Origin of the sequence: Stutzerimonas stutzeri (assembly GCF_024448985.1) — a bacterium.
GTDB lineage: Bacteria > Pseudomonadota > Gammaproteobacteria > Pseudomonadales > Pseudomonadaceae > Stutzerimonas > Stutzerimonas stutzeri_AP.
Map to the genome: position 1 here is coordinate 1 of NZ_JAMOII010000013.1, position 57,424 is coordinate 57,424.

Here is a 57,424-nt window from a genome sequence, read left to right on the forward strand (position 1 = left end):
TCTGATATCAAATTAATGTCAATATGAAACTGCTTCGCTAAACGAACGGTTATAGACGATTTACCGGCGCCAAAATAATTTTACTGCTTGCCAATCTTTCTATATAAAGCCTATCCATTCAAAGCGAGCTACGGTTTTGCCGTTTCGCTGCTTTGTTGTGAGTGGGTGGCGTCGTCGGCAGTGCTTCGTTTGTTGCATCCCCCAATGAATGCTTCCGCAATTTTTTAAAGGGTACGCGTGCCCTTTGTCGTATTAAGTTCCGGAGATATCAATGTCCCTCAAAGCAGTTTCGGGCGCACCACGAGCAATACTCGGCGCCTTCGTGCTTACCGCGATGTTTGGCCTCACTACGGTGATCCAGGATGCCAACGCAGCTGTTTCCTCTTCCGCTGCAAGCGCGACGAGGACAGTCGCCACCGCGCAGGTCAACAATTTCACCAGTCCTGAATGGAACAAGGGGACCTGGCGTAAATCGGCGGGTTTTTCCATCCCGGCGACGACGGCTAACAAAGCCGCATTCAAGAAAGGCGCACAGGTAAAACTGGCGAACGGCGAGGTTCGCTCGGTGAAGGTCGTCTATTTTTCGGGCGCGCACATGAGCGTGATGCTGTCTGGCGCAACGCTCAACGTCGCGGCCACCGGTTACCCGAAAACCGTTTCGGCGCTGGGCTCGGATACAGGCGCGCCGGCAATCGCCGCACCGCAGCCGGCACCCTCGACCAGTACGTCCAGCCATAGCAGCGCCATCAACAATTACACCAACAGCGATTGGCAGAATGGTGTGTGGCGCAAATCGGCGGGCTATTCGATCCCACTGACCACGACCAATCGTTCGGTATTCAAGCCTGGCGCCTCGGTGAAACTCGCAAATGGCGAGACTCGCGCCATCACCGCGGTGTACATCTCCGGCAACAACATGAGTGTGATGCTTTCCGGCGGCAAACTCAGCAGTTCGCTCGGCCATCCCAACAAGCTGTTCGCCGCGACCAGCAAGCCGAGCACGCCTGCGGCTCCAGCTCCGGTTGCACCTAGCCAGCCTTCCAAGCCCGTTGCCACCCCGCCGTCGAACAGTTCGTCCCCATCCCTGACGACTGCGCTGAATTCCTTTAACGGTGGCGACTTCGTTAACGGTGTCTACACCACCAGCAAGTTCGTAGGCATTTCGGTCAAGGCGACTGCACAGAACAAGGCGGCATTCCACAAGGGCGCAAAGGTCAGGTTTGCCGATGGTCAGGTACGCACTATCAACCTGATCTATTACTCGGGCGGCAATATGACGGTGATGATGGACGGCGGCGCCATCAACGGGAAAGCTGTGGGTTACCCACGAACCGTGTCGGTCAGCAGCACCGGTTTCAGCCAGGCAAGCCCAGGCACCGGCATTACTGCTCCAGCCACGAACAACCCACCGCCAGCAAACCCCATCAACCTGGTTGGTATCAACCTGGCCGGTGCCGAGTTTGGCGCTGACGTCGCCTTGCCGGGGACATACCTAAAGCACTACATCTACCCGGGCGAAGCAGACTTCAAGCGCTACGCCGAACGTAACCTGAAGCTGGTACGTCTGCCATTTCGTTGGGAACGGATTCAACCGAGGCTCAACGGCGAGCTGAACAGCGCCGAGCTGGCGCGAATGATGGCGACGCTTAACTATGCAAAAAAGTACAACATGCAAGTCGTCCTCGACATGCATAACTACTATCGCTACTACGGCAAGATGATCGGTTCCAATGAAGTGCCCGTTAGCGCTTTTGCCGACGCCTGGCGACGCATTGCACAAAAGGTTGCCAACCACCCGGCAGTTTATGGCTATGGACTGATGAACGAGCCACACACCACAAACGGTAAGTGGCCCACCGCTGCACTGGCTGCGGCAAAAAGCATCCGTGCCGTCGACTCCAAACGCTGGGTAGTCATTGCCGGCGACCGCTGGTCCAGCGCATTCCACTGGCCGTCCTATAACACCCAGCTGGTTAATGACCCTTGGATGCGTGATTCGAAGAACAATCTGGTATTCGAAGCCCACCTGTATTTCGACAAGGATTATTCGGGCTATTACACCAATAGGAAAGAGGTCTACGACCCAATGATCGGTGTCAACCGGGCCAAGCCTTTCGTCGAGTGGCTCAGAAAAAACAAGCTGCGTGGATTCATCGGTGAACACGGCGCGCCGGACTTCTCGCCCTCAGCAATCGTAGCGACCGACAACCTGTTGAAGTATCTCAACCAGCACTGCATCCCAAGCACCTACTGGGCTGCCGGTCCATGGTGGGGCGACTACGCGCTGTCGCTGGATGTGAAGAGTGGCAAACCACGTCCGCAGCTGCCAGTTCTGCAAAAGCACGCGGCGAACAAATCCTGCGGGACCATCGGCCCACTGCTCTAACCGGTCTGTCCGATACTTACGCCCCGCATTAGCGGGGCGTAACTTTTTCAGCCCGTCGCTAACGCATCGAAGATTTCCGGCGTTAGCGCGGCCTCGCCTTTGTCATCCAGGCGCTGGCGGTACGCAGTTCCCGCTGTGTCGCCTTCGAGCATTTCAAGTAATCGTGAGCCCCGCTCGGTCAGGACAAAATTCTCGCCATTACCACCCTGCTCTTCCGGGCGCGTCACCAGAAACCCACCTTCGAACAGCAGGCTCTCGTAGTTCTGCGCTTCAGCCTTGAGCGAATCGAGATTGGGCAGCGGCTGGCCGGCATCCTCCATCGCAATCGCATGCTCGTCGGCATATTGGCGCGGCGCGAACGCCTCGTTGCCAGGCTTTTGCGCTTCGCGCAGCAGGCGCAGCATCAGATCCCAGTCGTAGGTCATGTCAGTTCTCCTGTTGCACCGCGCATAGTGCGGCTCGTGATAATACGGACCGTGCCGGCTGTAGCATGGTTCGAATCAGCACAACGGGAAGGCTGAACCAAAGCGCTCAAACGGCATCCACCGAACAGGACCTAAAGGAGCGTTGCCCATGAAATACCTGATGATTCCCCTCGCCGCCGCCCTGCTGGCCAGCCAGCCGGCGCTAGCCGAATGCACCACGGATCAGATCAATGCTAAAGCCCAGCAGCTGGCTGAACGCGTTAATCAGCTGACCGAGAGCGACCCCGAGCGTGCTGCGGAGATCAACGAGCAATTGCGGGAGATGGAGGTCAAGCAGACCGCCGACCAGTTGGGCGACGAATGTCAGGCCTATGACAAGCGCCTGCAGCACGTCGAGGAAGCGGAGAAAAAAGCTGATATCGCGCCAGCGGAGAAACGTTGATCCGTAGGGCCGAATTTATTCGGCCGTAAATCGCTAAAGGCCGAACAAGTTCGGCCCTACGGTTTTCCTTTTTCGTGCAATTACTGCGCTTCAGGCTTCTTGCGTCGCAACGGTGCCATGCCGTCCTGACTGACGACCTGCGAGGCCGGCGCTTCGCGTTTTGCGTTCTTCGGCCGCTTGGCCGCAGGTTTTGACGCCACCTTGGTCTTCTTACCGGCGGCTTTCTTGTCGGTGGCCTTCTTCTTGTCGTCCTTTTTCTTCTTGGTGCCGGCGGCCTTGCCCGACGCCTTGAGGTTCTTCGGGCCCATATAGCCGCCCTTCAATCCCTTGACCACGCGGTGCTCGAATCGCTGCTTGAGGTAGCGTTCGATGCTCGACATCAGGTTCCAGTCGTTATGGCAGATCAGCGAGATCGCCAGACCTTCGGCGCCGGCGCGTCCGGTGCGGCCGATGCGGTGCACGTACTCGTCACCCGAGCGCGGCATGTCGAAGTTGATCACCAGATCCAGCCCTTCGATATCCAGGCCACGCGCCGCCACGTCGGTGGCTACCAGCACCTTAACGCCGCCTTCCTTGACGCGGTCGATGGCCAGCTTGCGGTCCTTCTGGTCCTTTTCGCCGTGCAGCACGAACGCCTTGACGCCTTCGGCTACCAGTCGCCCATAAAGACGGTCGGCCTGCACGCGGGTGTTGGTGAAGATCACAGCCTTCTTGTAGGTCTCGTTGGCCAGCAACCAGTGCACCAGCTTCTCTTTATGTTCGACGCTCTCGGCGGTAATGATTTGCTGGCGGGTACCCTCGTTCAGCTCGCTGACGCGGTTGAGCTGAAGATGCAGCGGATCACGAAGCACGCTAGCCGCCATCTCGCGCAAGGCGGCGCCGCCGCTGGTCGCGGAGAACAACAGGGTCTGTTGGCGCTTGGCACATTCGCCAACCAGCCGCTGCACATCGTCGGCGAAGCCCATGTCGAGCATGCGATCGGCTTCGTCGAGGATCAGCAATTCGACATCCTTGAGGATCAGCGTGCCGGCATTGAGATGCTCGATCATCCGTCCCGGCGTGCCGATGAGGATGTCCGGTACCTTACGCAGAATCGCCGCCTGGACTTTGAAGTCCTCGCCTCCGGTGATCATCGCCGACTTGATGAAGGTGAACTGCGAGAAGCGCTCAACTTCCTTGAGGGTCTGCTGGGCCAGCTCGCGGGTCGGCAGCAGGATCAGCGCGCGCACGTCGGTGCGCACCACCGCATCGCCAATCAGCCGGTTGAGCATCGGCAGCACGAATGCCGCTGTCTTACCGCTACCGGTCTGCGCCGTGACCCGCAGATCGCGCCCTTCCAGCGCCGGAGGGATGGCCGCCCCCTGCACCGGCGTCGGCTCGACGAATTTAAGTTCGGCGACCGCCTTGAGCAGGCGTTCATGCAGGGCGAATTGGTCAAACAAGGGGGATACCTCGAGGTCGAAAAACGTCGCATAGATTAACGCGTCCGGCCGGCGGAGAGGCGGCTTTATGCTGCACGACGCTCGACCGAACCAGGCCGATGCGGATGCAACCGTGCGGATGCGACTAACAAGTGATATTGGCTGAGCGCTCAGCCGAGCCTCGGAAGCCGGCCGCATCCCGATCGGCTCAACGCGAACCTCATTGCGGCTCGCAGGTCAGCTTGATGCGCAAGCGGATCACATCGCGCTTGAACTTGGCGGTCAGCGGCTTGCGCTCGCCAGCCTCGAGCGTGGTACGACGGGTACGCGGTGCTTCCGGGCCGTTGCGAAACACAGCCGAGCAGCTCACAGGGCGCTCGCCGAAGTTCTGCAACAGCAGACCGGCCATGTCCCGGTCGATGGTTTCGGTGGTAGCCAGCACTTCGGCGCCATTGAGCTGCTGCTCCAGTTCCACCGGATAGCTGACGGCCAGGGCGCTCAGTGGGATGATTGCGAGCGAAGCGAGCGCGGCGAAGCGTATTTTTTTCATTTATGCGGGCTCCTCATGAAGACGTGCAGCGTACCAGACAGACGCGACAGGAAAATAATGGAATGAAAGTGCCACGCGTGACCCTCGATCAATGGCGAACCCTGCAGGCGGTGATCGATCACGGCGGCTTTGCCCAGGCGGCGGAGATGCTGCATCGCTCGCAGTCGTCGGTCAGCTATACCGTGGCGCGCATGCAGGAGCAGCTAGGCGTTCCGCTGTTGCGCATCGATGGACGCAAGGCCGTGCTCACCGAGGCCGGTGAGGTGCTGCTGCGCCGCTCGCGGCAGCTGGTCGTCCAGGCCGGGCAGCTCGAAGAACTGGCCCATCACATGGAGCAGGGCTGGGAAGCCGAAGTGCGCCTGGTGGTGGACGCCGCCTACCCCAACGCCAAGCTGATCCGCGCCCTGACCGAATTCATGCCCAAGAGCCGCGGATGCCGAGTACGGCTGCGTGAGGAGGTGCTTTCCGGTGTCGAAGATGTGCTCAGGGATGGCACCGCCGACCTGGCAATCACCAGTCTGGACATCACCGGCTACCTCGGTGCCGAACTGGGCAGCGTTGAGTTCGTTGCCGTCGCCCATGCCGACCATTCGCTGCACCAGTTGCAGCGCAAGCTCAGCGTGCAGGATCTGCAGAATCAGATGCAGGTGGTGGTGCGCGATTCCGGCCAACGTCAGCCGCGCGACGCCGGTTGGCTGGGCGCCGAGCAACGCTGGACCGTCGGCAGCCTGGCCACCTCGGTCGCCTTCGTCAGCAGCGGCCTGGGTTTCGCCTGGCTGCCGCGACACATGATCGGCCGCGAGCTGGCCGAAGGCGTGCTCAAGCCGCTGCCGTTGATCCAGGGCAGCATTCGCCGCCCGTTGTTCTATCTCTACACTAACCCCGACAAGTCGCTCGGCCCGGCAACGCAGATTCTCATCGACCTGATCAAGACGTACGATGCGCAATCGCCGTCTGCCAATGGCCGACCGGCCCAGGCTTCCACCCTCAACAGGACTACACCATGAAACGACTCGTACTCGCCGCCTGCTCGCTGTTGCTCGCCGGAAACCTCCTGGCGGCTGACAATCCACACGTGCTGCTGAACACCAGCATGGGCGAAATCGAAATCGAGCTTGAAGCCGAGAAGGCACCGATCAGCGTGAAGAACTTTCTCAGCTATGTCGAAAGCGGCTTCTACGATGGCACGGTGTTCCACCGCGTGATCCCCGGTTTCATGATCCAGGGCGGTGGCTTCAACGAAGGCCTGGGCCAGAAGAAGACCGGCGAGCCGATCAAGAACGAAGCCGACAACGGTCTGCACAACGTTCGCGGAACCTTGGCGATGGCCCGCACACAGAACGTCAACTCGGCCACCAGCCAGTTCTTCATCAACCACCGCGACAATGACTTCCTCGACCACGGCGGCCGCGATTTCGGCTATGCGGTGTTCGGCAAGGTGGTGCGCGGAATGGATGTGGTCGATCAGATTGCCCAGGTGCCGACCGGCAACCGCAGCATGATGCAGAACGTCCCGCTGCAGCCGGTGACGATCGTTTCCGCGAAGAAGCTCTAACCTCGATTCCCCCTTCCACTGTCGGCGTTCGGCCTCATGGCCGGGCGCCTGGTGCAGTCAGGCCTCGGCGGTTTCCCAGTAGCGCTGCCAGCGCGCCACCAGATCTCGCGGTGCCTCCAGATAGAGCTCATCACCCAGCGCCAGCGCGTCGCGCTGCATTTCACTACGCCGCTGGACGATCACATCGCCGAGCCGCTCACGTAGCGCCTGGTCACCGAAGAGCGGCGGCTGCGCCTGCATCAGCTGCTGCATCATCGCCAGGTCATGATCGTCGCCGAGCAGATCGGCCAGACGCTTGAGCGAGTCGCTGCGCAGCTGCATTAGCGTCGGCCAGCTCGGAGTCAGTAGCCGCGTCTGATACCAGTGATCCTTGACCCGTTTGCGCCATTCATGGAACTGCTCGTCGCTCGGTTCGAGTTTGACCTTGGCCAGCTCGGCGCACCCGTCAGCGTAGGTGCGTTCCACCCCGGCGGCCAACAGCTCGAAACTTTCGGCGCTCAATGGCCAGCTGTCGATACAGGCGCTGGCATTGCGCAGTTCATCGATCGCCTGGGCAATACGGGCATCCAGGTCGACGGCATCGCCTTCCCCCTGCCTGGCTCTTGCCTGCAGGCGCCGACGGATCTGTTTGAAGCCCGCCTCGGCAAACAGCTTAGGGAACCGCTCGCTCAGCAGATCCCAGCTTTCCAGCATGGCGGTGGCGTCGCGAGATTCGGCCAGCGCGCGGCCAAGGTCGCGTAGACGCTGATTCTCGCGCTTGAATTCAGCCCCCAAGGGCTTTCGCACCAATCGCAGCAACGCGCGCAATTCCTTGAAGCGCTTGCGCGCCTGATGCACACCCTCGGCTCGCTCGGCAGCTGGCACGCTCAGTGCCTCGATGGCTTTATCGATGCGCTGTCGAGCGACCTTGCGAACCTCGGCGGCGGGATCGTGCGGACGCAGTGTGTAACCCATGACAACTCCCTAACAGGCCGTTGAAAAATTACCTGCGTTGGCAATACTGCGTTAAAAACAGCCTTGTCTTGCCTGCCTCGCCTACATTTTTCAACGGCCTGCTAATCAACCCGCGAGCGATGCAGGTCAGCTCACGGGGAAATCAACCGTAGCGTTTCTTCGCTTCGATGGCCAAGCCGCTGCCGATACTGCCGAAGCGGTTGCCTTCGACATGACTGGCCCTCGGCAGCAGTGCGGCAATGCGCTGGCGCAATGCCGGAATCGCGCTGGAACCGCCGGTGAAGAACACGGTATCGATGTCGTCGTGCTTGAGCCCGGCGCTTGCAAGCAATTGACTGACGTTGCTGCGGATTCGTTCGAGCAGCGGGTCGATAGCCGTTTCGAAACCATCACGAGTCAGACTCGCCTGCAGCCCCGCTTCGATCCGCGCGAAGTCGATGAGATAGCGGTCCTGCTCGGTCAGCTCGATCTTGCTCTGCTCCACCTGCATCGCCAGCCAATGCCCGGCGCGTTGCTCGATGAGGCTGAACAACCGGTCGATCCCGGTGGGGTCGACGATGTCGTAGCGCATACTCTGCAGCGCGCGCAGCGAAGCCGGCGCATAGACCGCGTTGATGGTGTGCCAGGTGGCGAGGTTGAGGTGCGTGCTGGTAGGCATCGGTGCGTCGCTTTTCATCCGGCTGCCATAGCCGAACAACGGCATCACGCCCTGCAGGCTGAGCTGTTTGTCGAAATCGGTGCCGCCGATGTGCACGCCCGCGGTGGCGAGAATGTCGCTCTGTCGATCGTCGATCTGACGTCGCTCCGGCGACAGGCGCACCAGGGAAAAGTCCGACGTTCCGCCGCCGATATCGACGATCAATACGCGCTCTTCCCGTTCGATGCGCGATTCGTAGTCGAAAGCCGCGGCGATGGGTTCGTACTGGAACGAGACGTCGTTGAAGCCGATCTTCTTCGCCGCTGCGGCCAGGGTGTCGGCGGCCTCCTTGTCCGCCTGCGGGTCGTCGTCGACGAAGAACACCGGACGGCCCAGTACTACCTCGTCGAAGGCTCGATCGGCACTGGTTTCGGCGCGCTGTTTGAGCGTCCCGAGGAACAGCCCGAGGATGTCCTTGAATGGCATGGCGCTGCCCAGCACCGTGGTTTCGCTCTTTAGCAACTTGGAACCCAGCAGGCTCTTGAGCGAGCGCATCAACCGCCCTTCGTAGCCCTCCAGATACTCGGCCAGGGCCAGCCGGCCATACACCGGACGGCGTTCTTCGACGTTGAAGAAGACGACTGAAGGCAGGGTGTGCTGATCGTCCTCGAGCACGATCAGCGGCTCGCAGGCGGGACGCCACCAGCCGACGGTTGAGTTGGAGGTGCCGAAGTCGATGCCGCAAGCGCGGGCGGGAGACGGAGTGTGCATATGCGATCCGGACTGCCAAAAACGGCCGCGCAGTTTATGCGAGCCTGCCGGCAAATGCAGGCCAATCGTCGGGGGGATAGCTGGACCCATCGACAGCGCGGCTGCGCTGTCGATGGGGAGGCGAATCAGGCCAGTGCCGCTTCCGCTTCGCTGGCGGACTGACTCATGCCGTCGGTCATGCGCTTGGCGTCATGACAGAAGGTCCGCGAGGCCTGGAACAGGAAGACCATGGTCAGCAGCAATGACGCCGGGATCAAGTACATCGCACCGTGCAGACCCTCGGCGCGGAACACCTCACTCATTTCGCTGGCTCCCGCCGCGAGCATTGCCGACTCGGCGAAATGATCCGACAACAGCCCCACCACCACCGTGCCCATGCCACCCCCGAGCAGGTACAGCCCAGCAAAGAACAGCGCCATCGCCGTGGCGCGCAGACGTGGCTCGACCACATCCTGAATGGCGGTGTAAACGCAGGTGTAGAAGTTGTAGGAGAACAGCCAGCCGATACTGAACACCGCGACGAACACGCCGACCTCGATGCGCCCCGCCAGCAGCGCGTAACCGGTGGCGAGCGTAGCGATGAACATGCTCACCGCCGCGAAAATCAGCCGGCCACGGGCGAAACGCTGATGGATCTGGTCGGCCACCCACCCCCCAAAGGTCAGCCCGACCAGACCGGTGAGACCGACGATGACGCCGGTGGCAATCGATGCCTCGACCAACGGCACCGCGTGATAGCGCATCAGCAACGGCACCATGAACGCGTTACAGGCGTAAGTCGCGAAGTTGAACGCCAGACCGGCCAGCACCAGCCACCAGAAGGTACGGATCGCCAACACCTTACGCACCGGTTGCTGCACCCGCTCCTGGGATACCTTCACCGTCTCGGCGGCGCCGCGCTGCGGCTCCTTGACGAAAAAGATGAACACCGCCAGCACCAATCCAGGCACGGCAGCGATAAAGAACGGCGCACGCCAGCTGCCGAAATACTCGACCATCGAACCAATCGTGAAGAAGGCCAGCAGCAGCCCAAGCGGCAGGCCGAGCATGAAGATGCCCATGGCGCGAGCCCGCTTGTGGGCCGGGAACAGATCGCCGATCAGCGAGTTGGCGGCCGGTGCGTAGCTGGCCTCGCCGATGCCAATGCCCATGCGCACCAACAAAAAGCTCCAGAAATTCCAGGCCAATCCGTTGACCGCCGTCAAGCCGCTCCAGGCGGTCAGGCCCCAGCCCATGATCTTGCGGCGCGAGCCAATGTCGGCCATGCGCCCCAGCGGCACTCCGGCTATCGCATAGACGATAGTGAACGCGGTGCCGATCAGGCCGAGCTGGAAGTCGTTGAGGCTCCATTCCAGGCGTATAGGCTCAGCGATGATGGCGGGAATGGTACGGTCGAAGAAATTGAACAGGTTGGCCAGAAACAGCAGGAACAGGACGCGCCAGGCGTTCGCGGCTTGGTTGGATGGCTGCATGACGTCGCTCTCGATTTATTGTTATAGGCCGACCATTGAGTCAATCGGCTGTCCTGCGAATGACTCTAGAGCTCCTTCACGCTTCTGTCTGTCAACATCATTCCCGCTTATGCCGGGCGATGGCATCAACGCTGCCGCCACTCCGCCAGCCAGCCGAGGCTCGCTTCGGTATCTTGCCCATCGGGCCGATACTCAGCGGCCAACCAGCCGTCGTAACCCGCCTCCCGCAGCGCTTCGATCAGACTCGCGAATGCCACCTCGCCGCTACCCGGCGCGCCGCGTCCGGGGCAATCGGCGAACTGCACGTGACCGATGCGTGAACCCAGAAGCCTGATCCCGGCAGCGATGTCGAGCCCCTGTCGCGCCATGTGGTACAGATCCAGCTGCGCCTGGCAGTTGGGATGATCGACGCGCTCCAGCAAGGCCTGCAGATGCTCAGGGGTGTTGATCAGGAAGCCCGGCATGTCCAGCGGATTGATCGCCTCGCACACCACGCGCACACCGAGCAACGCGAAAGCTTCGGCGCTCTTGCGCAGGTTGTTGGCCAAGGTTGAGAGCGCTTGCTCGCGCGTGACGCCCTCGGCCAGCCGCCCCGGCAGCACATTGACGCAGACCGGTCGCGTCATCGCCGCGTAGGTCAGGGCGTCCTGCAGCGCCGCATCGAAGGCCTGCTGGCGCGCCGGGACCGCGGCCAAACCGGCGCCACCCTGCATGAAATCACCGGCTGGCAGATTGATCAGCACCAACGGCAAGCCGGCACGATCGAGCAGCTCCTTGAAGCGGATCGCCGGCAGTTCGTAGGGAAACTGGATTTCCACGCCATCGAAACCGGCGGTGCGCGCCGCCATGATGCGTTCGGCCAGCGGCAGCTCGCTGAACAGCATGGACAGATTGGCAGCGATTTTCATTGGCTCTGCTCCCGGTACATCCGCACCAAGGTCGCCGGGTCCTGCTCAAGATGACCCTGACTGCCATGCAGACGCATCAGCTGCGCGGCCAGCCCGGTCATCGGCGTGGCGCTGCCCTCTTCGCGGGATAGCTGCACGGCGGTGTCGAGATCCTTCAGCAAGGTGCGCACGTGCCATTTGATCGGCTCGAATTCACTGTTGGCCATCTGCGGGGCGAGAATTTGCAGCGGCTTGGAGTCGGCGAAACCTCCGGCCAACGCCGGCGCGATCAGGCTGGCATCGACACCGGAGCGCTCAGCCAGCGCCACGACTTCGGCGATAACCAGCGCATTGCAGGCCACAATCATCTGATTGCAGGCCTTGGTCACCTGTCCGGCGCCGACCTCGCCCATGTGCGTCAGCCGCTGCCCCAGATGCATCAATATCGGTCGGACCCGCTCGACGTCATCGACACGCCCACCAGCCATGATCGCCAGGCTGCCCGCCTCCGCGCCAGCGGTGCCGCCAGATACTGGCGCATCGACCCAGCGCATACCGCTGCGCGACTCCAGTTCGGCGGCCATGGCGCGCGTGGCCGCCGGTTCCAGGCTGGAATGATCAACCAGCACTTGCCCCGCTCGCGCGCCTTCGACAATACCGCCCGCGCCGAATACCACCTCGCGCACCACTGCGGTATCGGCCAGACACAGCAACACCACATCAGCAGCGGCGCAGAGCTCGGCCGGCGTGCTCGCCTGCCGCGCACCGGCTTCGACCAACGGCGCGCATTTGTCCGGCGAACGGTTCCATACCGTTAGCGGATAACCGGCGGCAATCAGCCGACGACACATACGCAGGCCCATCAGGCCAATGCCGGCGAAGGCGATGGATGGCAACTCAGGCATGAGAGGGCTCCTCGATAAAGAGTGAGATTCTAGCGCTGCAGCGGCCCGTGCGACCAAGTCGCGCTCATAGCACCTCACCCTTGTCCCAGAGCCGCACCAGCTCGCCGGGCGCTTGCTCCTCTGGCACCTGGAGCACCATTTCATCGTCGCGTTCCTGTTGCCGAAAGCGCAATTCGATCTGGTAATAGCGGCGGTCGCCTTGCCCGCTGGGAGAAGTTGCCAACGGCAGGCAGCCTTCAAGTACCGAGCAAATTTGTTGGCGCTGCTGCTCGTTACAACTGGCGAAATCGATTTCTCGCGGACGGCTGAGCGCCTGTATCGCGGCAAAGCCGCCTTGCCGCGACAGGCGAATGGTCGCGTCCGAATCCAGTGCCGGTAACTGTTTCATGCTCGCCTCCTCGATCATGGCTTCACGCCCACATCTGCCCAGGCCTGCGCGACGGCGCGCTCTTCATCGCTGCCCGCGCCGAAGCGGGCGACCGCGTTGTCCACCGTCAATCGCGCGAACGCGGGGAAATCCGCGTCGTTGGCCAGGCGCCGATCGCACAGCGTGTCGTACCAGATGCGCCCGGCCCTTTCCCAGGCGTAGCCACCCAGGGCGGTCGCGGCCAGATAAAACGCGCGGTTGGGGATGCCGGAGTTCAGATGCACTCCGCCGTTGTCGTCGCGGGTGTCGATGAAATCGCGCATGTGCCCGGGCTGCGGGTCCTTGCCCAGCAAAGGATCGTCATAGGCGCTGCCGGGATTGGCCATCGAGCGCAGCGCATCGCCCTGCACGTTATCGGTCAGCAGCTCGGCACCGATCAGCCAGTCGGCCTGGTCCGCCGTCTGCATCAGGCTGAACTGCCGCACCAGCACGCCGAATACGTCCGAAACCGATTCGTTCAGCGCACCCGACTGGTTGAAGTACACCAGCCCCGCCTCGCTTTCGGTCACGCCATGGGCCAGCTCATGGGCCACGACATCCAAGGAGAGCGTGAAGCGGTTGAAGATTTCGCCGTCGCCATCACCGAACACCATTTGCGCGCCGTTCCAGAAGGCGTTTTCGTAATCCACGCCGTAGTGCACCGTGCCGATCAGCGGGAAGCCGTGGTTGTCGATCGAGTCCCGGCCAAACACCTGCCAGAAAAATTCATGGGTCGTGCCGAGCGCATCGTAGGCCTCGTCCACCGCCGCATCGGCGACCGGCGGCTGGCCTTCGATTCGCGCCAGCACACCTGGCAGCACCATCTGCTGCTGGGCATCGTGAACGCTGCGCCGCGGCTCGCCTGGCCGGCCACGCTCGGGCAATACGCTGGCCATCGGCTGGCGATTGGGCGGCCCCGGATTGGGCAACAGATTGCGCACATGGGCCAGCGTCCCCAGCGCCCTGTCGCGCTGGTGCTGGGAGCCGTTATCGATGATGTGCCTGAGGATGTAGGGCGGAATGAAACCGTGGTGCCAGTTCCGAGCGAACATGCAAAACCCCCTTCGATACAACACGAATGCAGGCTGCATCCGTGCATATCTGATCAGGTCCCGTCCGCTGCGTTTCCTCGCCTGGACATTCTCTTGAGTCTAGCCGTCGTTCGCCGATTCCGACGCCATCATGACGGGCTTGTTCTCTAGTGCCCGGATCGCATCGTCCAGTTGTTGGATGCACAGATCGATCGCCATCTGCCGCAAGGCATCCGGCCACTGGTGATCGGTGAGCGGCTCGACCAGATCAAGCAAACCCGAATGCCCGACGAGCATGCCGTGCTTGACCTTGAGCGTCTGGCCATCGCTGACCAGCGTCACCGGATCGCGCGCGATGATCATCGCGCCAGCTGCCAGCAACTCGTCGATGTGTTTGCGAAGAGAGTGAAGCGTACGTTTGTCTCGTTGCTGTTCCATAGCAATAGGCCATCACCCGAGAGGGGCGCGGATTCTAGAACAACAGCGAACTGAATCACAAAATTTCCGTAGCTGGCAGCCGCGAGCGAACAGGCTCGTCGCAGCCTGCCCGCTGCAGACACTTGCCCCTGCGCATCGGTCTAGCTCTATAATCCGCGCGCTTTTTCCGCTATTGAACCGGAGAACCACAATGCTAAAGCGCTCCCTGGCAGCCGTCGCCGGCCTTGCCATTTCCCTGTCTTTTGTCACCGCCCATGCCGCCGAGACCCTTCGTGTATCGGCGATTCCCGATGAAGCGCCGACCGAGCTCATCCGTAAGTTCGAACCGCTGGGCCAATACCTCGAAAAACAGCTGGGCATGCCGGTGAAGTTCACACCGGTGTCAGATTACGCCGCCGTGGTCGAATCCCTGGCTGCTGACCGCCTCGACCTGGCCTGGCTCGGCGGTTTCACCTTCGTCCAGACCCGTCTGAAGACCGGCGATGCGATCCCGCTGGTGCAGCGCGAACAGGACGAGAAATTCACCAGTAAATTCATCACCGCCGATCCTGAGGTCAAAACCCAGCAGGATCTCAAGGGCAAGACGTTCGCCTTCGGCTCCGTGTCTTCGACGTCCGGCAGCCTGATGCCGCGCTATTTCATGATCAAGGACGGTATCGATCCCGAGCAGTTCTTCAAGCGCATCGCCTACTCCGGCGCGCACGATGCCACCGCCGCCTGGGTCGAGGCCGGCAAGGCCGACGCCGGCGTGCTCAACGCCTCGGTCTGGGACAAGCTAGTTGCCGCTGGGAAGGTCGATACTGACAAGGTCCGCGTGATCTCCACGACGCCGCCCTACTACGACTACAACTGGACGGTACGCGGCAACCTCGATCCAGCTCTGGTCAAGAAGATCAAGACCGCGTTCCTCGAACTCGATCCGGCGAATCCGGAGCACAAGAAAATTCTCGACCTGCAGGCTGCCAGCCGCTTCATCGAGACCCGCCCGGAAAACTACAAGGGCATCGAGGAAGCAGCGCGCGCCGCTGGCCTGCTGAAGTGAGCCTTGCCGGCCGTTCTACGACGGCTCATAGGGCATTTGGAGAGCGGCAAGCAGGCAAATCGGAATGAGCCATTCGACGTCGAGCTCGGCGCTGCCGGCGGCATGCCCGAGCAGCGCCGAGCCTGTCCTGACGCTATCGGGCGCGAGCTATCGCCACGCCAACGGCCATGTCGCGCTGCGTGATCTCGATCTGCAGATCGTCAAAGGCGAGCGGATTGCCCTCATCGGACCTTCCGGTGCGGGCAAGACCACGTTGCTGCGCCTGTTAGCGACTCACTTGCAACCGAGTGCTGGCCGGCTGGAGCTGCTCGGATGTCAGCCCTGGTCGCTGTCGGCCGGCGCTCGGCAGAAACTCCGCGCCCGGATCGGGCTGATTCACCAGGCGCCACCGTTGCCGCCGCGCCAGCGCGTCATCACCTCGGTGCTAGCCGGTCGCCTTGGGCAATGGTCGCTGGGGCGCAGCCTGCTCAGTCTGCTCTATCCGCTGGACAAGGAAGGCGCGGCACAGGCATTGGCTCAACTGGATCTGGCCGACAAACTCTACGAGCGCTGCGATCAACTCTCCGGCGGCCAGCTACAGCGCGTTGGCATTGCTCGTGCGTTGTATCAGAGCCCGACTCTGATCCTCGCCGACGAGCCCGTCTCGGCGATGGACCCGGTGCTCGCAGCGTACTCACTGAATGTGCTTAACCGCGAAGCCACGCGCCGCCAGGCGACTTTGGTCGCCAGCTTGCACGCGGTAGAGCTGGCGCTTGAGCACTTCCCGCGCGTTATCGGCGTGCGCGCCGGAAGCATCCTGTTCGACAAAGCCTCGACGGACGTGACGCCATCCGAGCTCGAGGCGCTCTACGCCAACGAGCAGCTGGGCAATGAACAAAAGCCTCTGCCCTTGCCCGGCCAGCCGTTGCACGTCCCCCGATGCTGAACCCTGCAATCGCACAACGCGACCCGGCCGCCGGGCCGCGTCTGCTGGTCACCTTGCTGATACTGGCCTTGCTATGGCCGGGCCTGTCGCTGAGCGAGCTGGACCTCGGCGTGCTGTTCGACGGCAGCAACGCCGACACCATGGCGGTATTCCTCTCCGGCTTTTGGCCGCCGGCGCACGACGAAGACTTCCTGCTCCTGCTCTGGCGCGCCACGTGGGAGACGCTCGCCATCGCAACTGCCGGCATGACCTTGGCGCTGGTCGTGGCGCTACCTTGCGCCATCCTGGCCACACGCGCGTTGTCGATCTCGGCCATCAGCCGCGGCGGGCGCCCGCACTGGTGGGCGCAGTCATTGCGCTGGCCGGTGCGTGGTCTACTGATCGTCCTGCGCAGCGTGCCAGAGATCGTCTGGGCACTGCTGTTCGTCCGCGCGGTGGGGCTCGGCCCGACTGCCGGCGTACTGGCCATTGCCATCACCTATGCCGGCATGCTCGGCAAGGTTTATGCGGAAATCTTCGAATCCGTCGATCCGCTGCCGACGCGCGCGTTGCTCGGTGCTGGAGGTTCGCGATTGCAGGCATTTGCCTACGGCGTGCTGCCACAGGCAGCGGGTGAAATGCTCTCGTACACCGTTTACCGCTGGGAATGCGCGATTCGCGCTTCGGTGGTGATGGGCTTCGTCGGCGCCGGCGGGCTAGGCCAGCAGCTGGACTTATCGATGCGCATGTTCGCCGGAGGCGAAGTGGCCAGCATGCTGTTGACCTTCCTGGCGCTGGTGCTGATGGCGGACCTGATCAGCCAGTTGCTGCGCCGGAGGTTCGTGTGAAGGCACTGTCGCGCTATGCATTGCCACTGTTGCTGATCGCGGCGGTGATCGGTTCGTTCGTCTTCCTGCAGCTCGAGGCCAGTGCACTGTTCAGCCGCGACGGTCTGGGACAGATGGCCGAGTATGCGTCGGGCTTCCTTGAGCCGGATTTGTCAGGGACCCATTTGCGCGCGATTGGCTACGCTGCGATGGAAACCCTGGCGATGTCGGCGATCGGCACGCTGTTGGCCGCAATGCTCGGTTTGGCGTTGGCGTTACCGGCCTCTGGACGTTTCGGGTTGCTCGGCAAGGGCCTCTCCAGACTGTTGCTCAACGCATTGCGGGCCATTCCCGAGCTGGTATGGGCGGCGTTGATGGTGCTGGCGGCGGGCCTTGGTCCTAATGCCGGCACCCTGGCACTGGCGCTGCATACGGCCGGCGTACTGGGACGGCTGTTTGCCGAAGCCCTAGAAAACACGCCGAGCGCCCCCGCCGAGGCGTTGCGGCTTTCAGGCAGCGATCGCATCAGCGCCTTCTGCTACGGCACCCTGCCCGTCCTATGGCCACAACTGATGGCCTACAGTCTGTATCGCTGGGAGAACAACATCCGCATGGCCAGCGTGCTCGGCTTTGTCGGAGCCGGGGGGCTGGGCCAGATGCTTTACATGAGCCTCAGCCTATTCCAGCAAGCTCAGGCGTCGACGGTCATTCTGGCAATGCTGCTGATGGTACTGGCCGTGGACGCATTGAGCGGCTGGGCGAGGATGCGCTGGGTGCGCGGCTAGCCGTCTAGCCGTCTAGCCGTCGCTGTAGTGGGCTCCGGCGTGTTCCCAGCGAAGCGAAAACAGGCTCCGGATCAGTGCAGGCTGGGTCTCGCCGCCCTTTCCTGCACCAACACCCAGGGCGCAACGACCACAGCCCATAGTGACGGGTCACGCTCCAACCAGTCCTGCGCTTGCCCGGCCTCGAGCTTGGCGATATGGCCTGAAGCCAGCCACGCAGCCACGTTTTCCCGGTCATCCTGTGCCACGGCCTGAGCGGCCTCGATCAGGTCGAAGTCGCTGGCGACGCGCAGCAGTGCGCCCCGAGCGAAAAAAGGCTGCAATTCCTGCCACGAGATCGACGCGGTTTCGCCCAGCAGCTTGGCATAGAGAGTGCTTGGTACTTCGCTCATGAGACTCACCCGATTCGAAAGGGCGCAATGATAGCGCCCGGGTAAATCTCATCAAACGAGTTCGAATTCCTGACTGTGCAAATAGGTGCTGACGCTTCTACACTGTGCCGGTACAGTTGCCGTACCGTTTGGGGACGTTTGCCCCTTAACGACACTGCAGCCAGCAGGATTCAAACAATAATACGCAAGTGGAGCGCATAAAAATGATCAAGCAGCGTCTGTCCAAACTTTTCATGGCTATCGCTTTGACGGGAGCCGCGAGCTACACGCTTGCCGCCGACACCATCAAGATCGGTTTGGCCGGTCCGGTCACGGGGGCCGTCGCGCAGTACGGGGACATGCAATTCATCGGTGCCCAGATGGCCATCGAGCAGATCAACAAGAAGGGCGGCGTCAACGGGCAACAACTGGAAGGCGTCGTGTATGACGACGCCTGCGACCCGAAGCAGGCGGTCGCGGTGGCCAACAAGATCGTCAATGACGAAATCAGTTTCGTGGTTGGTCACCTGTGCTCCAGCTCGACCCAGCCGGCCTCGGACATTTACGAAGACGAAGGCATTCTGATGATTACCGCGGCCTCGACCAGCCCGGACATCACCTCGCGCGGTTACGAACTGATCTTCCGCACCATCGGCCTGGACAGCCTGCAGGGCCCGACCGCTGGCAACTTCATCGCTGACAATGTCAAGCCGCAGAACGTCGCCGTCATTCACGACAAGCAGCAGTACGGCGAGGGCATCGCCACGGCAGTCAAGCAGACCCTGGAAGAAAAAGGCGTCAAGGTCAGCGTGTTCGAAGGCATCAACGCCGGCGACAAGGATTTCTCTTCGATGATCTCCAAGCTCAAGCAGGCCGGTGTCGACTTCGTCTATTACGGCGGCTATCACCCAGAGCTGGGTCTGCTGCTACGTCAGTCCAAGGAAAAGGGCTTGAACGTGCGCTACATGGGGCCAGAAGGCGTCGGCAACTCGGAAATTTCCGCTATTGCCGGTGCAGCCTCCGAAGGCATGCTGGTCACTCTGCCGAAATCCTTCGATCAGGATCCTCGCAACCAGGAACTGGTCGAAGCCTTCAAAGCCAAGAAGCAGGACCCGAGCGGCCCGTTCGTGTTCCCCGCTTACGCCGCAGTCCAGGTTATTGCCGAGGGTATCGAGAAAGCTGGCAGCACCGACACCGACAAGGTGGCCGAAGCGCTGCGCAGCAACACCTTCGATACTCCGACCGGCAACCTCTCATTCGACGAGAAGGGAGACCTCAAGGACTTCAACTTCGTGGTTTACGAATGGCACCAGGACGGCACCAAGACCGAAGCCAAGTGAGCCAGTAACCACCAACCGAAGCCCACGGCACCCGCTGTGGGCTTTGTTTTAGCTGATCGGGGCTGACTCGGCCACAAGCACAGGGCCGCCCCAGCAACATCCTTAACCAAGCGAGCAGCCTGCAGAGCTGGCCCGCGTCGAACAGGTAGGTGCGTGATCCGCACTGAGCCCTTGGCGCTGCATTCTCCATGCAGCGTGTTCGAAGCAGGCCTGCATTGGTAGCGAGCACGGACGCAGGATGTTCAGGAGAATGTAATGCCTGAGCTTTACCACTACTTCCAACAGCTGATCAACGGCCTGACCGTTGGCAGCACTTATGCCTTGATAGCCATTGGTTACACCATGGTCTACGGCATCATCGGCATGATCAACTTCGCCCACGGCGAGGTGTACATGATCGGCTCCTACGTGACCTTCATCGCTATCGTCGGGCTTACGATGATGGGGCTCGATGCGCTACCGATTCTGATGATCGGTGCATTCGCCGCCGCCATGATCGTCACCAGCGCTTACGGTTACAGCATAGAGCGAGTCGCCTACCGGCCACTGCGAGGCAGCAACCGTCTGATCCCGCTGATTTCCGCGATAGGCATGTCGATCTTCCTGCAGAACGTCGTCCTGCTGTCCCAGGATTCGAAGGACAAGGCGATTCCTAACCTGATGCCTGGCAATTTCATCTTCGGTGAAAGTGCCATGAACGGTGTGGTCATTTCCTACATGCAGATATTGATCTTCGTGGTCACTATCCTCGCCATGCTGGGCCTGACGCTGTTCATTTCACGCTCGCGTCTGGGTCGCGCCTGCCGCGCCTGTGCCGAAGACCTGAAAATGGCCAACCTGCTGGGTATCAACACCAACAGCATTATTGCCCTGACCTTCGTCATCGGCGCAGCGCTAGCGGCGGTCGCAGCCGTACTGATCAGCATGCAGTACGGAGTGATCAATCCGCATATCGGCTTCCTGGCCGGCATCAAGGCGTTCACCGCCGCGGTACTTGGCGGCATCGGCAGCATCCCCGGCGCCATGCTCGGCGGCCTGGTACTGGGAGTGGCCGAGGCCTTCGGCGCCGATATCTTCGGCGACCAGTACAAGGACGTGGTGGCCTTCACCCTGCTGATCCTGGTCCTGCTGTTCCGCCCCACCGGCATTCTTGGTCGTCCGGAGGTGGAAAAGGTATGACTCTGCATCTGCGTACTGCCTTTTTCAGTGCCCTGCTGGTCATCGCCGTCGCGGTGCCGGTATTCGGCCTGAAGCTCACCACGGTGGGCATCAAGGTCGAGGTCCATGGAGCCGAAGCGTCCACCTTCTGGATCATCGCCGCCTGCGCCGTGGCCATGTTTTTCTGGCAGCTGGTTCGCACCCGCCTGGCAGCGGGCTGGGCGGCCAGCCCCAGCCTGCCGACCATACCCGCCGGCGCCGGCAACTTCTTTACCCTGCCCTCGACTCAGCGTTACATCATCATCGGCCTGGTGCTGGTGGCGCTCGCTTGGCCATTCTTTGGCTCGCGCGGTGCGGTGGATATCGCAACGCTGATCCTGATCTACGTGATGCTCGGCCTGGGCCTGAACATCGTGGTGGGTCTGGCCGGTCTGCTCGATCTGGGTTATGTCGGGTTCTATGCCGTCGGTGCCTACACCTACGCGCTGCTCTCGCACTACTACGGCTTCGGGTTCTGGCTCAGCCTGCCGATCGCCGGTGCCATGGCGGCGTTGTTCGGTTTTCTGCTGGGCTTTCCGGTGCTGCGGCTGCGGGGCGATTACCTGGCCATCGTGACCCTGGGCTTCGGTGAGATCATCCGGCTGTTGCTGCGCAACATGACCGAGCTTACCGGTGGACCAAACGGTATCAGCGGCATCGACAAGCCGACGCTGTTCGGCCTGTCGTTCGACCGGCGCGCCGCCGAGGGTATGCAAACTTTTCACGAGTTCTTCGGGGTGGATTACGCTTCGATCAACAAGGTGATCTTCCTCTATCTGATCGCCCTGCTGCTGGTCCTGCTGACGCTGTTCGTGATCAATCGGCTGTTGCGCATGCCCATTGGCCGGGCTTGGGAAGCACTACGCGAGGACGAAATCGCCTGTCGCGCGCTGGGGATGAACCCAACGGTGATCAAGCTCTCGGCCTTCACCATCGGTGCGACCTTCGCCGGTTTTGCCGGCAGCTTCTTCGCCGCTCGCCAGGGCCTGGTTTCGCCGGAATCGTTCACCTTCATCGAGTCGGCCATCATCCTCGCCATCGTAGTACTCGGCGGCATGGGCTCGCAGCTGGGCGTAATTCTCGCCGCCATTGTGATGATCCTGCTGCCCGAGCTGATGCGTGAATTCAGTGAGTACCGCATGCTGATGTTCGGCGCCATGATGGTGCTGATGATGATCTGGCGTCCGCAGGGCCTGCTACCCATGCAACGTCCACACCTGGAGCTGAAGCGATGAGCCGCACGATTCTTGAAGTACGCGGCTTGACCATGCGTTTCGGCGGCCTGCTGGCCGTCAACGGGGTGGGCCTGTCCGTACAGGAAAAGCAGGTGGTGTCGATGATCGGTCCTAACGGCGCCGGCAAAACCACCGTATTCAACTGCCTGACTGGCTTTTACCAGCCGACATCAGGCGAAATTCTTCTCGATGGCGAGGCGATCCACGGACTGCCGGGCCACAAAATCGCCCGCAAGGGCGTGGTCCGGACGTTCCAGAACGTGCGCCTGTTCAAGGACATGACCGCCATCGAAAATCTGTTGGTTGCCCAGCACCGGCATCTCAATACCGGATTCATATCCGGTCTGTTGAAAACCAAGGCGTTCCGTCAAAGCGAACGCGAAGCGATGGATTTCGCCGCGCACTGGCTCGAGCAGGTGAACCTGACCGATATCGCCAACCGTCCGGCTGGCACCTTGGCCTATGGTCAGCAACGCCGCCTCGAGATCGCCCGCTGCATGATGACGCGTCCGCGGATCCTCATGCTCGACGAACCTGCGGCCGGCCTCAACCCAAAAGAAACCGAAGACCTCAAGGCGCTAATCGGCATGCTGCGCGACACGCACGACGCCACGGTCCTGCTCATCGAACACGACATGAAGCTGGTCATGAGCATTTCCGACCATATCGTCGTGATCAATCAGGGCTGTCCGCTGGCCGATGGCACGCCAGAGCAGATTCGCGACAATCCGGACGTGATCAAAGCTTATCTGGGAGAGGCGTAACCATGCTGTATTTCGAAAACGTCTCGACTTTCTACGGCAAGATCCAGGCACTGCACAACGTTGACGTCGAGGTCCGCAAGGGTGAAATCGTCACGTTGATCGGCGCTAACGGCGCTGGTAAATCGACCTTGCTGATGACGCTATGCGGTACGCCGCAAGCCTCGTCGGGCAGCATCCGCTTCGAAGGGGATGAGTTAGTCGGCCTGCAGACCTGCGACATCATGCGCAGAGACATCGCGGTGGTGCCTGAAGGGCGGCGCATCTTTGCCCGCCTGACTGTGGAAGAAAACCTTGCCATGGGTGGCTTCTTCACCAACAAGGCGGACTTCCAGGAGCAGCTGGACAAAGTGCTTTTGCTGTTCCCACGGCTCAAAGAGCGCTTTCAGCAACGTGGCGGCACCATGTCTGGTGGTGAGCAGCAAATGCTTGCCATCGCCCGGGCTCTTATGAGCAAACCCAAGCTGCTGCTTCTCGATGAACCGTCGCTGGGTCTGGCACCGATCATCATTCAGCAGATCTTCGAGATCATCGAGCAGTTGCGTGAAGACGGTGTAACCATCTTTCTGGTCGAACAGAACGCCAACCAGGCGCTCAAATTGGCCGACCGTGGTTACGTACTTGAAAACGGCCGCATCGTCATGCAGGGAAGCGGTGAAGAGCTGCTGAGCAACCCCAAGGTGCGCGACGCCTACCTGGGCGGTTAACGGTCTGGTACAGAAGGAGCCGGGCCATGCCCGGCTTTTTTATTTGTTGGGTATCGATTCGCGCTGGCAAGGCTGCTTGCATGGGTCTACAGCGCCTCGTCAGCGCCCTACCGCAGGGCAGCGTCGCCGCTTAGAGGGGTGACAAGTTCCCGGCAAGCCACTATCGTACGTCTCGCGCCCAACCTGGTGCGCACCTGGATCAGCAGACAGGGCAAAACTGAGCTGGCAATTCTGAACCTAACTCAGGAGACGCCGGCCATGACTGCCAGCCGTATCTGGATCAAAAATCCCCTCGCCCTCTTTACCGCCAACGAGCAGAAAGCCGCTGGTGGTCTCGTCATCGACAAGGGCGTCATTGTCGAAATGCTCGACGCCGGGCAATCGCCCTCCATGCCTGTAGACAGCACCTTCGATGCGCGTGAACACGTCGTGCTGCCGGGGCTGATTAACACCCATCATCACTTCTATCAGACGCTTACCCGCGCCTGGGGTCCGGTGGTCAATCAGCCGCTGTTCCCCTGGCTGAAGACCTTGTATCCGGTCTGGGCACGACTGACACCGGACCGCCTCGCGCTTGCCAGTAAGGTTGCACTGGCGGAGCTTCTTTTGTCCGGTTGCACCACCGCTGCCGACCATCACTACCTGTTCCCGGATGGCCTGGAGAATGCCATCGACGTTCAGATTGAGGCTGTCCGCGAGCTGGGAATGCGCGCCATGCTGACGCGGGGCTCCATGAGTCTGGGAGAAGCCGACGGAGGCCTGCCCCCGCAGCACACCGTGCAAACGGCTGAAGCGATCCTTGCCGACAGTGAGCGTTTGATCAGCCGTTACCACGAGCGTGGCGATGGTGCGCAGATCCAGATCGCACTCGCGCCCTGCTCGCCGTTTTCAGTCACTCCGGAAATCATGCGTGCCAGTGCCGCTTTGGCAGAAAAACACGACGTCCGCCTGCATACACACCTGGCGGAGACTCTCGACGAGGAAGACTTCTGCTTGCAGCGCTTCGGCTTGCGCACCGTGGATTATCTGGACAGTGTCGGCTGGTTGTCCGAGCGCACCTGGCTGGCGCACGGCATCCATTTCAATGATGAAGAAATCGAACGTCTCGGAAAGGCGGGCGTGGGGATCTGCCACTGTCCGAGCTCGAACATGCGACTGGCGTCAGGTATCTGCCCAACCGTTGCGCTTGAAGCTGCCGGCGCAATCATCGGCCTCGGCGTGGATGGCTCTGCATCGAACGACGCCTCCAACATGATTCTCGAAGCCCGTCAGGCGCTGTATATCCAGCGCCTGCGCTATGGTGCGGAGCAAATCACGCCGGAGCGTGTGCTCGGCTGGGCAACGCGCGGCTCGGCACGCCTGCTTGGACGTACTGATGTCGGCGAGCTGAGCGTCGGCAAGCAGGCCGACCTGGCCATGTTCAAGCTCGATGAGCTGCGCTTCTCCGGAAGTCATGATCCGATCTCAGCACTGCTCCTGTGTGGCGCCGACCGGGCCGACCGAGTCATGGTTGGCGGGCAATGGCGAGTCACCGATGGGCAGATAGAAGGTCTCGACGTTGCCGGCCTGATTGCCGACCATAGCCAGGCTGCGCGGGCACTCATAGCAGGCTAAACGATAGATCATCGCTCACATGAGCGATGTCCCCTGCGAGGCATCTCGCGCCGTAACGGTTCAGATTACGGCGCGATCCTCAGCCCGCTCATCGTCAGACACGAGCGGCAGAACCACATGCACCCGTTCCGCCAAGACATCGCGCCTGTCGAGGCGAGCAGCAATCTCGGGCTGGCTGAGCCACACTCAACGCATGGACTGACAAGACAAAGCGGCATACGCATTGCTGCGAGGAGTTCGCTCGTCAAACACGCTGACTTTCGAGTCAGGAATTTGTTGACCTGAGAGTCAGATAAGGCTAATTTCCACTCCAGAGCCCAGAACAAAAATCCCCGGAGGCCCTCTTTGATCCAGTTCCTACTCAATCGAGAACTGCGCCGTGAGCAGACACTCGATCCGAATACCACCGTACTTGAATACCTTCGCGAATACCGCGGCAAGTCCGGTACTAAAGAAGGCTGCGCGTCCGGTGACTGTGGCGCCTGCACCGTCGTGGTCGGCGAGCTGGACGGCGACCGGCTGCGCTATCGCACGCTCAACTCTTGCCTGACCTTCGTTTCCGCCTTGCATGGCAAGCAACTGATCGTCGTCGAAGACCTAAAGGATCAAGGCCAGCTGCACAGCGTCCAGCAGGCGATGGTCGACTGCCACGGTTCGCAATGCGGCTTCTGCACCCCCGGCTTCGTCATGAGCCTGTTTGCCCTGCAGAAGAATCGGGCTGCGTCAGGTGCCGTCAATGAATACGATCCGGCCCAGACCCACGAAGCGCTGGCAGGCAACCTCTGCCGCTGTACCGGCTATCGTCCGATTCTCGAAGCGGCCGAACAAGCCTGCCGCGGCAAGCAGCCGGACCAGTTCGACGCGCGCGAAGCCGAAACCATCGCCCAGCTGAAAGCCATCGAGCCTCGCGAAACCGCCGAACTGAACAGTGGCGACAAGCGCTGCCTGTCGCCGCTCACAGTGAGCGATCTGGCCGAGATCTACAGCGCCAACCCTGACGCCCGCCTGCTGGCTGGCGGCACCGACCTGGCGCTGGAAGTCACCCAGTTCCACCGCGAACTGCCGGTGATGATCTACGTCGGCCACATCGCCGAGATGAAGAAAGTCGAAGTCACAGACGACAGCATCGAAATCGGTGCCGCCGCCGCGCTGACCGATTGTTACGAAGCGCTGGCCCGCGAATACCCAGATTTCGGCGAGCTGCTCCATCGCTTCGCCTCCCTGCAGATCCGCAACCAGGGCACCCTGGGCGGCAACATCGGCAACGCCTCGCCCATCGGCGACTCGCCGCCTCTGCTGATCGCCCTCGGCGCGCAGGTTGTACTGCGCAAGGGCAGTAACAGCCGCACCCTGCCGCTGCAGGATTACTTCATCGACTACAAGGTCACCGCTCGCGAGCAAGGCGAATTCATCGAGAAGATCATCGTCCCGCGCGCTCGGCCGGAGCAGATATTCCGCGCCTATAAGGTGTCCAAACGACTGGACGACGATATTTCTGCCGTGTGCGCAGCGTTTGATCTGCGTGTCGAGAATGGCGTGATCGCCGACGCACGGATCGCCTTCGGCGGTATGGCGGCAATTCCGAAGCGGGCCGCTGCCTGTGAGGCCGCGCTGAATGGTGCGCCTTTCACCATCGAAACGGCCGAACGCGCCTGCGAAGCTCTGGCCCAGGACTTCACGCCACTGACCGACTTCCGTGCCAGCCGCGAATACCGCTTGCTGGTTGCACAGAACCTGCTGCGCAAGTGCTTCCTGGAACAGCACGCACCGAAAACCGAAACGAGGGTGACCGCTTATGTCTAACCACAACCTTGCCAAGACCCAGGAAGAAATCGCCGCCCTGTTCAGGCAGGACCTGGTCACCGGCGTCGGTCGGAGCGTCAAGCATGACAGCGCGGACAAGCACGTTTCCGGTGAAGCGGTATATGTCGACGACCGCCTGGAATTCCCCAACCAGCTGCACGTCTATGCGCGCATGAGTGACCGCGCCCACGCCCGCATCGTCCGCATCGATACCTCGCCCTGCTATCAGGTTCCGGGCGTGGCCATCGCCATCACCGCCGAAGACGTGCCCGGACAGCTGGACATCGGCCCGGTGGTCGCTGGCGACCCGCTGCTGGCGGACGGCAAGGTCGAGTACGTTGGCCAGCCGGTGATCGCCGTAGCCGCCGACAGCCTGGAAACCGCCCGCAAGGCGGCCATGGCCGCGATCATCGAGTATGAGGATCTGGAGCCGGTGATCGATGTAGTCGACGCACTGCGCAAAAAGCATTTCGTGCTCGACAGCCACACCCACAAGCGCGGCGACTCCGCCAGCGCACTAGCGACCGCGCCGCGCCGCTTGCAGGGCACGCTGCATATCGGTGGCCAGGAACACTTCTACCTGGAAACCCAGATCAGCTCGGTAATGCCCACCGAAGACGGTGGCATGATCGTCTACACCTCGACGCAGAACCCCACCGAAGTGCAGAAGCTGGTGGCAGAAGTGCTGGGCGTATCGATGAACAAGATCGTCATCGACATGCGCCGCATGGGCGGCGGTTTCGGCGGTAAGGAAACCCAGGCCGCAGGCCCCGCGTGCATGTGCGCAGTAATCGCCCACCTCACCGGCCGTCCGACCAAGATGCGCCTGCCGCGCATGGAAGACATGACCATGACCGGCAAGCGTCACCCCTTCTACGTCGAATACGACGTGGGCTTCGATGAAGATGGCTTGTTGCACGGCATCCAGATCGACCTGGCCGGCAACTGCGGCTATTCGCCGGACCTGTCGGGCTCCATCGTCGACCGCGCCATGTTCCATTCGGACAATGCCTATTACCTGGGCGATGCGACCATCCACGGTCATCGCTGCAAGACCAACCTGGCCTCCAACACTGCCTACCGCGGCTTCGGCGGCCCACAGGGTATGGTCGCCATCGAGGAGATCATGGACGCCGTCGCGCGTCACCTCGGCAAGGACCCGCTGGACGTGCGCAAGCGCAACTACTACGGCAAGACCGAGCGCAACGTCACGCCGTACTACCAGACCGTCGAGCACAACATGCTCCAGGAGATGACCGCCGAGCTTGAGGCAAGCAGCGAATACGCCAAGCGACGCGAGGAAATCCGTGCGTTCAATGCCAAGAGTCCGGTCCTGAAAAAAGGTCTGTCGTTGACGCCAGTGAAATTCGGCATCAGCTTTACCGCCACCTTCCTCAACCAGGCCGGCGCGCTGGTGCACATCTATACCGATGGCAGCATCCATCTGAACCACGGCGGCACCGAAATGGGCCAAGGCCTGAACATCAAGGTCGCGCAGGTCGTGGCCGAGGTATTCCAGGTCGATATCGAGCGCATCCAGATCACCGCCACCAACACCGATAAGGTACCCAACACCTCGCCGACCGCTGCCTCCAGCGGTGCCGACCTCAACGGCAAGGCCGCACAAAACGCTGCGCTGATCATCAAGCAGCGCCTGGTCGAGTTCGCAGCACGGCACTACAAGGTCACCGAGGAAGATGTCGAGTTCAGGAACGGCCAGGTGCGCATCCGCGACCAGTTCATATCGTTCGAGGAGCTGATCCAGCAGGCCTACTTCGGGCAGGTGTCGCTGTCCTCCACAGGCTTCTACCGCACGCCGAAGATCTTTTACGACCGCGACCAAGCACGTGGACGGCCGTTCTACTACTTCGCCTACGGCGCCGCGTGCTCGGAAGTTATCGTCGATACCCTGACCGGTGAGTACCGCATGCTGCGCAGCGACATCCTGCACGACGTCGGCGCCTCGCTGAACCCGGCAATCGACATCGGCCAGGTGGAAGGCGGCTTCGTCCAGGGCATGGGTTGGCTGACCATGGAAGAACTGGTGTGGAACGACAAGGGCAAGCTGATGACCAGCGGCCCGGCCAGTTACAAGGTGCCGGCGGTGGCTGACATGCCGTTGGATCTGCGGGTCAAGCTGGTGGAAAACCGCAAGAACCCGGAAGACACGGTGTTTCATTCCAAGGCCGTTGGCGAGCCGCCGTTCATGCTCGGCATCTCGGTCTGGTGCGCGATCAAGGACGCCGTGGCCAGCCTAGCGGACTACAAGGCACAGCCGAAGATCGATGCGCCGGCAACGCCGGAGCGGGTGCTCTGGGGCGTCGAGCAGATGCGCAAGCTGAAGCAGAACGCCACTGCGGCTGCAACGACGGAAACGACACTGGCCTGACCGGCTGGAAGCCTGGCGTAGGGTGGGCCGAGGCGCGTTCCGCTGAAGCGGAACGCCGCCCACCCCTCCCTACAACAGAGTCGGATCGTAGGGTGGGCTTCAGCCCACCAAAAGAGCGAACGTCAATGATGGGCCTAAGCGAAACACCGCTCGGCCCACCAGAACACTACAACGGAAGAAGCGCTGCGCGGCGCTATCCGAAGGACTGAACCATGAGCAACACGGTCTGGATCGAAGCTCTCGCCGACCTACAGCAGCGCGGCGAACCCTGCGTGCTGGTGACCATCATCGAGGAACGCGGCTCGACGCCGCGTAATGCCGGCTCGAAGATGATCGTCAGCCGCGAACGGCTGTACGACACCATTGGCGGCGGCCATCTGGAGTACAAGGCACAGAAGATCGCCCGCGAAATGCTTGAAAATCGCGTGCGTGAAACCCGCCTCGAACGTTTTTCCCTCGGAGCCAGCCTGGGGCAATGCTGCGGCGGCGCGACCGTGCTGTTGTTCGAGCCCATGGGTCAACCGCAGGCGCACATAGCGGTTTTCGGTGCTGGCCACGTCGGCCGCGCACTGGTGCCGCTGCTGGCCAGCCTGCCGTGCAAGGTGCGCTGGATCGACTCGCGCGAGAGCGAATTCCCCGCGCATATCCCTGCCGGCGTAGAAAAAGTGGTCAACGACGAGGTAGTCGACGAGGTGGAGAGCATGCCCGCCGGCAGCTACTTCATCGTCATGACGCACAATCACCAGCTGGATTTGGAGCTGACTGCGGCAATCCTCGAACGCAATGATTTCACCTACTACGGTCTGATCGGTTCGAAGAGCAAGCGCGCCAAGTTCGAACACCGCCTGCGCGACCGTGGTTTCCAACCCGAAACCGTGCAGCGCATGCGTTGCCCGATGGGCATCTCCGAGGTGAAAGGCAAGCTGCCGGTGGAGATCGCGGTATCCATCGCCGGCGAGGTAATCGCCACATACAACGCCCATTTCGGTGAGAACAGCGGTGAGAAAGCGCAGGACGGCGAAAAACCGGTGCCAATGCTGGTGCCCGCCTCGCGCCGCTCAAATAACGGCTGACCGAACGGCCACGCTTCTTTTGTGGGAGGCGCGCCCTGCGGCGAAGCGGGCCGCTGGCCAGCCAGAGCGAACGCTTCGCTCCGAAGGCGAGCCTCCCACGCTACTTCCCCTTACAAACGATTTCCGAGAATCAGTATGTCCCAAGCCAAAGCCTACCGTGCCGCCCTGCTCCACAGCCTCGCCGACCCACGCGATGTGGGCATCGAGCAGTCCCACGAATATTTCGAAGACGGCCTGCTGGTCATCGAGGACGGCAAGGTCACGCAGATCGGCCATGCCGCCGAGCTGCTGCCTGCCCTTCCGGCCGGCACAGAAGTGATCGAGTACAAGGATGCGCTGATTACCCCCGGCTTCATCGACACCCATATCCATTACCCGCAGACCGGCATGATCGCTTCCTATGGCGAACAGCTGCTGGACTGGCTCAACACCTACACCTTCCCAACCGAGCGCGCCTTTGCCGACAAGGCCCATGCCAGTGAGGTGGCAGAGATCTTCCTGGGCGAACTGCTGCGCAACGGCACCACCACTGCGCTGGTGTTTGGTAGCGTGCACAAGGAGTCGGTGGATGCCTTCTTCGAGGCCTGCGAGAAGCGCAACCTGCGGATGGTTGCCGGCAAGGTGCTGATGGACCGCAATGCGCCGGACTACCTCACCGACACTGCCGAATCCGGTTACGCCGACAGCAAGGAATTGATTGAACGCTGGCACGGCAAGGGGCGCCTGCATTACGCGGTCACGCCGCGCTTCGCACCGACCAGCACCCCGGAGCAACTGGCGCTAGCCGGCAAGCTGTTCAAGGAATACCCGGAGCTGTACATGCATACCCACCTGTCCGAGAACCGCAAGGAGATCGAATGGGTGCGCGAGCTGTTCCCCGAGCGCAAGGGTTACCTGGACGTCTATGACCATCACGGCCTGATCGGCGCACGTTCGGTGTTCGCACATGGCGTGCACCTGTGCGACGACGAATGCAAGCGCCTCGGCGAAACCGGCTCGGCGGTGGCTTTCTGCCCCACTTCCAACCTTTTCCTGGGCAGCGGCCTGTTCGATCTGGAGAAAGTCGAAGGCTTTGGTGTGCGCGTTGGTCTGGGTACCGACGTCGGCGCCGGCACTAGCTTCTCCCAGCTGCAGTCGCTGAACGAGGCCTACAAGGTGATGCAACTGCAAGGGAAGAAACTGGATCCTTTCAAGTCGCTTTACCTCGCAACCCTGGGCGGTGCCCGCGCGCTCTATCTGGACGATCGGATCGGCAACCTGCAACCGGGCAAGGAAGCCGACTTCGTGGTGCTGGACTACAAGGCCACGCCGCTAATCGAGTACCGCTTGAATCAGGCGCGCAGCCTGGAAGAGCGGCTCTTCGCCCTAATGATCCTTGGTGATGACCGCGCCGTGAAGGAAACCTACGCCGCCGGCGTCTCGGTGTATAAGAAAGCGTAAAGTCGATATACGCGCTGAGGATTGGGGGGCGGGAGGCTGTTGCCGTACATACGTAGGGGCTTTAGCCCACCGTCACTTAGCCCTTGATGGGCTGAAGCCCACCCTACATGCCGAAATGCGCCGGGCGCAGTCCCTGCACGGCGATGCGCTCCGCGCACCTTTGGCTTCGAACAAGCCGCTCCAGCCTCAGCGTCTTTTCCGACTTTCCCCGCCTGCCCAGGATGTAGAGCGGGCTGGGCGGCACTCCGCTTCAGCCCACCAAGGGCTAAAGCCCACCCTAGGTATGTACGACGGCAGCACTGTGAAACTGGTTCAGCGCTTTTTCGCGGCTTTACCGGCCTTTCCTAAAATGTGCGAAAACACTGCATGCAAGTCATCCGAGGCGCTGTCTTCGTCGAGGTTGAGCTTGCTATCGATGTGATCCATGTGGTGCAGCATCAGGCTCACCGCTTTCTCGCTGTCGCGCGCGGCGATGGCGTCGATCAGTTGGTTGTGCTCGTCATACGAGCAATGCGAGCGGTTACCGCTTTCGTACTGGGCGATGATCAGCGAGGTCTGGGATACCAGGCTGCGCTGGAAGCTCACCAGCGGGGCGTTCTTCGCCGCCTCGGCCAGCTTCAGGTGGAACTCGCCCGAAAGCCGAATACCGGCGCCACGATCACCACGGGCGAAGCATTCCTGCTCATCGATTACCATCTGCCGCAATTCGGCGAGCTGCTCGCTAGTGGCATGCTGCACTGCGAGCTCAGTGATTGCCCGCTCCACCATACGCCGCGCAAAGAATATCTGCCGAGCCTCATCGACGCTCGGACTAGCGACCACCGCACCACGGTTTGGGCGTAGCAGCACAACTCCTTCATGAGCCAGCCGCGATAGCGCACGCCGGATGATGGTGCGACTCACGCCAAAAATCTCCCCCAGCGCTTCTTCGCTGAGCTTGGTACCTGGGGCCAGTCGTTGCTCGAGGATAGCGTCGAAGATGTGAGCGTAAACGATGTCGTCTTGGGTTCCGGTCCGGGCCTTGCCGTTTCGTGTCGGCTTTTTTAGAGGCTGCAGCTGTTCGTTCATGGTGACTCGCGTCGGAAATATCGGCAGACCGAACTTTACTGCCTTAGGGTCATCGCTGGCAGTAGTAGATGGTCAAACAGGGAAATAAAAAGCGGTTTATTGTGCACAATCAATAAGAAACCCACTGCATCTTCGAGGCACCTTGGCTGTACCGCCGCCGCTGCACGCTGTGGAAAAGCCCTGCGTGACAATTTAAAGACTGAATTTACGCAAATCGAGTTGCAATTCTTGTATACAAAAGCATAATCGCGTCAAGCCTTCCTGACCTTTCGGTCAGAAAACCGAACAGGACGAGCCTAACCATCACCTGCCCTCGAGAGTACCGCGCTCTGGGTGATAGACAACAAGAACGATGAGGAACACCTTGTGGACACCACCAAGCAGGAACAGCAGACCGTCACGCTGCAACCGAACAATCCCGGCTGGCTCGATCGATTCTTCAAACTCAGCGCGCACCGTACCAGTGTCAAAACTGAGCTGCTCGCAGGCCTGACGACCTTCGTCACCATGGCTTACATCATATTCGTCAACCCAAACATCATGGCCGACGCCGGCATCGACCACGGTGCCGCGTTCGTCGCGACCTGCATTGGTGCAGCGCTCGGCTGCCTCCTGATGGGCCTATACGCGAACTGGCCGGTGGGCCTTGCGCCCGGCATGGGCTTGAACGCCTTCTTCACCTATACGGTGGTTGGGGAAATGGGCTACAGCTGGGAAATTGCGCTGGGCGCGGTGTTCCTGTCTGGCATTCTGTTCATGATCATGAGCCTGTCTCGCCTGCGGGAGTGGCTGCTCAACAGCATTCCGATGAGTCTGCGCTTCGCCATGGGCGCCGGGGTCGGATTGTTCCTGGGACTGATCGGGTTGAAGACAGCCGGTATCGTCGTCGACAGCCCTGCAACTCTGCTAACCATGGGCTCGTTTGGTGAACCCACCGCGCTACTTGCGGCCGTGTGCTTTCTGCTGATCGCCGTGCTCAGCCACCGCAACGTCTTCGGTGCAATCCTTATAAGCATGCTGGCGGTAACCGGCATCGGTTGGGCGATGGGTCTGGTCGAGTACAACGGGCTCGTGTCGTTGCCGCCCAGCCTTGCACCGACATGGCTGGCGATGGATATCGCCGGAGCCATGAACGTCGCGATGGTCAGTGTGATTCTGGCGTTCCTTTTCGTGAACATGTTCGATACCGCCGGCACCCTGATGGGCGTCGCGCATCGCGCCAACCTCGTCGACGATGATGGCAAGATCCAGAACCTCTCCCGCGCGCTGAAGGCGGACAGCACCTCCAGCGTCGCTGGCGCCTTCGTCGGCTGCCCGCCGGTAACCAGCTACGTTGAAAGTGCGTCGGGTGTCGCTGCGGGCGGGCGTACCGGCCTGACAGCCGTCACCGTTGGCGCGCTGTTTCTGATCGCAATGTTCTTCGCCCCGCTAGCGGCCATGATCCCCGCATATGCAACTGCCGGCGCCCTGATCTATGTCGCCATGCTGATGATGAGCGGGATGGCGCATATCGACTGGAAGGACCACACCGATACCATTCCGGCTATCGTCACTGTGGTGATGATGCCGCTGACTTTCTCCATCGCCAACGGCATCGCGCTGGGCTTTCTGACCTACGCGACGCTCAAGGTGCTGACCGGCCAGCGCGACAAGGTGTCGATCAGCTTGTACGTGCTCTGCGTGATCTTCATCGCCAAGTTCGCCTTCCTCTAAGCTTGGCGGATCGAGCGGCCCCATCGTTTCGGCGGTGGGGCTCTTTACGTTTGAAGACCTGAACGCCCTCAAAAAACGAGCGGCCAAGCAATCCATATGACTTATACGAACCGCACCGTAAACATGATCGGCGCCAGCACTGAAAGCCTGTAACGCAGCACCGTCAAGGAGGACTGAAATGAGTCTGGAAACTTGGTTATTGTTCGCGAGCGCGGCGTTGGTGGTCGGCCCGCTGTGGCTGCCGATGTCAGTAACAGCCTCAACTATGAGCTGCAGCGCTGCTAGCCGACGCTCGTTAGTGCTCGATCTGCCTGCTCAAGCTCCATTTGTCTGTATTGCCCGGCAGAGCTAGTAGGATTCGCGGCGTTGCAAGATGGGCTCAGCATTTGCAGCTGACGTCAGGCCACATATTCGCCAGTGTTCTCGCGGGTCTGGCCTGGAAGCAGCAAGCCCAAAAAACGATTTGTTCTTCGCAGCCTTCTGCTACCGTTTCTCAGCCCCGACTGGCCCTTCGTGCCGCAGCTCCTGATGATGATTCTGACATGGGCTGTGCTGCTGGTGGACAGCCTCGCCGCGCACGGCGCCGCGCGCTGAATCAACCGCAGCAGCGCCGCCCTGTTCGGTGGTCCCGGAACGACATCGTTACTCAGCAGCCGCTAGATCACTCAGCTGCATGAGGGTTGTACTCCAACCGGCCATCCGATTCGCGAGCAAGCTCGCACCCACAAGCAGATGGTGCCTCGGTTCTCGTAGAGCGAGCTTACTCGCAACGAAGGGAGGCCTGGGTAGACGCCGGCCATTGAGCGTCAAAGACAAAAAAAACCCGCCATCAAGGCGGGTCGATGACTCAGAGAGTCAAGCTTTACGCATGGGAGAGCGTACTGCCGCTGTAGTTGCGGCAGTCAGCCGATCAGCTACCGCGATAAGTGGAGTAGCTGTACGGAGAAATCAGTAGCGGCACGTGGTAATGATCCTGCTCGGCGCTGATGCCGAAGCGCAACACGACGACATCCAGAAATGCCTGCTCGGGCAGTTGTACGCCGCGACCACGGTAGTAATCGCCGGCACTGAACTGCAGTTGGTAAACACCGGAACGGTAGTCATCCCCTTCCAGCAGTGGTGAATCGCAACGGCCATCAGCATTGGTCTGGCGCGTAGTGATCAGCTCGAGGCGCTCGCCTTCGACCCGATAGAGTTCGATGCGGATGTCGCTACCAGGGCAGCCGTGGGCGGCATCCAGTACGTGAGTAGTCAAACGTCCCATAGATTCTGGCATCGCGGATAAAACCGCTAATGCTCGCCTCCTCTTGTGATTGGTGTGGACTGGATTCGAGCATAGCATGCGCATAGGTTTTTGAAAGACAGTTTCTATAAAAATTGTACACAATTTATAGAGCTACAATCCTGACTGCCACGCTGCCGCTCTCCGATGCGCTATCCAGAGCGTGCACCTTCATGAAAGAGCGTGGAATCTCTACGACGCCAGCGACACGCGAGAAAATTTAGGATTGGTGATTTACAAACTGCAAAACGTTTTGTATACAATTGACCCATGGCGGTCGTACAGTAATTCACGGTGGCGACCCGTATTCAAATAAGGAATAACAAGTGAGCGCCGACTACCCTCGTGACCTTATCGGCTACGCCGAAAACCCACCCCATCCGCAATGGCCGGGCAATGCCCGCATCGCCCTCTCCTTCGTGCTCAATTACGAAGAAGGCGGCGAGCGCTGCGTATTGCATGGCGACAAGGAGTCTGAAGCCTTTCTCTCCGAGATGGTTTCTGCCCAGCCGTTTCAGGGCGTGCGTCACATGAGCATGGAGTCGCTCTACGAATACGGCAGCCGCGCCGGTGTTTGGCGCCTGCTCAAGCTATTCCGCAAGCACGATATTCCGCTGACCATTTTTGCCGTGGCCATGGCCGCGCAACGGCATCCGGACGTGATCAAGGCGATGGTCGCCGATGGCCACGAGATCTGCAGCCACGGCTATCGCTGGGTCGACTATCAGTACATGGACGAGGCCGAAGAGCGCGAGCATATGCTTGAGGCCATCCGCATCCTGACCGATATCACTGGTGAACGTCCGCTGGGCTGGTACACCGGCCGCACCGGCCCGAACACACGCCGTCTGGTACGCGAGGAAGGCGGTTTCCTCTATGACTGCGACACCTACGACGACGATCTGCCCTACTGGGACCCCGAATCCACTCCGGACAAGCCGCATCTGGTGATCCCCTACACGCTGGACACCAACGACATGCGCTTCACCCAGGTGCAGGGCTTCAACACCGGCGACGACTTCTTCAAGTACCTGAAGGATGCCTTCGATGTGCTCTATGCCGAAGGCACCGAGGGCGCGCCCAAGATGCTGTCCATCGGGATGCACTGTCGCCTGCTGGGTCGCCCGGCACGTCTGGCCGCACTGCAGCGCTTCGTCGAGTACGCCAAGAGTCACGAGCAGGTATGGTTCGCCCGCCGTGTCGATATCGCACGCCACTGGCACGCCACTCACCCTTTGAAACAGGAACCCGCCGCATGAGCCGTTTTCAGACTTTGCAGCCTTCCAGCCTCGACCGCGACGCGTTCGTTGCCGCCTTCGCCGACATTTACGAGCACTCGCCCTGGGTCGCCGAGCAGGCTTATGACAAGGGAGTCGATGCCAGTCTCGACGACATCGAGACGCTGCATGCACGCATGGCCGACATACTCTTGAGCGCGCCGCGTGAAACGCAGCTGGCGTTGATCAACGCGCACCCGGATCTGGCCGGCAAGGCCGCCGTGCGTGGCGAGCTGACAGCCTCCAGCACCTCGGAGCAGGCCGGCGCCGGCATCCATGAATGCACCGCTGAGGAATTCGCACGCTTCACCGAGCTGAACGAGGCCTACAAGGACAAGTTCGGTTTCATCTTCATCATGGCGGTCAAGGGCAGCAACCGGCACCAGATCCTGGCGGCGTTCGAGGAACGTCTGCACAACACCCCGGAGCAGGAATTCGACCGGGCAGTGAGCGAGATCAACAAGATCGCGCTGTTCCGTCTGCAGACGATGTGAGCAAAGCGTCGGAGGCGAAACCATTGGCTTCGCGGCAAGCCGCCGCGTAGCCAAGCAACAGAATGAAGCAAGCCTCTGCCATGCGCCGAGGGACGGGGTGAGAGTCTCATCCCACTCGAATAACAACGAACACACGAGTAACCCAGCCATGCGCATACTCAAGATCGAACCGTTGACCAAGGAAGCCTTCGCCCCTTTCGGTGATGTGATCGAAACCGAAGGCAGCGACTACTTCATGATCAACAACGGTTCCACCCGCCGCTATCACAAGCTGGCGTCGGTAGAGACCGCGCAGCCGGAAGATCAGGCCATCATCAGCATCTTCGCCGCCGATGCGTTGGAGATGCCGCTGGCCATTCGCATGCTCGAACGACATCCGCTGGGCAGCCAGGCGTTCATTCCGCTGCTCGGCAACCCCTTTCTGGTCGTGGTCGCGCCACTTGGCGATGCACCTGTACCGGGACACGTCCGCGCCTTCCGTAGCAACGGCAGGCAGGGCGTCAATTACCACCGCGGCGTCTGGCACCACCCGGTGCTGACGATCGAAAAGCGGGATGAATTCCTGGTGGTCGATCGCAGCGGTTCTGGCAACAACTGCGACGAGCATTTTTTTACTGAGGATGAGCTGGTTCTCCTCGACCCCCACCGGGACTCCGAGTAAGCGTCCGATTGTTACCGAGGGCCATCCCGGCGCGGCTGACGTGCACAGCCGACACCGGACATGCGTTTTCAGAACAAACGAGACACCTGCGACGAGTCGAATAAGAAGAAACATCGGTTGGTACGCCAGCCGTGCAAAGAGGTAATTATCGTGGAAGCACATCTGACCGAATGGCTGAACCTGAGTATTCGCTGGATTCACATGATCGTCGGCATCGCCTGGATCGGTGCATCGTTCTACTTCGTCTGGCTGGAAAACAACCTTAACCGTGCCAACCCGCGAGATGGCCTGTCCGGCGATCTTTGGGCGATCCACGGCGGTGGTATTTACCACCTGGAAAAATACAAACTCGCGCCTCCGCAAATGCCGGAGAATCTGCACTGGTTCAAGTGGGAGGCCTATACCACCTGGCTGTCGGGCGTCGCCCTGCTGATGGTGGTCTACTACCTCAACCCCAGTTTGTACCTGGTCCTGCCTGGCAGCGGCATGTCCCCTGCTACAGCGGTGGCCATCGGCTTCGGCTCGCTGATCGTCGGCTGGTTCATCTATGACCTGCTTTGCGACTCGCCGCTGGGCAAGAAGCCAGCGCTGCTCGGCCTCGTCCTGTTCGTTCTGGTGATCGCCGCGTGCTGGGGCTACTCGCAGATCTTCAGCGGTCGCGCTGCCTACATCCATACCGGTGCACTGATCGGCACCATCATGGTCGGCAACGTGTTCCGCATCATCATGCCGGCCCAGCGCGCGCTGGTCGCCGCCATCGAGCAGAACCGCACGCCCGACCCGCTGCTGCCGGCCAAAGGCCTGCTGCGCTCGCGTCACAACAACTACTTCACCCTGCCGGTGCTGTTCATTATGATCAGCAACCACTTCCCGAGCACCTACGGCAGCCAGTACAACTGGTTGATCCTGGCTGCACTCGGCGCGTTGTCGGTACTGGCTCGCCATTACTTCAACACCCGCCACGACAGCAACCGCTTCGCCTGGGCACTACCTGCTGCGGCAGTCGGCATGATTTGCCTGGCCTTCGTGCTGTCGCCGAATCGTCAACCCGCTGCACCCAACCTGGCCGCCACCTCCCCGGAGCAAGCGAGCATGTCGGCGCAACAGAGCGGTACTGCCGAGGCCGAGACCGTGGCCGGCAACAGCGAGTTCGCCAAGGTCAAGCAGGTAATCGACGAACGCTGCACCGTTTGCCACGCAGCCCAGCCGAGCAGCCCGCTATTCAGCGCGCCACCCGCCGGGGTCATGTTCGACACGCCCGAGCAGATCAAACTGCAGGCTGCGAAGATTCATGCGCAGACCGTCGCCAGCCAGATCATGCCGCTGGGTAACATGACCAACATGACCCAGGAAGAGCGCGACCTGCTCGGCGCCTGGATCGACAAGGGCGCGTCGATCAACTGATCGTGTCCGCAAGCCGCGCTTTCGAGCGCGGTTTTTTTTGTTCCCAGCCCTTCACTCACGAATAGCCGTAACAGGGTTCTGCCCTGCCAGAATCACAGCTCGAAAATCGGCCTCGCACGTTCAGCGGGGCCACGCGACATCCAATAACAAAAGCGTCCGAGGTGTTTTGCATGAACGATGTAACCCAGCGGGAAACCGCGCCCGTTACAGAAAAGCAGCTGCCTTTGCTGCAGATGCTGCTGGTGAGTTTTCAGCACGTACTGCTGATGTATGGCGGGGCCGTCGCCGTGCCCCTGATTGTCGGCCAGGCAGCCGGTCTCTCTCGTGAGGAGATCGCTTTCCTGATCAATGCCGATCTGCTGGTGGCGGGCATTGCCACGATCGTTCAATCCATGGGGATCGGTCCGGTCGGCATTCGCATGCCGGTAATGATGGGCGCCAGCTTCGCTGCGGTCAGCAGCATGGTTGTCATGGCCGGCATGCCTGGCGTAGGAATGACAGGTATCTTCGGCGCCACCATCGCTGCCGGCTTCTTCGGACTGCTGATCGCGCCTTTCGTCTCCAAGATTGTCCGCCTGTTTCCGCCGCTGGTGACCGGTACGGTGATCACCGCCATTGGCCTATCGCTATTCCCCGTGGCGGTGAACTGGGCCGGCGGCGGCAGCACCACTGGCCAATTCGGCGCCCTGCCCTACCTCGGCGTAGCAGCTGCGGTGCTGACCGTGATTCTTCTGATCAATCAGTTTATGCGTGGCTTCTGGGTCAACGTCTCGGTACTGGTGGGCATGGCGCTGGGTTACGTGCTGGCGGCCAGCCTGGGGATGGTCGATTTGTCGGGCATCAGCTCGGCGCCGGCGTTCCAAGTGGTCACGCCGAATCACTTCGGCGCGCCGCAATTCCTCCTCGCGCCGATTCTGTCTATGTGTCTGGTGGTGGTGATTATCTTCGTCGAGTCAGCCGGCATGTTCCTCGCGCTAGGCAAGATCACGGGACAGGACGTCGACCCCAAGCAGCTGCGCCGCGGTCTGCTGTGTGATGCCGGAGCAACTTTCTTTGCCGGCTTCATGAACACCTTCACGCATTCGTCCTTCGCGCAGAACATCGGTCTGGTGCAGATGACCGGCGTGCGTAGCCGCTACGTGACTGCGGTTGCGGGACTCTTCCTCATCAGCCTGAGCCTGCTGCCAAAGGCCGCGTTCATGGTAGCCTCGATTCCCGCAGCGGTATTGGGCGGTGCAGGCATCGCCATGTTCGGCATGGTCGCAGCCACGGGCATCAAGATCCTGCAGGAAGCCGATATCGGTGACCATCGCAACCAGCTATTGGTCGCGGTGAGCATCGGTCTAGGCATGGTGCCGGTGGTTCGCCCCGAATTCTTCGCGCATCTGCCGCATTGGATGGAGCCCATCACCCACAGCGGAATCGCCGTAGCCACCATCAGCGCTGTGACGCTGAATCTGCTGTTCAATGTACTCGGCGGGCCGGAGCGCAATGCGCTGACCGGTGCGACTCAACACTGATCGATAGTGAGGGCGCCGCGACGGAACGCGGCGCCATACCTATTTCGCGTCTCCTCAACCATCAACGAAACCTCGCCGCCGACTGCCACCCTGCCGGACACCACGCCACGCGCTAAACCCGGCCGCACTAGCCACCCATACGGCATCAGTCACGTTCCAGATCGCGCTCGTCGCAATTGTGCACAATAGTTAAATTAATTGTTTAACCTAATGTTCACAGGTTGCTATAGTCAACTCATCCTGACCGCCGAAACAACTTTTCTGCGACCAGCGATCGGGGTCCGTGCAACCCCAAAGCCCATGACCGAACAATAACTAATGGCAGGCTTGACCATGACCGCAACCGAATCCAGGAGCGGTGACGCTCCCAACCAGGACCTGATCTATCAACTCGAGGATCGCCCGGGTCCGCTTCCCGCCACCTTCGCCGCCGTCCAGCACGTGCTGGCCAGTTTCGTTGGCGTCATCACTCCAACCCTGATCATCGGCAGCGTGCTTGGCCTGGGCGAGTACGTGCCCTATCTGGTGAGCATGGCGCTGTTCGTGTCCGGCCTCGGCACCTTCATTCAAGCCAAACGAATTGGCCCAGTCGGCGCTGGCATGCTCTGCCTGCAAGGCACCAGTTTCGGCTTTCTCAGCGTGATCCTAGCGGCGGGCTTCATCGTCAAGGGTCGCGGTGGCAGCCCGGAAGAAATCCTGGCCACTCTGTTCGGTGTCGGTTTCTGCGCAGCATTCGTCGAAATCGCCGTCAGTCAATGCATAAATCGACTGCGCAGAATCATCACGCCGGTGGTTACCGGCACCATCATTAGTCTGATGGGTCTGTCGCTGATTAAAGTTTCGATGACCGATATTGCTGGGGGGTACGGGGCTGAAAATCCCGGTGCGCTACCGAATCTGATGCTGGCCGGGCTGGTACTCGGCACCATCATCTTGCTGAACCGTTTTGGTTTCCCCCTGCTGCGGCTATCGGCAGTGATCGTGGCACTGGCCGTCGGTTACTTTGCCGCCTGGATGATGGGCATGGTTGATTTTTCCAGCCTCGCCACGCTTCCAGCGGTCAGCGTGCCGCAGCCGTTTAGGTTCGGCTTCGCCTTCGACTGGATGGCGTTCATCCCAATCGCGGTCATCTTTTTGATCACCCCACTGGAGACGGCCGGCGACCTGACCGCCAACTCGATGATTTCGCGCCAGCCGGTCAAGGGCCCGCTCTATTTGAAGCGAATCAAGGGCGGCATTCTCGGTGACGGCTGCAGCTCGCTGTTGGCCGCCACCTTCAACAGCTTGCCGATGACCACATTCAGCCAGAACAACGGCGTGATTCAGCTGACCGGCGTTGCCAGCCGCCATGTAGGGCTGTACATCGCTGGCATCCTGATTCTGCTGGCATTGTTTCCTGCGGTTGGTGGCGTGCTGCAGTTGATGCCCAAGCCGGTACTCGGTGGCGCCACGCTGATCATGTTCGGTACCGTCGCCATCGCTGGGATCAAGATCCTTGCCGAAGCGGGCCTGAACCGTCGCAACATGCTCATCGTCGCCGTCTCACTGGGTCTCGGACTGGGCGTCGCCGCAGTGCCGGATGTGCTGAGCAACTTGCCTGATGTGTTGAAGAATATCTTCGGCTCGCCGATCACCATCGGTGCCTTCAGCGCAATCCTGCTCAATTTCTTCCTGCCCCGCGAACCGGAAGAAATGGACGACTATGACCCCGACAACCTGATCGAGGATTCGGTTGGCACCAATACCTTGGCAGTCAACATCCCGGATTACTCCAAGGACACAAAGAAGGCCACCAGCAACGATACCTCAGCGCACCTGACACCAACGGGCTGATCACCCTTGCGCCAGGGCACAACAGTGCCCTGGCAGCACTGCATTCACAACAACAAAACCAAAGGGCACTCCGCATGAACTTCAAACTCGCTCCTCTTTCGCTGGCGCTGGCCGGCAGCCTGCTTGCCGCTCCGGCCTTCGCCGAGATGCATTGGCAGAACAACAGCCTGACGTACCTGTACGGCAAGGATTTCAAGGTCAACCCACCGATCCAGCAGACGATCACGTTCGAGCATGCCAGCGGCTGGAGTTGGGGCGACATGTTCCTGTTCGTCGACAACATCTGGTACAACGGCGTCAGTGGCGGTGATGGACATACCTACTACGGCGAATTCAGCCCACGCCTATCGCTGGGCAAGATGACCGGTCAGGATATGTCCTTCGGCCCGATCAAGGACGTTCTGATTGCCGCTACCTACGAGCGCGGCGAGGACCGCAACCGTAACTACCTGCTCGGGCCGGCCGTCGACCTGTCTGTTCCTGGTTTCGATCGTTTCAATGTCAATGTCTATTACCGCAAGCCCGACGGCATTACCGGCAACCCCGGCGGCCAGTGGCAGATCACCCCGACTTGGGCGATGACCATTCCGGTCGGTAAGTCCGATATCCTGTTTGACGGCTACATCGACTGGGTAGTCAACGATGCCGGCTCCGAGAGCCGCGGCGATTTCGTCTCGAAACACCTGCACATCAACCCGCAGATCAAATACGACCTGGGCAAGGCGATGGACGGTGAACCCGGCAAGCTCTACGTGGGTATCGAGTACGACTACTGGGCCAACAAATACGGCATCGAGGACGGCGGGCCTCTGAGCGAGAACGTCGTCGGCCCAACCGACCAAAACACCTTCAGCCTGCTGGTGAAGGCGCACTTCTGATCGCCTGCTGTTACGTAGGATGGGGTGATGGGTTATCACCCCATCCCTCAAACAGCTAACGAACGAAACCCCGCGAATCCAGACTGGAACGCGGGGTTTCGTTTTTACGAGTACTTTTATTTCTGATCGGAGCTAGCTGTGCCCTGCTTGCCCCTTTCATGATTGAAGGACGCCGGTTTTCACCGGCGCCCTTTCGCTCATCACAACTTGAAGCTTCCCATCTGCCGGCTCAGGTCGTCCGCCAGGCGACTCAACGCGTGGCAGTCCTCGCGGCAGCCCTGTACATCACTGGCGGTCGCTTGGGCGAGGTCGGCGATGCCCTGGACGTTGCGAGTGATTTCTTCGGTCACGCTGCTCTGCTCTTCGGTCGCTGCCGCCACTTGGGCATTCATGTCGCTGATCGCTTCCACCTGCTCGGTGATCGCGTTCAATGATTGACCGGTACGCTGGCTGGCCTGCACACCGGTGCCGGTGGCTGCTTGCCCGGCATGCATCGAGCTGACAGCATTGTCCGCACCGCTCTTGAGACCCTGAATCATCTGCTGGATCTCATCGGTCGATGCCTGGGTGCGGCTGGCCAGCGTACGCACCTCATCGGCGACAACCGCAAAACCGCGCCCCATCTCTCCGGCACGTGCCGCTTCGATGGCGGCGTTAAGCGCCAGCAGATTAGTCTGCTCCGAAATGCTGCGGATCACCGCCAACACTTTGTCGATGGATGCAACCTGCTGAGCAAGGTCGGTCACCGATTCAGCGGCACGACCGATCTCACCGGACATTTTTTCAACGTGCGCGATGGACTCACCGACTACGCTGCCCGCTAGCAGCGCTTCGTCACGCGCACCCTGCGACGCCTGTGCCGCACTACTGGCGTTACGAGCGATCTCCTGCACCGTCAGGCCCATTTCGTTGACGGCCGTGGCGACCATGTCGGTCATCTCGTTCTGGCGCTCGGCACGGGTTGCGGTGTTGTCGACCACTTCCGCCACCTGCCCCACCGCGGTACGCAACTGCTGGCTGGTACTCAGCACGTCGCCGATGAGGCCGCGCAGACTGCCAATGAAACGGTTGAAACCACGTGCCAGATCACCCAGCTCATCGGCACGGCTCTCGTCCAGCCGACGGGTCAGGTCGCCGCCACCGCCACCGATTTCCACCAGCGCCGAGGTCACCTGACGGATAGGCCGAACCAGCCCGCGTGCCAGCAGCACCACCAGCCCTAGGAAGAAGAGCGCGATACACGCGGCGATCAGGCTGATGGTCCACAGCGTGCGTCGCGCTTCACCGAAGATCTCCGCCTCGGGAACCTCGCTTACCAATAACCAGCCCAAGCCTTCGATCGGTTGAGCCACTGCAAGGATGACCTCGCCGTCACGCTCGAAACGTATCGCCTTGTTGCCGCCAGCAAGCAGTTCCTGGGCCGCTTGCGCACTGGTCAAGGTGCGAAGCTCGGTACGATCATTGTGCTCGGTAGCCGGATGGACCTTGACCCGGCCATCGCTGCCGACCAGATAGACATTCCCACGCTCGCCGAAACGGAAATTGCTGATCAGCTCGGACATGCTTTTCAGGCTGTACCCTAGCCCCGCCACGCCGAGCGTCTTGCCGCCGGAACTGATGCGTTGATTGATGAACAGCGTTGGCTGGCGTGAGGCCTTGTCGATGTCGATCTCGATGCGCTGTTCGATATTGCCGTCGATCAGGCTGTAGAACCAACTGTCGGCAGCAGCACCGCGGTTGAGCGTACGCGACAGGCCCGTCTCGGAGTAGTAGTTGCCGCTCTCCAGCACCACGACCGAGGTCGTCAGCGCATTCTGCTGCATCTTCACGCCGTCGAGGTAGCGACTGATCGCGGCCGCCCGGTCCGCACTCTCGCCATCGCGCAACCACTCCTGCACGAAGGTATTACCGGCGATGCCGCCCGTCGCGGTGATAGGCTCCGCCAGGGTGCGTTGGATATCGTTACGGATCGCGGTGACGTTGGCTGGCAGCGCTTCTCCGATCAGATAGCGTTCTGCCAGACGGTTGACCGCCGAAGAATAAACGGCGATTACGATCAGAATGCTTGTGAGCAGGGCCGCCCCCATACTTATGATCAACTGCCACTGAATACTGCGTCGCATGAAAGACATGGAGGTATCTCGCTTTGTTTTTTCTTAACGTACACATTTAATTGCTGAAATGTATACGAAATATTAGCTTCTAGAGCTTAAATGGCTATCGGCCATGTTTTCGATGCCTTTAGATACCGTCCGGCGGCTCGGCAATTGCGCTCGGGCTAAGCGCCTCGCCAGCATTAGTCGGGCTCACAAGGGGAATGGATGTATCAACCGAATCTGAAGCAGACCACGCTGCTGACGTTGCTTGCCTTCATCATCGGGCTAGGCTTCTTGATCGCGACCATCGCCAATTACTTCGCGTCACGTGACACCATCCGCCACAGCATCATCGGCACCGAGCTTCCCTTGACGGCAGACGTGATCTCCCTGGAGCTGCAAAAGGAGCTGGTCAAGCTGGTTCAGGTCTCTTCCGCCATGGCCGACGATCCGTTACTGCTCGACTGGGTGGATCAGGGTGAGCGCAACACGAAGCTGATCACTCGCTACCTTCAAGCCATCAAGAAGCGTTACGACACTTCAAACGCCTTCTTCGCCTCTGATCGCTCGCAGATCTACTACACCGATGATGCACACCAGCCCATGCGGCCCGATGAGCCGGCGCACCACTGGTTCTACCGTTTCGAAGGTGCCGGGACGCCTTGGGAAGTCGTCGTGGATGTCCGGCGTCTGACCTTGTTTCTCAATCATCGAATGACAGCAAGTGATGGCTCGTTCCTCGGTGTGGCCGGGGTTGGTATGAGCCTGGATCGCATGCGTCATTTAATGGATACCTATCAACGGCGCTATCAGCGCACTATCTACTTCGTCGATAGCCAGCAGAACGTCGTCGTAACCGGTAGCGAAGCCGGCTCGGAAGATATTCCGCGCGGTGCTCATCTGGGCGATATCCCTGCGCTGCACGGCCTCAAGCAGCAATTGCGCGAACTGCGTACCGGTTCGTTCCTCTACCGGAACGACGGCGAGCAGCATTTCATCAACATCCGCTACATCCCTGAATTGAACTGGTATCTGATGGTGGACAAGCGCGAAAGCAACGTCATGGCGCCAGTACAGCGCACCTTATGGATCAATCTGCTGATCGGATTCAGCGTCATGGTGATAGTGCTCGGGCTGGTGGGCTCGATCAGCCGCCGCTATTTGCAACGCATCGAAGCCATGGCCATCCACGATGCGCTAACCGAGTTGCTCAACCGGCGCGGCTTCGGCCTGGTCGCCGAGCAGGCGATGCTTGAAGCAAAACGCCAGCGTAGCGACCTTTGCGTACTGATCTTGGATCTCGATCATTTCAAGACATTCAACGATACCTACGGCCACCTCGGCGGCGACTTTCTCTTGCGCAGCTTCGCCAGGCTACTGGCCCGGCAAATACGCCAGAGCGACTTGATATCGCGCTGGGGCGGCGAAGAGTTCGTGATCATGTTCAAAGACACCGAACTGGCCACCGCGCTGGCGCTAGCGGAGAAAATCCGTGCAGCCACCGAGGCTGCAACATTCGACTTCGAAGGCACGCCATTGCGAGTGACGGTCAGCATAGGCGCGGCCCAACTGTTACCGGGCGGTAACCTGGAGTCGCTATTGGGTGACGCCGATCGGGCCCTGTATCGGGCGAAGAACGGCGGACGCAACCAGGTCTGCAGCGCAGCGGGCACAGCCGACAGGTGATCATCGCCACCGATGCGCTAGTTGCTGGCGGGCTCCTTGGCCTTCTGTCGCTGCAGAAACTCGATTTTCCACTGCTCCATGCCGATGTATTCCGATGACAGGTTCGCCTCCACCTGATGCTTGGCTTTAAGCGCGGCGACGGCGGGCTGCTGGATCTTGAGGTAGCGGTCGAGATGCTCGATCAGTTCGGGATGATCAAGGCTGGATAGGTTGAAGGTGCTTCGTGTGTGCGGCAAATCGGCATCAAAGACCAGCGCTCCCGGCTTGGCGCGCACGTTGTTCAAGTAATGCGCCGCCACCACCACGTTGTAATAGGCACCATCGCTATCCTTGAGCAGTGCCTGACGCACCATTCGCGGCAGGTTCTCGCTACTGACCAGCAAAATCTGGTTGGCTGCGACCCGGTCCTCGTAGCCCCAGGGCGTCCAGCCATCGACCACCGCTAACCGCCTGAGTTCATCGATACCTCGCCCCACGCGCCGCGGCGCCACCATCACACCATCGACATAACTAACGACCGCTTGGCTGTAGTGCAGCCGATGACCAGATTTAGCGGGTCCGGACCAGTTGGGATTATCGGGATACTTCGCATCGACACGGCCGTCCAGCAGCGCAGGCAACAGCTCATCTGCGGGTAACACCTTGTATGTCAGACGCACACCGCTATACGCGGCGAAACTGTCCAATAATTCTCGGGCGAAGCCCCCGTAGTTGCCTTTCGCATCGCCGCTGTAGTGCGGCATGAACGCTGCCTGCTCGACGCCGATTACGTAGGTTTGCTCGGCGGCTACAGGCACTGAAAGCGCCAGCAAGGCGACCGCAAGAAATTTCTTCATTTGGAACTCCTTGTAAGTGGGACGACCCGCTCGGCAGACTCGGGGCGAGCCGGCAGGAAATGCGAAAGGCGATATCCATGACGCTGCACTGACGACAGTAGCGTAGCAGCGTTTTTTTAGAATTGTGCACAAAGACTTAAGTATTTGTTCACAAATACACGGTTTGACGGGCCCGTCTTGAGACGCTCTTAAGGCCGGTGCTAGCATGCTGCGGCAGGCCACCAGGGTGGTCGTGAATTGAACAGGCCCTATGTCCAGTATCCGCGAGCGCAACAAAGAATTGATCCTGCGCGCTGCCAGTGAAGAATTCGCCGAAAAGGGCTTCGCCGCCAGCAAGACCAGCGACATCGCCGACCGCGCCGGGCTGCCCAAGCCCAACGTTTATTACTACTTCAAGAGCAAGGAAAACCTCTATCGCGAGGTGCTCGACAGCATTGTCGAGCCGCTGCTGCAAGCATCTGCCCCCTTCAATCAGCCCGGCGAACCCGCCGATGTGTTGCGCGCCTATATCCGCACCAAAATCCGGATTTCACGCGAGCACGCCTGCGCCTCTAAAGTGTTCGCAAGCGAAATCATGCATGGCGCGCCTCATTTGCCAGCCGAGCGGGCGGAGCAGCTCAACGCCCAGGCCAGCCACAACGTGGCTCGCATTCAGGGCTGGATCGATCAAGGACTGATGGCGAAGGTCGATCCCAATCATCTGTTGTTCAGCATCTGGGCTGCGACCCAGACCTATGCCGATTTCGACTGGCAGATATCCACCGTGACGGGAAAATCCTCTCTTGACGATGCAGATTACGAAGCCGCTGCCGATACGATCATTCGTATGGTCATCAGGGGTTGCGAGGTAAAGGAAACGTCGGCCGTCAGCTGAACCAACTACGCTTTTCGAAGGCTCTGGCATGCCGCTTACGCGGCATATCAATAGTTCCTTGGGCGGTCGACGGAAGGTTCGGCGGGGCATCGAGGGTTCTGATAATGTTTTGCCCATACGTATGCCCAGCTTTTGACGTTTCCTTCATGACTACCAATACTTGCGCCAAGGCCTGTTGACGTATCGTTCACGGCCGCGCCGGAGCTTGTTTTTGCGCGAGACAAGGCCGCGCCCGCTCCCGGCGGGCTTGCGGCATTCACCCCATCCATGGGGATCGCACGAGGAGTGAAGTTTGGTTGTTCCAAATGAGCGACGAGAAACGCCGCATCGCGCAAAAATAGGCCCGATCCGAAGGGTTGCGCGGCAAACAGCGCCATGCGGCGTCGCGGGACTCGGCTGGGGAACGACGCGGCCGGCCCGGGCCATGATCTGCGTCCCGCGCCTCGCCTGGCGTCATTTGGCGCAGCAACGCGGCTCGCGACGAAACGTCAACAGACCCTAGCAACGGCCTGGAAAAAGGAAATTCTTTTGACTGCATTGCGCAACAGCCTGTCGAGGAAATTGCTCCGTATCGTTCTGCTGTCAGCGCTCGCCGTTGGGCTGGTATTAAGCTGCGCACAGATCGTTTTCGATGCCTATAAGACTCGCCAACTGATCAATGCAGAGGCCCAGCGAATCCTGCGTATGACTCGCGACCCCTCGGCCCAGGCGATCTACAGCCTGGACCGTGAAATGGGCGCACAGGTCATGGAAGGGTTGTTTCAGCACGAGTCGATTCATGAGGCATCGATCACCCATCCTGGCGAAGAACCTCTAGCCGACAAATCCCGCCCCCTCATATCCGCACCGACACGCTGGTTAACCGACCCGATACTCGGCCGCAGTCAGGCGTTCTCGATTCCGTTGATTGGTCGCCCCCCTTACAACGAGTACTACGGCGACCTGCGCATCACGCTCGACACCGCTCCCTATGGGGAGGAATTCATCAGTGACTCGATCGTCATCTTCTTCGTCGGCATTCTCCGTGCGCTGGCCTTGGGGCTATTGCTTTACCTGATTTACGAATGGCTGTTGACGCGACCGCTGACCAAGCTCACCGAGCACCTATCGCGCATCAATCCCGGCCGTCCCGGCGAGCATTCACTACCGATGCCAAAGGGGCACGAGCGAAACGAGTTGGGTCTCTGGGTCGAAACCGCCAACGGCCTGCTCGCCTCCATCCAGCACAACATGCAGCTGCGCCATGCCGCGGAAAGCAGCCTCGAACGCATGACCCACTACGACTCGCTCACCGGGCTGCCCAATCGGCAGCAGCTGCAGCAACAGCTCGACAATATTCTCGGCGAGGCCGCCCGACTACAACGCCGTGTGGCCGTGCTCTGCCTGGGGCTGGACGACTTCAAAGGCGTGAACGAGCAGTTCAGCTACCAGTGCGGCGACCGCATGTTGGTCGCGCTGGCCGATCGCCTGCGAAGCCTGAGCGGGCGTGTCGGTGCCCTTGCCCGCCTGGGTGGCGACCAGTTCGTGCTGGTGCTGTTCGGCTGCGAACAACCCTATGAGGCCGCGGAACTGGCGCAGAAGGTACTCGACGACCTGGAAAGGCCGATCACTCTCGATCAGCAAAGCATCCGCCTGCGCGCCACCATCGGCATCACGCTGTACCCGGAAGATGGCGACAGTACCGAGAAGCTGTTGCAGAAAGCCGAACAGACCATGACCTTGGCGAAGAACCGCTCGCGCAACCGCTACCAGTTTTACGTGGCGAGCATCGACAGCGAAATGCGAACGCGCCGGGAATTGCAGAACGACCTGGCCGAAGCGGTCAAACGCAATGAATTCCATCTGGTCTACCAGCCGCAGATCGACTACCGACTGAAGCGCATCACCGGCGTCGAAGCCCTGCTGCGCTGGACGCAGCCGGGCGGAAAGATGATTCCGCCGGACATTTTCATTCCCCTCGCCGAACAGAACGGCAGCATCATCGCCATCGGCGAATGGGTGCTCGATCAGGCCTGCCAACAGCTGAGCGAATGGCATCGGCAGGGCTTCAACGACCTGCGCATGGCGGTCAACCTCTCCACGGTCCAGTTACACCATGCCGAACTGCCGACGACGATCAACACCCTGCTCAAAAACCACCGATTGCCGCCCGAGACCCTGGAGCTTGAGGTAACCGAGACCGGGCTAATGGAAGACATCGCCGCCGCTACACACAACCTGCATAGCCTGCGCCGCTCCGGAGCGCTGATCGCCATCGACGACTTCGGCACCGGCTATTCCTCGCTCAGCTATCTTAAAAGCCTGCCGCTGGACAAGATCAAGATCGACAAGAGCTTCGTGCGCGACATGTCCGCCGACGAAGGCGACACGACCATTGTCAGAGCGATCATCCAGCTGGGCAAAAGTCTCAATATGCTGGTGATCGCCGAGGGCGTGGAAACCGCCGAGCAAGAGCGCTATCTCATCGATGAAGGCTGCAACGAAGGCCAAGGCTATTACTACAGCAAGCCCCTACCGGGCCCTGAACTGACCGCCCTGCTTCGCCAATCCAGACGTTTCGAGCGCACGTTCAATTCAGAACCGCTTTAAGCTCATTTCTCCATGGTGCAGCCTCTTTCGCTGCGCTTCTTTTCCCCCTTCGATGAGCCTTGCATGAAGCGTTTCGTATTGATCGACACCGCGGATATCCCCGGCGGCGGCGCCCTCTGCCTGTTCGAGTACGGTGACGATTTCGTCATCAAGATTCAGGGTGGCAATGGCAACCAGCTGATGAACACCCGCATGCACGGTTCCGAAGATGCCCTTGCGCGAATCCCCTGCGAACGGATCGCCCAGCGCCCACGCCCCCGCGTGCTGATCGGTGGGCTGGGCATGGGTTTCACTTTGGCCTCGGCGTTGAAACACCTCGGCGAGGATGCCGAAGTACAGGTCGCAGAGCTGGTGCCCGGCGTGATCGAGTGGAACCGCGGAGCGCTCGGAGAGAAGGCCGGACTGCCGATCAACGATCCGCGCACCCGAGTGCTCAACCATGATGTCGCCGACGTGCTACGGCGCGAACCTCAAGGCTTCGACGCGATCATGCTGGACGTCGATAACGGACCGGAAGGGCTGACCCAGAAACACAACAGCTGGCTCTATTCAGCAGCGGGTTTGGATACCTGCGCGCAAGCTCTTCGTCCGAAGGGCCTATTGGCGGTATGGTCAGCGAGCGCGGACCAAGCCTTCTCGCAGCGCTTGGCCAAAGCGGGCTTCAAGGCCGAAGAGGTCCAGGTATTCGCCCACGGCAACCGCGGCACACGGCATACCATCTGGATAGCTGAGAAAAAATCTCGTTAGGCCGGACAACCAACAAGCCCGGAATAACCCCAACCAATGACAATGCGCGGCCGAGATCGCCAAGCTGTGGATCAGCTAAACGCCAGCTGCGTTGCTAGCAACCAGGCACCGCCAGCGCACAGCACAGCGCCACCGATCGCCTGCCAGCGGTAACGGCGCGCAAGGACTTCCTCGCCATGGCTGGAAAGCACAAATGGCAGCGCTTCGGTCGGCCGTGCAAGCCGATGCTCCGCCGGGCGACTACTGGCAAGGCGGTGCCGCTGCTCCGCCTCCAGACCAGCAGCGAGTCGAACCCGCGCCCACTCCGCGTCGTCGAGCTGGCCGTCTCGATTATTATCGAAACGCCGCAGCAAACCGGCGTAATCACCTTTCCACTCGCGCACGACCTGTCCTTGCGCCGCGTTAAGATCAAGCCCCTGCCGGCCCCCCGCCGTGGTCCGAAAATCGCCGATGGCGTACAGCGGCTCGCCCGCGTGCAGGCGCTCTTCGGTGTAGCGGTAGCGGCGATTACCGCTTAGCCAGGCGAGAAGCCCCGTCGGCGGCAGGCCTCTGGGATGACGCAAGTCGCCGGTCCAGACGTCGCGTCGCGCGGGCAATACCTCGGCACCCTTTGGGTCGATAAGGCAGTCACCGGTGGCATCGCTCAAACGCAGCGGGCGGTCGCTGCTGCCGTGTTCGACGACCCGCCAGCTGCTGCGCTTGCCCGCGGCGCGGTACTCCTCGATCCGATACCGCCACCAGAGGCAGGGTTTGGCTGTCAGCGGCGCCAGCATGACCGGCAGGTCCGCAACCTCGCCCAACATACCGGCGAGTTCGACATAGCCCTGCGCGGCCGAGCGTATTTTCGAGGTCGGCGTGTCCAGCAGATGGCGAACCTTCGACCATCGGCTGACCCAGAGCCAACCGCCGCCCAGACACATCGCCACGCCAACGCCCGCTAGCAACACTTCGGTAGCCCACTCAGCCGAACAGGGGTTTCAGATCGACGTCCGCCTTTTGCGCCTCGCTGAACTGCAGCAAGGGCGCCTCGCGGAAACCAAATGCGCGCGCCAGCAGCACGTCGGGGAATTGCTCGATGCGCACGTTGTTCAGATTGACCGACTCGTTGTACAGCTCGCGACGATCAGCGATGCCACTTTCCAGCCCGCTGATGCGCTGCTGCAAATGCCGGAAGCTCTCGTTGGCGCGCAGCTCCGGATAGTTCTCAGCCAGCGCGAACAACCGCCCAAGCCCCGCACGCAGCCCAGTCTCGGCCTGCCCGAGCGCGCCGACATCGCCCTGCTCGCGCGCATCGGACACGGCGTTACGCGCCCTGATGATCTGCGCCAGAGTGCTGCGCTCGTGCTGCATGTATTGCTTGCAGGTTTCCACCAGTTTGGGCAGCTCTTCGTGCCGCTGGCGCAACAACACATCGATGTTCGACCAGGCCTTGCTTACGCCGTGCTTGAGGCGCACCAGACCGTTGTAAAGCACCACCGCATAAGCGACGACAAGAAACAGCACGACCCATGTAAGCACGGCGCCCAGGCTCATCGAATATCTCCATAAAGGTCCGGATTCGGAGATGCATTCTAGCTACACAGCCGAATCGCAGACGCGACCTGCTCCACGCAATTTCTTTGCACAAAATGCAAATCTTTCGCATTATGCCCTGCAGCGAATAGCCGCACCTCATCGGTCGGCATTCCCTTTTCTCACTGCAAGCAAAGGAACCCGCCATGCTACGCACCCCCGTCTGGGCCACCGCCAGCCTTCTCGCTGTCGCCATTTCACTCGCAGGTTGCGGCGAAGACAAAGCACCAGCCGAACAGGCCGCCGCGCCGCAAACCACCCAGAGTGAGCCGGCAACTGCGAGCGCGCCAGAAGCGACCCTGAACGAAGAAGCCGCACAGGCGGTGGTCAAGCATTACGGGGACATGGCGCACGCCATTTTCAGCGATGCGCACAGCACTGGTTTGAAACTCCAGGAAGCCATCGACGCCCTGCTTGCCGACCCTACCGAGCAAACCCTGCAGGCCGCCAAGGACGCCTGGCTGGCCGCACGTGTTCCCTACATGCAGACGGAAGTGTTCCGCTTCGGCAACGCCGTGGTCGATGATTGGGAAGGTCAGCTCAACGCCTGGCCGCTGGACGAAGGCATGATCGACTACGTCGAAGGCGACTACCAGCATGCGCTGGGCAACCCTGGCGCAACCGCCAACATCATTGCCAACCAGGAATTGCAGATCGGCGAAGACAAGATCGATGTCAGCGAAATCACCGGCGAGAAGCTCGCCAGCCTGAACGAACTGGCCGGCTCGGAAGCCAACGTCGCCACCGGTTATCACGCCATCGAATTTCTTCTCTGGGGCCAGGACCTGAACGGTACCGGCCCCGGCGCGGGTAACCGTCCCGTAAGCGACTTCATCGAGGGTGAAGGTTGCACCGGCGGTAACTGCGACCGCCGCCGCACCTACCTGAAAGCCGCGACCGATCTTCTGGTTACCGATCTCGAAGAGATGGTCAACGAGTGGAAGCCCGGCGTCGCGGACAACTATCGCGCCAGCCTGGAAGGCGAATCCGCCGAGAACGGTCTGCGCAAGATGTTCTTCGGCATGGGTAGCCTGTCGCTTGGCGAACTGGCAGGCGAGCGCATGAAAGTCGCACTGGAAGCCAACTCGCCGGAAGACGAGCACGACTGCTTCAGCGACAACACCCATAACTCGCATTTCTTCAATGCCAAAGGCATCCGTAACGTCTACCTGGGCGAATACACCCGCGTCGATGGCAGCACGCTCAGCGGCCCGAGCCTGGCCTCGCTGGTGGATGGCGTCGACCCGCAGATCAACACCACGCTGAAGGCCGACCTGGAAACCACCGAAGCCAAGATGCAGATGCTGGTCGTCAGCGCCAATGAGGGTGGGGCGTTCGATCAACTGATCGCACCTGACAACACCGAAGGGCAGGAAAAAGTTCGCGCCGCGATCGGCGCGCTGGTACAGCAAACCGGCTCGATCGAAAAAGCCGCTGCCGCACTGGGTATCAGCGATCTGAACCCGGACACTGCCGATCACCAGTTCTGATCCTATGTTTCAGGGAGCGGTGCAACGCCGCTCCCTGAATGCCTGCCAGGCGCTTTTCCTGTAGCCAGGCCCTTCAGAGTACTCGCCCGGATAGGTCAGCCAACCCGCTCTGACGCCACGTAGGATGGGTGAAATCCATCAGCGACATCGCCAGATCAAATGCAAACTGCTCTTATTCACACTCCATTAGCCTGCTAAGATTGCCGCCCTGCCACATGTCCAGGTACACCCGATGCACCCGCTTTTTCGCTCTGCTATCGCCCTGCTGCTGGCCATGAGCCTTGCCGCATGCGGCGAACAGGCGCCACGTTTCGAGCAGGCCGAGCCAGGCGAAGCGCTTTCCGCCGGCAGCGCGACCGTAATGAAGTTCGATCAGAACGCCTTCTCGATGCCCTCTGCCAACTTGTCGCCTGTGAGGCGACTGGATTTCAGTGTCGGCAACAGCTTCTTCCGAAACCCCTGGGTCATTGCGCCGGCTTCGACCACGGCCCGCGACGGCCTCGGCCCCCTGATGAATACCAACGCCTGCCAGAACTGCCACATCAAGGACGGCCGCGGCCATCCCGCGCAAGCCGAGCGCGGCAATGCCGTTTCCATGCTGGTACGGCTATCGATTCCCGCAAGTGCCGAACACGCCGAGGTCGTCCGCGAGCGCGGCATCGCACCGGAACCCGTCTACGGTGGTCAGTTGCAGGACATGTCCATTCCCGGCATCGCACCGGAGGGTAAGGTGCGGCTCAGCTACACCACCCGGACCGAGCGTTTCGCCGACGGATTCGAAGTCGAACTGCGTGAACCGAAGCTGGCCATCAGCGAACTCGGTTACGGCCCCATGCATCCCGATACGCAATTTTCCATTCGCATCGCCCCACCAGTGATTGGTCTCGGGCTGCTGGAGGCCATTCCCGACGCGGCGTTACTGGCCAATGTCGACCCGGACGACAGCAACGGCGACGGCATTTCCGGCCGTCCCAACCGGGTGTTCGATCAGGTTACGCGCGGCACCGCGATTGGCCGCTTCGGCTGGAAGGCCGGACAACCGAACCTCAATCAGCAGAATGCCGATGCGTTTTTCAACGACATGGGCCTGACCACGAGCCTGTTCACCGGTAATAGCTGCACCGATCGACAATTGGACTGCCTGGCCATGCCCCACGGCGGCGAGCCGGAAGTCAGCGATAACATTCTCGACCTGGTGCTGTTCTACACGCGCAACCTGGGTGTACCGGCGCGCCGCGACGTTGACGCGCCGCAGGTCCTCCAGGGCAAGACACTGTTCCACCGCGCCGGCTGCCAGAACTGCCACGTGCCAACCTTTACCACGGGCGATGCCGCCGAGCCCGAACTGGCCAATCAGGTGATCCGACCCTATACCGATCTGCTGCTGCATGACATGGGCGAAGGACTTGCCGATCACCGGCCGGAGTTCGAAGCCAGCGGCAGCGAATGGCGCACCCCACCGCTGTGGGGCATCGGCATGACCGAAGCGGTCAGCGGGCACACCCAGTTTCTGCATGACGGACGGGCACGCAACCTGCTCGAAGCCATACTCTGGCACGGCGGCGAAGCGGAACGAGCCAAACAGGCCGTACTCGGTTTCGACAGCGATGAACGCAGCGCCTTGCTGGCCTTTCTCGAA

The 57,424-nt window shown here is 60.8% G+C and carries 51 protein-coding genes (1 of these 51 cut by a window edge); 32 read left to right on the forward strand and 19 right to left on the reverse strand.

The genetic code is table 11. The features are described from left to right. Positions 1–271 precede the first annotated feature (271 nt). Positions 272–2,386 carry a glycoside hydrolase family 5 protein gene (locus NA647_RS14065; RefSeq protein WP_256058249.1) on the forward strand — a complete coding sequence of 705 codons (2,115 nt, stop codon included), beginning with the start codon at positions 272–274 and terminating at the stop codon, positions 2,384–2,386. Positions 2,387–2,433: 47 nt separating this feature from the next. On the opposite strand, the gene NA647_RS14070 is transcribed toward NA647_RS14065, so the two are convergent. Further along, positions 2,434–2,811 (reverse strand): transcriptional regulator, encoded by a 378-nt coding sequence (locus NA647_RS14070; protein ID WP_131651103.1) that lies wholly within the window; start codon positions 2,809–2,811, stop codon positions 2,434–2,436. A gap of 148 nt (positions 2,812–2,959) precedes the next feature. Between NA647_RS14070 and NA647_RS14075 the strand changes: the two genes are divergently transcribed. Beyond that, positions 2,960–3,253 (forward strand): hypothetical protein, encoded by a 294-nt coding sequence (locus NA647_RS14075; RefSeq protein ID WP_256058250.1) that lies wholly within the window; start codon positions 2,960–2,962, stop codon positions 3,251–3,253. Positions 3,254–3,333: 80 nt separating this feature from the next. Here NA647_RS14075 and NA647_RS14080 read toward each other — a convergent pair whose 3' ends face one another. After that, positions 3,334–4,695: a DEAD/DEAH box helicase gene (locus NA647_RS14080; protein ID WP_256058251.1), complete on the reverse strand. Its 1,362-nt coding sequence runs from the start codon at positions 4,693–4,695 to the stop codon at positions 3,334–3,336. Positions 4,696–4,894: 199 nt separating this feature from the next. After that, positions 4,895–5,224, reverse strand: coding sequence for a 3-phosphoglycerate kinase (locus NA647_RS14085; RefSeq protein WP_256049080.1), 330 nt, complete (start codon positions 5,222–5,224; stop codon positions 4,895–4,897). Between the two features lie 62 nt (positions 5,225–5,286). Here NA647_RS14085 and NA647_RS14090 point away from each other — a divergent pair, with 62 nt between their 5' ends. Together NA647_RS14090 and NA647_RS14095 are read left to right on the forward strand one after the other, a co-directional pair. Continuing rightward, the gene (locus tag NA647_RS14090; RefSeq protein WP_256058252.1) at positions 5,287–6,231 is read left to right on the forward strand and encodes a LysR family transcriptional regulator; all 945 of its coding nucleotides are present in this window, start codon (positions 5,287–5,289) and stop codon (positions 6,229–6,231) included. Beyond that, the gene (locus NA647_RS14095) at positions 6,228–6,779 is read left to right on the forward strand and encodes a peptidylprolyl isomerase (protein ID WP_256049078.1); all 552 of its coding nucleotides are present in this window, start codon (positions 6,228–6,230) and stop codon (positions 6,777–6,779) included. The genes NA647_RS14090 and NA647_RS14095 overlap by 4 nt, the downstream gene beginning before the upstream one ends. A gap of 57 nt (positions 6,780–6,836) precedes the next feature. On the opposite strand, the gene NA647_RS14100 is transcribed toward NA647_RS14095, so the two are convergent. The 8 genes from NA647_RS14100 to NA647_RS14135 form a co-directional block, all read right to left on the reverse strand. Next, positions 6,837–7,733: a CHAD domain-containing protein gene (locus NA647_RS14100; protein ID WP_256058253.1), complete on the reverse strand. Its 897-nt coding sequence runs from the start codon at positions 7,731–7,733 to the stop codon at positions 6,837–6,839. Between the two features lie 142 nt (positions 7,734–7,875). Then, positions 7,876–9,141, reverse strand: a complete 1,266-nt coding sequence (locus NA647_RS14105; protein WP_256058254.1) for an Hsp70 family protein — start codon at positions 9,139–9,141, stop codon at positions 7,876–7,878. Positions 9,142–9,266: 125 nt separating this feature from the next. Then, positions 9,267–10,613 carry a spinster family MFS transporter gene (locus tag NA647_RS14110; RefSeq protein ID WP_256058256.1) on the reverse strand — a complete coding sequence of 449 codons (1,347 nt, stop codon included), beginning with the start codon at positions 10,611–10,613 and terminating at the stop codon, positions 9,267–9,269. Between the two features lie 125 nt (positions 10,614–10,738). Further along, positions 10,739–11,521: a hydroxypyruvate isomerase family protein gene (locus NA647_RS14115; protein WP_256058257.1), complete on the reverse strand. Its 783-nt coding sequence runs from the start codon at positions 11,519–11,521 to the stop codon at positions 10,739–10,741. Continuing rightward, the gene (locus NA647_RS14120) at positions 11,518–12,405 is read right to left on the reverse strand and encodes an NAD(P)-dependent oxidoreductase (RefSeq protein ID WP_256058258.1); all 888 of its coding nucleotides are present in this window, start codon (positions 12,403–12,405) and stop codon (positions 11,518–11,520) included. Before NA647_RS14120 ends, NA647_RS14115 begins: the two co-directional genes overlap by 4 nt. 64 nt (positions 12,406–12,469) lie before the next feature. Beyond that, complete coding sequence (locus tag NA647_RS14125; protein WP_256058259.1) at positions 12,470–12,793, reverse strand: protealysin inhibitor emfourin; 324 nt, start codon at positions 12,791–12,793, stop codon at positions 12,470–12,472. Between the two features lie 14 nt (positions 12,794–12,807). After that, positions 12,808–13,863, reverse strand: coding sequence for a M4 family metallopeptidase (locus NA647_RS14130; protein ID WP_256058260.1), 1,056 nt, complete (start codon positions 13,861–13,863; stop codon positions 12,808–12,810). Between the two features lie 99 nt (positions 13,864–13,962). Continuing rightward, on the reverse strand, positions 13,963–14,280 hold the full coding sequence (locus NA647_RS14135; RefSeq protein ID WP_256058261.1) for a hypothetical protein: 318 nt from the start codon (positions 14,278–14,280) through the stop codon (positions 13,963–13,965). Positions 14,281–14,470: 190 nt separating this feature from the next. On the opposite strand from NA647_RS14135, the gene NA647_RS14140 reads away from it, so the two are divergent. The 4 genes from NA647_RS14140 to phnE (NA647_RS14155) all read left to right on the forward strand — a co-directional run bounded on the left by NA647_RS14140 (position 14,471) and on the right by phnE (NA647_RS14155) (position 17,838). Next, positions 14,471–15,322, forward strand: coding sequence for a putative selenate ABC transporter substrate-binding protein (locus tag NA647_RS14140; protein WP_256058262.1), 852 nt, complete (start codon positions 14,471–14,473; stop codon positions 15,320–15,322). 64 nt (positions 15,323–15,386) lie between these two features. Further along, positions 15,387–16,247: a phosphonate ABC transporter ATP-binding protein gene (locus NA647_RS14145; protein WP_256058264.1), complete on the forward strand. Its 861-nt coding sequence runs from the start codon at positions 15,387–15,389 to the stop codon at positions 16,245–16,247. Then, the gene (phnE, locus tag NA647_RS14150) at positions 16,241–17,074 is read left to right on the forward strand and encodes a phosphonate ABC transporter, permease protein PhnE (protein ID WP_256058265.1); all 834 of its coding nucleotides are present in this window, start codon (positions 16,241–16,243) and stop codon (positions 17,072–17,074) included. The genes NA647_RS14145 and phnE (NA647_RS14150) overlap by 7 nt, the downstream gene beginning before the upstream one ends. Further along, positions 17,071–17,838, forward strand: a complete 768-nt coding sequence (gene phnE / locus NA647_RS14155) for a phosphonate ABC transporter, permease protein PhnE (RefSeq protein ID WP_256058266.1) — start codon at positions 17,071–17,073, stop codon at positions 17,836–17,838. The genes phnE (NA647_RS14150) and phnE (NA647_RS14155) overlap by 4 nt, the downstream gene beginning before the upstream one ends. Positions 17,839–17,909: 71 nt before the next feature. On the opposite strand, the gene NA647_RS14160 is transcribed toward phnE (NA647_RS14155), so the two are convergent. Further along, complete coding sequence (locus NA647_RS14160; protein WP_256058267.1) at positions 17,910–18,227, reverse strand: DUF2288 domain-containing protein; 318 nt, start codon at positions 18,225–18,227, stop codon at positions 17,910–17,912. 203 nt (positions 18,228–18,430) lie between these two features. Here NA647_RS14160 and NA647_RS14165 point away from each other — a divergent pair, with 203 nt between their 5' ends. The 10 genes from NA647_RS14165 to guaD all read left to right on the forward strand — a co-directional run bounded on the left by NA647_RS14165 (position 18,431) and on the right by guaD (position 31,765). Beyond that, on the forward strand, positions 18,431–19,546 hold the full coding sequence (locus NA647_RS14165; protein ID WP_256058268.1) for a branched-chain amino acid ABC transporter substrate-binding protein: 1,116 nt from the start codon (positions 18,431–18,433) through the stop codon (positions 19,544–19,546). 255 nt (positions 19,547–19,801) lie between these two features. Then, the gene (livH, locus tag NA647_RS14170) at positions 19,802–20,725 is read left to right on the forward strand and encodes a high-affinity branched-chain amino acid ABC transporter permease LivH (protein WP_256049060.1); all 924 of its coding nucleotides are present in this window, start codon (positions 19,802–19,804) and stop codon (positions 20,723–20,725) included. Further along, positions 20,722–21,978, forward strand: a complete 1,257-nt coding sequence (locus NA647_RS14175) for a high-affinity branched-chain amino acid ABC transporter permease LivM (RefSeq protein WP_256049059.1) — start codon at positions 20,722–20,724, stop codon at positions 21,976–21,978. Before livH ends, NA647_RS14175 begins: the two co-directional genes overlap by 4 nt. Then, positions 21,975–22,742: a high-affinity branched-chain amino acid ABC transporter ATP-binding protein LivG gene (gene livG / locus NA647_RS14180; RefSeq protein WP_256058269.1), complete on the forward strand. Its 768-nt coding sequence runs from the start codon at positions 21,975–21,977 to the stop codon at positions 22,740–22,742. The genes NA647_RS14175 and livG overlap by 4 nt, the downstream gene beginning before the upstream one ends. 2 nt (positions 22,743–22,744) lie before the next feature. After that, the gene (locus tag NA647_RS14185; protein ID WP_256058270.1) at positions 22,745–23,446 is read left to right on the forward strand and encodes an ABC transporter ATP-binding protein; all 702 of its coding nucleotides are present in this window, start codon (positions 22,745–22,747) and stop codon (positions 23,444–23,446) included. Between the two features lie 258 nt (positions 23,447–23,704). Continuing rightward, positions 23,705–25,060, forward strand: a complete 1,356-nt coding sequence (locus NA647_RS14190) for an 8-oxoguanine deaminase (protein ID WP_256058271.1) — start codon at positions 23,705–23,707, stop codon at positions 25,058–25,060. A gap of 345 nt (positions 25,061–25,405) precedes the next feature. Further along, on the forward strand, positions 25,406–26,863 hold the full coding sequence (gene xdhA, locus NA647_RS14195) for a xanthine dehydrogenase small subunit (RefSeq protein WP_256058272.1): 1,458 nt from the start codon (positions 25,406–25,408) through the stop codon (positions 26,861–26,863). Then, on the forward strand, positions 26,856–29,252 hold the full coding sequence (gene xdhB, locus NA647_RS14200; protein ID WP_256058273.1) for a xanthine dehydrogenase molybdopterin binding subunit: 2,397 nt from the start codon (positions 26,856–26,858) through the stop codon (positions 29,250–29,252). Before xdhA ends, xdhB begins: the two co-directional genes overlap by 8 nt. Before the next feature lie 212 nt (positions 29,253–29,464). Then, positions 29,465–30,325 (forward strand): xanthine dehydrogenase accessory protein XdhC, encoded by an 861-nt coding sequence (gene xdhC, locus NA647_RS14205; RefSeq protein WP_256058275.1) that lies wholly within the window; start codon positions 29,465–29,467, stop codon positions 30,323–30,325. Positions 30,326–30,460: 135 nt separating this feature from the next. Next, positions 30,461–31,765 carry a guanine deaminase gene (guaD, locus tag NA647_RS14210; protein ID WP_256058276.1) on the forward strand — a complete coding sequence of 435 codons (1,305 nt, stop codon included), beginning with the start codon at positions 30,461–30,463 and terminating at the stop codon, positions 31,763–31,765. Positions 31,766–32,077: 312 nt separating this feature from the next. Here the strand turns inward: guaD and NA647_RS14215 are convergent, their stop codons facing one another. Continuing rightward, a complete protein-coding gene (locus tag NA647_RS14215; protein WP_256058277.1) occupies positions 32,078–32,833 on the reverse strand; it encodes a GntR family transcriptional regulator in 756 nt (251 codons plus the stop codon). 366 nt (positions 32,834–33,199) lie between these two features. On the opposite strand from NA647_RS14215, the gene NA647_RS14220 reads away from it, so the two are divergent. Next, entirely contained in the window at positions 33,200–34,546 is a 1,347-nt protein-coding gene (locus NA647_RS14220) for an NCS2 family permease (RefSeq protein ID WP_256058278.1), read from the forward strand. 910 nt (positions 34,547–35,456) lie between these two features. On the opposite strand, the gene uraH is transcribed toward NA647_RS14220, so the two are convergent. After that, a complete protein-coding gene (uraH, locus tag NA647_RS14230; RefSeq protein WP_256058279.1) occupies positions 35,457–35,810 on the reverse strand; it encodes a hydroxyisourate hydrolase in 354 nt (117 codons plus the stop codon). 344 nt (positions 35,811–36,154) lie between these two features. Here uraH and puuE point away from each other — a divergent pair, with 344 nt between their 5' ends. The 7 genes from puuE to NA647_RS14265 all read left to right on the forward strand — a co-directional run bounded on the left by puuE (position 36,155) and on the right by NA647_RS14265 (position 43,895). After that, positions 36,155–37,087, forward strand: a complete 933-nt coding sequence (puuE, locus tag NA647_RS14235; protein WP_256058280.1) for an allantoinase PuuE — start codon at positions 36,155–36,157, stop codon at positions 37,085–37,087. Then, a complete protein-coding gene (gene uraD / locus NA647_RS14240; protein ID WP_181101947.1) occupies positions 37,084–37,599 on the forward strand; it encodes a 2-oxo-4-hydroxy-4-carboxy-5-ureidoimidazoline decarboxylase in 516 nt (171 codons plus the stop codon). The genes puuE and uraD overlap by 4 nt, the downstream gene beginning before the upstream one ends. Positions 37,600–37,747: 148 nt before the next feature. Continuing rightward, positions 37,748–38,260 carry an ureidoglycolate lyase gene (locus tag NA647_RS14245; protein ID WP_256058281.1) on the forward strand — a complete coding sequence of 171 codons (513 nt, stop codon included), beginning with the start codon at positions 37,748–37,750 and terminating at the stop codon, positions 38,258–38,260. A 150-nt stretch (positions 38,261–38,410) separates the two neighbouring features. Continuing rightward, positions 38,411–39,664, forward strand: a complete 1,254-nt coding sequence (locus NA647_RS14250; RefSeq protein ID WP_256058282.1) for a urate hydroxylase PuuD — start codon at positions 38,411–38,413, stop codon at positions 39,662–39,664. A 170-nt stretch (positions 39,665–39,834) separates the two neighbouring features. Then, entirely contained in the window at positions 39,835–41,184 is a 1,350-nt protein-coding gene (locus NA647_RS14255) for a nucleobase:cation symporter-2 family protein (RefSeq protein ID WP_256058283.1), read from the forward strand. A gap of 333 nt (positions 41,185–41,517) precedes the next feature. After that, complete coding sequence (locus tag NA647_RS14260) at positions 41,518–43,017, forward strand: uracil-xanthine permease family protein (RefSeq protein WP_272889694.1); 1,500 nt, start codon at positions 41,518–41,520, stop codon at positions 43,015–43,017. A gap of 74 nt (positions 43,018–43,091) precedes the next feature. After that, a complete protein-coding gene (locus NA647_RS14265; protein WP_256058285.1) occupies positions 43,092–43,895 on the forward strand; it encodes an outer membrane protein OmpK in 804 nt (267 codons plus the stop codon). A gap of 200 nt (positions 43,896–44,095) precedes the next feature. Here NA647_RS14265 and NA647_RS14270 read toward each other — a convergent pair whose 3' ends face one another. Further along, the gene (locus NA647_RS14270; RefSeq protein ID WP_256058287.1) at positions 44,096–46,027 is read right to left on the reverse strand and encodes a methyl-accepting chemotaxis protein; all 1,932 of its coding nucleotides are present in this window, start codon (positions 46,025–46,027) and stop codon (positions 44,096–44,098) included. Between the two features lie 189 nt (positions 46,028–46,216). Between NA647_RS14270 and NA647_RS14275 the strand changes: the two genes are divergently transcribed. Continuing rightward, positions 46,217–47,677, forward strand: a complete 1,461-nt coding sequence (locus tag NA647_RS14275) for a sensor domain-containing diguanylate cyclase (RefSeq protein ID WP_256058288.1) — start codon at positions 46,217–46,219, stop codon at positions 47,675–47,677. Positions 47,678–47,694: 17 nt separating this feature from the next. Here NA647_RS14275 and NA647_RS14280 read toward each other — a convergent pair whose 3' ends face one another. Then, the gene (locus tag NA647_RS14280; RefSeq protein WP_256058289.1) at positions 47,695–48,513 is read right to left on the reverse strand and encodes a substrate-binding periplasmic protein; all 819 of its coding nucleotides are present in this window, start codon (positions 48,511–48,513) and stop codon (positions 47,695–47,697) included. 250 nt (positions 48,514–48,763) lie between these two features. On the opposite strand from NA647_RS14280, the gene NA647_RS14285 reads away from it, so the two are divergent. Then, the gene (locus NA647_RS14285; protein ID WP_256058290.1) at positions 48,764–49,387 is read left to right on the forward strand and encodes a TetR/AcrR family transcriptional regulator; all 624 of its coding nucleotides are present in this window, start codon (positions 48,764–48,766) and stop codon (positions 49,385–49,387) included. 47 nt (positions 49,388–49,434) lie between these two features. Here NA647_RS14285 and NA647_RS14290 read toward each other — a convergent pair whose 3' ends face one another. Then, the gene (locus tag NA647_RS14290) at positions 49,435–49,764 is read right to left on the reverse strand and encodes a hypothetical protein (protein ID WP_256058291.1); all 330 of its coding nucleotides are present in this window, start codon (positions 49,762–49,764) and stop codon (positions 49,435–49,437) included. Between the two features lie 151 nt (positions 49,765–49,915). Between NA647_RS14290 and NA647_RS14295 the strand changes: the two genes are divergently transcribed. Both NA647_RS14295 and NA647_RS14300 read left to right on the forward strand, forming a co-directional pair. After that, a complete protein-coding gene (locus NA647_RS14295; RefSeq protein WP_256058292.1) occupies positions 49,916–51,976 on the forward strand; it encodes a putative bifunctional diguanylate cyclase/phosphodiesterase in 2,061 nt (686 codons plus the stop codon). Positions 51,977–52,039: 63 nt separating this feature from the next. Beyond that, on the forward strand, positions 52,040–52,723 hold the full coding sequence (locus NA647_RS14300; RefSeq protein WP_256058293.1) for a spermidine synthase: 684 nt from the start codon (positions 52,040–52,042) through the stop codon (positions 52,721–52,723). Between the two features lie 71 nt (positions 52,724–52,794). Here the strand turns inward: NA647_RS14300 and NA647_RS14305 are convergent, their stop codons facing one another. After that, positions 52,795–53,643, reverse strand: a complete 849-nt coding sequence (locus tag NA647_RS14305; protein WP_256058328.1) for an E3 ubiquitin ligase family protein — start codon at positions 53,641–53,643, stop codon at positions 52,795–52,797. 40 nt (positions 53,644–53,683) lie between these two features. Continuing rightward, the gene (locus NA647_RS14310) at positions 53,684–54,256 is read right to left on the reverse strand and encodes a LemA family protein (RefSeq protein ID WP_256058294.1); all 573 of its coding nucleotides are present in this window, start codon (positions 54,254–54,256) and stop codon (positions 53,684–53,686) included. A gap of 185 nt (positions 54,257–54,441) precedes the next feature. Between NA647_RS14310 and NA647_RS14315 the strand changes: the two genes are divergently transcribed. After that, the gene (locus NA647_RS14315; protein WP_256058295.1) at positions 54,442–55,785 is read left to right on the forward strand and encodes an imelysin family protein; all 1,344 of its coding nucleotides are present in this window, start codon (positions 54,442–54,444) and stop codon (positions 55,783–55,785) included. Positions 55,786–56,017: 232 nt separating this feature from the next. Next, positions 56,018–57,424: the 5' portion of a di-heme oxidoredictase family protein gene (locus NA647_RS14320; RefSeq protein ID WP_256058296.1), read on the forward strand. 9 nt of this gene lie beyond the right edge of the window; 1,407 of the gene's 1,416 nt are visible here — the first part of the coding sequence; it begins with the start codon at positions 56,018–56,020; the stop codon falls past the right edge of the window.

What these genes read in the sequence shown, in the direction of transcription:
- NA647_RS14065 (WP_256058249.1), top strand. Translation starts at nt 272, where the DNA reads ATGTCCCTCAAAGCAGTTTCGGGCGCACCACGAGCAATACTCGGCGCC.
- NA647_RS14070 (WP_131651103.1), bottom strand. Translation starts at nt 2,811, where the DNA reads ATGACCTACGACTGGGATCTGATGCTGCGCCTGCTGCGCGAAGCGCAA.
- NA647_RS14075 (WP_256058250.1), top strand. Translation starts at nt 2,960, where the DNA reads ATGAAATACCTGATGATTCCCCTCGCCGCCGCCCTGCTGGCCAGCCAG.
- NA647_RS14085 (WP_256049080.1), bottom strand. Translation starts at nt 5,224, where the DNA reads ATGAAAAAAATACGCTTCGCCGCGCTCGCTTCGCTCGCAATCATCCCA.
- NA647_RS14090 (WP_256058252.1), top strand. Translation starts at nt 5,287, where the DNA reads ATGAAAGTGCCACGCGTGACCCTCGATCAATGGCGAACCCTGCAGGCG.
- NA647_RS14095 (WP_256049078.1), top strand. Translation starts at nt 6,228, where the DNA reads ATGAAACGACTCGTACTCGCCGCCTGCTCGCTGTTGCTCGCCGGAAAC.
- NA647_RS14100 (WP_256058253.1), bottom strand. Translation starts at nt 7,733, where the DNA reads ATGGGTTACACACTGCGTCCGCACGATCCCGCCGCCGAGGTTCGCAAG.
- NA647_RS14105 (WP_256058254.1), bottom strand. Translation starts at nt 9,141, where the DNA reads ATGCACACTCCGTCTCCCGCCCGCGCTTGCGGCATCGACTTCGGCACC.
- NA647_RS14110 (WP_256058256.1), bottom strand. Translation starts at nt 10,613, where the DNA reads ATGCAGCCATCCAACCAAGCCGCGAACGCCTGGCGCGTCCTGTTCCTG.
- NA647_RS14115 (WP_256058257.1), bottom strand. Translation starts at nt 11,521, where the DNA reads ATGAAAATCGCTGCCAATCTGTCCATGCTGTTCAGCGAGCTGCCGCTG.
- NA647_RS14120 (WP_256058258.1), bottom strand. Translation starts at nt 12,405, where the DNA reads ATGCCTGAGTTGCCATCCATCGCCTTCGCCGGCATTGGCCTGATGGGC.
- NA647_RS14125 (WP_256058259.1), bottom strand. Translation starts at nt 12,793, where the DNA reads ATGAAACAGTTACCGGCACTGGATTCGGACGCGACCATTCGCCTGTCG.
- NA647_RS14130 (WP_256058260.1), bottom strand. Translation starts at nt 13,863, where the DNA reads ATGTTCGCTCGGAACTGGCACCACGGTTTCATTCCGCCCTACATCCTC.
- NA647_RS14135 (WP_256058261.1), bottom strand. Translation starts at nt 14,280, where the DNA reads ATGGAACAGCAACGAGACAAACGTACGCTTCACTCTCTTCGCAAACAC.
- NA647_RS14140 (WP_256058262.1), top strand. Translation starts at nt 14,471, where the DNA reads ATGCTAAAGCGCTCCCTGGCAGCCGTCGCCGGCCTTGCCATTTCCCTG.
- NA647_RS14145 (WP_256058264.1), top strand. Translation starts at nt 15,387, where the DNA reads ATGAGCCATTCGACGTCGAGCTCGGCGCTGCCGGCGGCATGCCCGAGC.
- phnE (WP_256058265.1), top strand. Translation starts at nt 16,241, where the DNA reads ATGCTGAACCCTGCAATCGCACAACGCGACCCGGCCGCCGGGCCGCGT.
- NA647_RS14160 (WP_256058267.1), bottom strand. Translation starts at nt 18,227, where the DNA reads ATGAGCGAAGTACCAAGCACTCTCTATGCCAAGCTGCTGGGCGAAACC.
- NA647_RS14165 (WP_256058268.1), top strand. Translation starts at nt 18,431, where the DNA reads ATGATCAAGCAGCGTCTGTCCAAACTTTTCATGGCTATCGCTTTGACG.
- livH (WP_256049060.1), top strand. Translation starts at nt 19,802, where the DNA reads ATGCCTGAGCTTTACCACTACTTCCAACAGCTGATCAACGGCCTGACC.
- NA647_RS14175 (WP_256049059.1), top strand. Translation starts at nt 20,722, where the DNA reads ATGACTCTGCATCTGCGTACTGCCTTTTTCAGTGCCCTGCTGGTCATC.
- livG (WP_256058269.1), top strand. Translation starts at nt 21,975, where the DNA reads ATGAGCCGCACGATTCTTGAAGTACGCGGCTTGACCATGCGTTTCGGC.
- NA647_RS14185 (WP_256058270.1), top strand. Translation starts at nt 22,745, where the DNA reads ATGCTGTATTTCGAAAACGTCTCGACTTTCTACGGCAAGATCCAGGCA.
- NA647_RS14190 (WP_256058271.1), top strand. Translation starts at nt 23,705, where the DNA reads ATGACTGCCAGCCGTATCTGGATCAAAAATCCCCTCGCCCTCTTTACC.
- xdhB (WP_256058273.1), top strand. Translation starts at nt 26,856, where the DNA reads ATGTCTAACCACAACCTTGCCAAGACCCAGGAAGAAATCGCCGCCCTG.
- xdhC (WP_256058275.1), top strand. Translation starts at nt 29,465, where the DNA reads ATGAGCAACACGGTCTGGATCGAAGCTCTCGCCGACCTACAGCAGCGC.
- guaD (WP_256058276.1), top strand. Translation starts at nt 30,461, where the DNA reads ATGTCCCAAGCCAAAGCCTACCGTGCCGCCCTGCTCCACAGCCTCGCC.
- NA647_RS14215 (WP_256058277.1), bottom strand. Translation starts at nt 32,833, where the DNA reads ATGAACGAACAGCTGCAGCCTCTAAAAAAGCCGACACGAAACGGCAAG.
- uraH (WP_256058279.1), bottom strand. Translation starts at nt 35,810, where the DNA reads ATGGGACGTTTGACTACTCACGTACTGGATGCCGCCCACGGCTGCCCT.
- uraD (WP_181101947.1), top strand. Translation starts at nt 37,084, where the DNA reads ATGAGCCGTTTTCAGACTTTGCAGCCTTCCAGCCTCGACCGCGACGCG.
- NA647_RS14245 (WP_256058281.1), top strand. Translation starts at nt 37,748, where the DNA reads ATGCGCATACTCAAGATCGAACCGTTGACCAAGGAAGCCTTCGCCCCT.
- NA647_RS14255 (WP_256058283.1), top strand. Translation starts at nt 39,835, where the DNA reads ATGAACGATGTAACCCAGCGGGAAACCGCGCCCGTTACAGAAAAGCAG.
- NA647_RS14260 (WP_272889694.1), top strand. Translation starts at nt 41,518, where the DNA reads ATGACCGCAACCGAATCCAGGAGCGGTGACGCTCCCAACCAGGACCTG.
- NA647_RS14265 (WP_256058285.1), top strand. Translation starts at nt 43,092, where the DNA reads ATGAACTTCAAACTCGCTCCTCTTTCGCTGGCGCTGGCCGGCAGCCTG.
- NA647_RS14270 (WP_256058287.1), bottom strand. Translation starts at nt 46,027, where the DNA reads ATGTCTTTCATGCGACGCAGTATTCAGTGGCAGTTGATCATAAGTATG.
- NA647_RS14275 (WP_256058288.1), top strand. Translation starts at nt 46,217, where the DNA reads ATGTATCAACCGAATCTGAAGCAGACCACGCTGCTGACGTTGCTTGCC.
- NA647_RS14280 (WP_256058289.1), bottom strand. Translation starts at nt 48,513, where the DNA reads ATGAAGAAATTTCTTGCGGTCGCCTTGCTGGCGCTTTCAGTGCCTGTA.
- NA647_RS14285 (WP_256058290.1), top strand. Translation starts at nt 48,764, where the DNA reads ATGTCCAGTATCCGCGAGCGCAACAAAGAATTGATCCTGCGCGCTGCC.
- NA647_RS14290 (WP_256058291.1), bottom strand. Translation starts at nt 49,764, where the DNA reads ATGGCGCTGTTTGCCGCGCAACCCTTCGGATCGGGCCTATTTTTGCGC.
- NA647_RS14300 (WP_256058293.1), top strand. Translation starts at nt 52,040, where the DNA reads ATGAAGCGTTTCGTATTGATCGACACCGCGGATATCCCCGGCGGCGGC.
- NA647_RS14305 (WP_256058328.1), bottom strand. Translation starts at nt 53,643, where the DNA reads ATGTGTCTGGGCGGCGGTTGGCTCTGGGTCAGCCGATGGTCGAAGGTT.
- NA647_RS14310 (WP_256058294.1), bottom strand. Translation starts at nt 54,256, where the DNA reads ATGAGCCTGGGCGCCGTGCTTACATGGGTCGTGCTGTTTCTTGTCGTC.
- NA647_RS14315 (WP_256058295.1), top strand. Translation starts at nt 54,442, where the DNA reads ATGCTACGCACCCCCGTCTGGGCCACCGCCAGCCTTCTCGCTGTCGCC.